Source organism: Alphaproteobacteria bacterium (genome assembly GCA_016870095.1).
Lineage (GTDB): Bacteria > Pseudomonadota > Alphaproteobacteria > Paracaedibacterales > VGCI01 > VGCI01.
This window is the reverse complement of sequence record VGCI01000004.1, coordinates 1-57671: the sequence shown is the minus strand read 5'-3', so window position 1 is coordinate 57671 and position 57671 is coordinate 1. Positions and strand designations below refer to the sequence as shown.

The 57671-nt window shown below is 39.8% G+C and carries 54 protein-coding genes (1 of these 54 running past the window's edge); 25 read left to right on the top strand and 29 right to left on the bottom strand.

Features of this window, described 5'->3' with window-relative positions:
- The 3 genes from FJX03_04325 to FJX03_04315 all read left to right on the top strand — a co-directional run.
- Positions 1-2076 carry the 3' portion of a cell division protein FtsK gene (locus tag FJX03_04325; GenBank protein MBM3632918.1) on the top strand. It extends 396 nt beyond the left edge of the window, so the window shows 2076 of its 2472 coding nt (coding positions 397-2472); the start codon falls outside the window, past its left edge; it ends in the stop codon at positions 2074-2076.
- Positions 2021-2815, top strand: a complete 795-nt coding sequence (locus FJX03_04320) for a hypothetical protein (GenBank protein MBM3632917.1) — start codon at positions 2021-2023, stop codon at positions 2813-2815. Before FJX03_04325 ends, FJX03_04320 begins: the two co-directional genes overlap by 56 nt.
- A gap of 1026 nt (positions 2816-3841) precedes the next feature.
- Positions 3842-4255 carry a GNAT family N-acetyltransferase gene (locus FJX03_04315; protein ID MBM3632916.1) on the top strand — a complete coding sequence of 138 codons (414 nt, stop codon included), beginning with the start codon at positions 3842-3844 and terminating at the stop codon, positions 4253-4255.
- A gap of 70 nt (positions 4256-4325) precedes the next feature.
- Here FJX03_04315 and FJX03_04310 read toward each other — a convergent pair whose 3' ends face one another.
- The 4 genes from FJX03_04310 to FJX03_04295 form a co-directional block, all read right to left on the bottom strand.
- A complete protein-coding gene (locus FJX03_04310) occupies positions 4326-4973 on the bottom strand; it encodes a ribonuclease HII (protein MBM3632915.1) in 648 nt (215 codons plus the stop codon).
- Complete coding sequence (locus tag FJX03_04305; GenBank protein MBM3632914.1) at positions 4948-6246, bottom strand: cation/H(+) antiporter; 1299 nt, start codon at positions 6244-6246, stop codon at positions 4948-4950. The genes FJX03_04310 and FJX03_04305 overlap by 26 nt, the downstream gene beginning before the upstream one ends.
- Before the next feature lie 81 nt (positions 6247-6327).
- A complete protein-coding gene (locus FJX03_04300; protein ID MBM3632913.1) occupies positions 6328-7224 on the bottom strand; it encodes a 4-deoxy-4-formamido-L-arabinose-phosphoundecaprenol deformylase in 897 nt (298 codons plus the stop codon).
- Positions 7225-7232: 8 nt separating this feature from the next.
- Positions 7233-8285 carry a bifunctional UDP-4-keto-pentose/UDP-xylose synthase gene (locus tag FJX03_04295; protein ID MBM3632912.1) on the bottom strand — a complete coding sequence of 351 codons (1053 nt, stop codon included), beginning with the start codon at positions 8283-8285 and terminating at the stop codon, positions 7233-7235.
- A gap of 160 nt (positions 8286-8445) precedes the next feature.
- Here FJX03_04295 and FJX03_04290 point away from each other — a divergent pair, with 160 nt between their 5' ends.
- From FJX03_04290 to FJX03_04265, 6 genes are read left to right on the top strand one after another with little or no spacing between them, the layout of a single operon-like run.
- Positions 8446-9912 (top strand): glycosyltransferase, encoded by a 1467-nt coding sequence (locus FJX03_04290; protein MBM3632911.1) that lies wholly within the window; start codon positions 8446-8448, stop codon positions 9910-9912.
- Positions 9881-11593, top strand: coding sequence for a hypothetical protein (locus FJX03_04285; GenBank protein MBM3632910.1), 1713 nt, complete (start codon positions 9881-9883; stop codon positions 11591-11593). The genes FJX03_04290 and FJX03_04285 overlap by 32 nt, the downstream gene beginning before the upstream one ends.
- Before the next feature lie 2 nt (positions 11594-11595).
- Complete coding sequence (gene gmd / locus FJX03_04280) at positions 11596-12639, top strand: GDP-mannose 4,6-dehydratase (GenBank protein ID MBM3632909.1); 1044 nt, start codon at positions 11596-11598, stop codon at positions 12637-12639.
- A 14-nt stretch (positions 12640-12653) separates the two neighbouring features.
- Positions 12654-13598 carry a GDP-L-fucose synthase gene (locus FJX03_04275; protein ID MBM3632908.1) on the top strand — a complete coding sequence of 315 codons (945 nt, stop codon included), beginning with the start codon at positions 12654-12656 and terminating at the stop codon, positions 13596-13598.
- A gap of 2 nt (positions 13599-13600) precedes the next feature.
- Entirely contained in the window at positions 13601-15001 is a 1401-nt protein-coding gene (locus FJX03_04270) for a mannose-1-phosphate guanylyltransferase/mannose-6-phosphate isomerase (GenBank protein ID MBM3632907.1), read from the top strand.
- Positions 15001-15735, top strand: a complete 735-nt coding sequence (locus FJX03_04265) for a class I SAM-dependent methyltransferase (GenBank protein MBM3632906.1) — start codon at positions 15001-15003, stop codon at positions 15733-15735. The genes FJX03_04270 and FJX03_04265 overlap by 1 nt, the downstream gene beginning before the upstream one ends.
- Here the strand turns inward: FJX03_04265 and FJX03_04260 are convergent.
- The 8 genes from FJX03_04260 to tsaB form a co-directional block, all read right to left on the bottom strand.
- Positions 15732-16460 (bottom strand): class I SAM-dependent methyltransferase, encoded by a 729-nt coding sequence (locus FJX03_04260; protein ID MBM3632905.1) that lies wholly within the window; start codon positions 16458-16460, stop codon positions 15732-15734. The genes FJX03_04265 and FJX03_04260 overlap by 4 nt on opposite strands.
- A 15-nt stretch (positions 16461-16475) precedes the next feature.
- Positions 16476-17309: an HlyC/CorC family transporter gene (locus FJX03_04255; protein MBM3632904.1), complete on the bottom strand. Its 834-nt coding sequence runs from the start codon at positions 17307-17309 to the stop codon at positions 16476-16478.
- A gap of 89 nt (positions 17310-17398) precedes the next feature.
- A complete protein-coding gene (gene ybeY, locus FJX03_04250; protein MBM3632903.1) occupies positions 17399-17911 on the bottom strand; it encodes an rRNA maturation RNase YbeY in 513 nt (170 codons plus the stop codon).
- 2 nt (positions 17912-17913) lie between these two features.
- Positions 17914-18909, bottom strand: a complete 996-nt coding sequence (locus tag FJX03_04245; protein ID MBM3632902.1) for a PhoH family protein — start codon at positions 18907-18909, stop codon at positions 17914-17916.
- 39 nt (positions 18910-18948) lie between these two features.
- Positions 18949-20352, bottom strand: coding sequence for a tRNA (N6-isopentenyl adenosine(37)-C2)-methylthiotransferase MiaB (gene miaB / locus FJX03_04240; protein ID MBM3632901.1), 1404 nt, complete (start codon positions 20350-20352; stop codon positions 18949-18951).
- 114 nt (positions 20353-20466) lie between these two features.
- Positions 20467-20934 (bottom strand): MucR family transcriptional regulator, encoded by a 468-nt coding sequence (locus tag FJX03_04235; GenBank protein ID MBM3632900.1) that lies wholly within the window; start codon positions 20932-20934, stop codon positions 20467-20469.
- Positions 20935-21082: 148 nt separating this feature from the next.
- Positions 21083-21532, bottom strand: a complete 450-nt coding sequence (rimI, locus tag FJX03_04230; protein ID MBM3632899.1) for a ribosomal-protein-alanine N-acetyltransferase — start codon at positions 21530-21532, stop codon at positions 21083-21085.
- Positions 21520-22200, bottom strand: coding sequence for a tRNA (adenosine(37)-N6)-threonylcarbamoyltransferase complex dimerization subunit type 1 TsaB (tsaB, locus tag FJX03_04225; GenBank protein ID MBM3632898.1), 681 nt, complete (start codon positions 22198-22200; stop codon positions 21520-21522). The genes rimI and tsaB overlap by 13 nt, the downstream gene beginning before the upstream one ends.
- A 39-nt stretch (positions 22201-22239) precedes the next feature.
- Here tsaB and ddpX point away from each other — a divergent pair, with 39 nt between their 5' ends.
- Entirely contained in the window at positions 22240-22821 is a 582-nt protein-coding gene (ddpX, locus tag FJX03_04220; GenBank protein ID MBM3632897.1) for a D-alanyl-D-alanine dipeptidase, read from the top strand.
- A gap of 25 nt (positions 22822-22846) precedes the next feature.
- On the opposite strand, the gene FJX03_04215 is transcribed toward ddpX, so the two are convergent.
- Together FJX03_04215 and FJX03_04210 are read right to left on the bottom strand one after the other, a co-directional pair.
- The gene (locus FJX03_04215) at positions 22847-24532 is read right to left on the bottom strand and encodes a hypothetical protein (protein MBM3632896.1); all 1686 of its coding nucleotides are present in this window, start codon (positions 24530-24532) and stop codon (positions 22847-22849) included.
- A gap of 131 nt (positions 24533-24663) precedes the next feature.
- Entirely contained in the window at positions 24664-24930 is a 267-nt protein-coding gene (locus FJX03_04210) for a hypothetical protein (GenBank protein MBM3632895.1), read from the bottom strand.
- 259 nt (positions 24931-25189) lie between these two features.
- Between FJX03_04210 and FJX03_04205 the strand changes: the two genes are divergently transcribed.
- From FJX03_04205 to FJX03_04180, 6 genes are all read left to right on the top strand, one after another.
- On the top strand, positions 25190-25819 hold the full coding sequence (locus tag FJX03_04205) for a sel1 repeat family protein (protein MBM3632894.1): 630 nt from the start codon (positions 25190-25192) through the stop codon (positions 25817-25819).
- 102 nt (positions 25820-25921) lie between these two features.
- Complete coding sequence (locus FJX03_04200; GenBank protein MBM3632893.1) at positions 25922-27001, top strand: tetratricopeptide repeat protein; 1080 nt, start codon at positions 25922-25924, stop codon at positions 26999-27001.
- A gap of 18 nt (positions 27002-27019) precedes the next feature.
- On the top strand, positions 27020-28555 hold the full coding sequence (murJ, locus tag FJX03_04195; protein MBM3632892.1) for a murein biosynthesis integral membrane protein MurJ: 1536 nt from the start codon (positions 27020-27022) through the stop codon (positions 28553-28555).
- Between the two features lie 19 nt (positions 28556-28574).
- Positions 28575-29585 (top strand): tryptophan--tRNA ligase, encoded by a 1011-nt coding sequence (trpS, locus tag FJX03_04190; GenBank protein ID MBM3632891.1) that lies wholly within the window; start codon positions 28575-28577, stop codon positions 29583-29585.
- A 260-nt stretch (positions 29586-29845) separates the two neighbouring features.
- On the top strand, positions 29846-30727 hold the full coding sequence (rpoH, locus tag FJX03_04185; GenBank protein MBM3632890.1) for an RNA polymerase sigma factor RpoH: 882 nt from the start codon (positions 29846-29848) through the stop codon (positions 30725-30727).
- Positions 30727-32907 carry a hypothetical protein gene (locus FJX03_04180; GenBank protein MBM3632889.1) on the top strand — a complete coding sequence of 727 codons (2181 nt, stop codon included), beginning with the start codon at positions 30727-30729 and terminating at the stop codon, positions 32905-32907. The genes rpoH and FJX03_04180 overlap by 1 nt, the downstream gene beginning before the upstream one ends.
- Here the strand turns inward: FJX03_04180 and FJX03_04175 are convergent.
- Positions 32886-34100 (bottom strand): EAL domain-containing protein, encoded by a 1215-nt coding sequence (locus FJX03_04175; protein ID MBM3632888.1) that lies wholly within the window; start codon positions 34098-34100, stop codon positions 32886-32888. The two genes, FJX03_04180 and FJX03_04175, sit on opposite strands and share 22 nt — an antisense overlap.
- A gap of 148 nt (positions 34101-34248) precedes the next feature.
- Here FJX03_04175 and greA point away from each other — a divergent pair, with 148 nt between their 5' ends.
- Entirely contained in the window at positions 34249-34725 is a 477-nt protein-coding gene (gene greA / locus FJX03_04170) for a transcription elongation factor GreA (protein ID MBM3632887.1), read from the top strand.
- Between the two features lie 67 nt (positions 34726-34792).
- Here the strand turns inward: greA and trxA are convergent, their stop codons facing one another.
- Together trxA and FJX03_04160 are read right to left on the bottom strand one after the other, a co-directional pair.
- The gene (trxA, locus tag FJX03_04165) at positions 34793-35116 is read right to left on the bottom strand and encodes a thioredoxin (protein ID MBM3632886.1); all 324 of its coding nucleotides are present in this window, start codon (positions 35114-35116) and stop codon (positions 34793-34795) included.
- A 95-nt stretch (positions 35117-35211) separates the two neighbouring features.
- On the bottom strand, positions 35212-35829 hold the full coding sequence (locus FJX03_04160) for a prepilin-type N-terminal cleavage/methylation domain-containing protein (GenBank protein MBM3632885.1): 618 nt from the start codon (positions 35827-35829) through the stop codon (positions 35212-35214).
- An 89-nt stretch (positions 35830-35918) separates the two neighbouring features.
- Here FJX03_04160 and FJX03_04155 point away from each other — a divergent pair, with 89 nt between their 5' ends.
- Positions 35919-36641, top strand: coding sequence for a 16S rRNA (uracil(1498)-N(3))-methyltransferase (locus FJX03_04155; protein MBM3632884.1), 723 nt, complete (start codon positions 35919-35921; stop codon positions 36639-36641).
- 132 nt (positions 36642-36773) lie between these two features.
- Positions 36774-38390 carry a hypothetical protein gene (locus FJX03_04150; protein ID MBM3632883.1) on the top strand — a complete coding sequence of 539 codons (1617 nt, stop codon included), beginning with the start codon at positions 36774-36776 and terminating at the stop codon, positions 38388-38390.
- Here FJX03_04150 and FJX03_04145 read toward each other — a convergent pair.
- The 11 genes from FJX03_04145 to dusB form a co-directional block, all read right to left on the bottom strand.
- Positions 38368-38757, bottom strand: a complete 390-nt coding sequence (locus FJX03_04145) for a hypothetical protein (protein MBM3632882.1) — start codon at positions 38755-38757, stop codon at positions 38368-38370. The two genes, FJX03_04150 and FJX03_04145, sit on opposite strands and share 23 nt — an antisense overlap.
- 61 nt (positions 38758-38818) lie before the next feature.
- Complete coding sequence (locus FJX03_04140) at positions 38819-40177, bottom strand: HlyD family type I secretion periplasmic adaptor subunit (protein ID MBM3632881.1); 1359 nt, start codon at positions 40175-40177, stop codon at positions 38819-38821.
- Positions 40174-42240, bottom strand: a complete 2067-nt coding sequence (locus tag FJX03_04135) for an ATP-binding cassette domain-containing protein (GenBank protein ID MBM3632880.1) — start codon at positions 42238-42240, stop codon at positions 40174-40176. The genes FJX03_04140 and FJX03_04135 overlap by 4 nt, the downstream gene beginning before the upstream one ends.
- A complete protein-coding gene (locus tag FJX03_04130) occupies positions 42224-44041 on the bottom strand; it encodes an ATP-binding cassette domain-containing protein (GenBank protein MBM3632879.1) in 1818 nt (605 codons plus the stop codon). Before FJX03_04130 ends, FJX03_04135 begins: the two co-directional genes overlap by 17 nt.
- 310 nt (positions 44042-44351) lie before the next feature.
- Entirely contained in the window at positions 44352-45407 is a 1056-nt protein-coding gene (mnmA, locus tag FJX03_04125; protein MBM3632878.1) for a tRNA 2-thiouridine(34) synthase MnmA, read from the bottom strand.
- Positions 45408-45570: 163 nt separating this feature from the next.
- A complete protein-coding gene (locus FJX03_04120) occupies positions 45571-45996 on the bottom strand; it encodes a DUF2000 domain-containing protein (protein ID MBM3632877.1) in 426 nt (141 codons plus the stop codon).
- Positions 45997-46158: 162 nt separating this feature from the next.
- Positions 46159-47535 carry a Trk system potassium transporter TrkA gene (gene trkA, locus FJX03_04115; protein ID MBM3632876.1) on the bottom strand — a complete coding sequence of 459 codons (1377 nt, stop codon included), beginning with the start codon at positions 47533-47535 and terminating at the stop codon, positions 46159-46161.
- Positions 47532-48968 (bottom strand): sigma-54-dependent Fis family transcriptional regulator, encoded by a 1437-nt coding sequence (locus FJX03_04110; GenBank protein MBM3632875.1) that lies wholly within the window; start codon positions 48966-48968, stop codon positions 47532-47534. The genes trkA and FJX03_04110 overlap by 4 nt, the downstream gene beginning before the upstream one ends.
- A gap of 17 nt (positions 48969-48985) precedes the next feature.
- On the bottom strand, positions 48986-51223 hold the full coding sequence (locus FJX03_04105; GenBank protein ID MBM3632874.1) for a PAS domain-containing sensor histidine kinase: 2238 nt from the start codon (positions 51221-51223) through the stop codon (positions 48986-48988).
- Between the two features lie 142 nt (positions 51224-51365).
- A complete protein-coding gene (locus tag FJX03_04100; protein ID MBM3632873.1) occupies positions 51366-51650 on the bottom strand; it encodes a hypothetical protein in 285 nt (94 codons plus the stop codon).
- 39 nt (positions 51651-51689) lie between these two features.
- The gene (dusB, locus tag FJX03_04095) at positions 51690-52664 is read right to left on the bottom strand and encodes a tRNA dihydrouridine synthase DusB (GenBank protein ID MBM3632872.1); all 975 of its coding nucleotides are present in this window, start codon (positions 52662-52664) and stop codon (positions 51690-51692) included.
- 312 nt (positions 52665-52976) lie between these two features.
- Between dusB and FJX03_04090 the strand changes: the two genes are divergently transcribed.
- The 5 genes from FJX03_04090 (at position 52977) to FJX03_04070 (ending at position 56929) form a co-directional block, all read left to right on the top strand.
- Positions 52977-53732, top strand: a complete 756-nt coding sequence (locus FJX03_04090; protein ID MBM3632871.1) for a hypothetical protein — start codon at positions 52977-52979, stop codon at positions 53730-53732.
- Positions 53733-53819: 87 nt separating this feature from the next.
- Positions 53820-54746, top strand: a complete 927-nt coding sequence (locus FJX03_04085; GenBank protein ID MBM3632870.1) for a tyrosine recombinase XerC — start codon at positions 53820-53822, stop codon at positions 54744-54746.
- A gap of 97 nt (positions 54747-54843) precedes the next feature.
- A complete protein-coding gene (locus FJX03_04080; GenBank protein ID MBM3632869.1) occupies positions 54844-55044 on the top strand; it encodes a hypothetical protein in 201 nt (66 codons plus the stop codon).
- Positions 55045-56072: 1028 nt separating this feature from the next.
- Entirely contained in the window at positions 56073-56495 is a 423-nt protein-coding gene (locus tag FJX03_04075) for a hypothetical protein (protein MBM3632868.1), read from the top strand.
- Positions 56492-56929 (top strand): hypothetical protein, encoded by a 438-nt coding sequence (locus FJX03_04070; protein MBM3632867.1) that lies wholly within the window; start codon positions 56492-56494, stop codon positions 56927-56929. The genes FJX03_04075 and FJX03_04070 overlap by 4 nt, the downstream gene beginning before the upstream one ends.
- A gap of 181 nt (positions 56930-57110) precedes the next feature.
- Here the strand turns inward: FJX03_04070 and FJX03_04065 are convergent, their stop codons facing one another.
- Positions 57111-57620, bottom strand: a complete 510-nt coding sequence (locus FJX03_04065; protein ID MBM3632866.1) for a response regulator — start codon at positions 57618-57620, stop codon at positions 57111-57113.
- Between FJX03_04065 and FJX03_04060 the strand changes: the two genes are divergently transcribed.
- Positions 57588-57671, top strand: an 84-nt coding sequence (locus FJX03_04060; protein ID MBM3632865.1) for an IS1595 family transposase, incomplete at its 3' end; no start/stop codon positions are given. The genes FJX03_04065 and FJX03_04060 overlap by 33 nt on opposite strands.

Genomic DNA, 57671 nt, shown 5'->3' with positions numbered 1-57671 from the left:
ATTTATTATCACGCTTATCAAATTATGGGAACCTCACCCTTCCCCTTTGTTGTACTGGGAATAACACTTTCTTGCTTGTCTATTGTTTTGCTTTTTATAGGTATTGGTGTATCCATAAGGCAAATGGGTAAAGGCTTTTTTACCTTTGGGCTTTATGTCACGTATGTTGTTCGGTTTATATATAATGGGGTGTCTCGCGCTTTCATTTGGGGAGTTAACGGCATCAATAATAAGCGCCCATCGGATTTAGGAAGTGCAATTATCTTGAAGCACAAGTCCAAGGGCTCGGCTTATAAAAATAAAAGCGACAATGATAGTATGGTTGCCCCTTTGATTGTTCGCCCAACAAAAAAAGAGGTGTCATTACAAGTTACACCTGAAGATCGTGCAATATATGCCCCTTCTGGACAGGAGGAAATACGAAAAGCAGCCATTGTTTGGGGGGATTCACACAAAGCTTCTTTGCAACAAGAAGATGTGTCTTCGTCAGATGAAACTTCTTTTAAAGACAATGCTTTTGAGAATGATCATCAACCCTCTGTGTCATTGGATTACGATGATATACCGTCTCAAATTTTATCCCCTGATTGGGATGATTATCAACTTCCTTCGCAAGATTTACTCGATCCCTCTTTGCGCAAAACAACTCAGGCGATTGATCCTAAAATTCTTGAAGAATCTGCTCATCATTTAAAGACAGTTCTAGAAGAATTTGGGGTACGGGGTGAAGTGGTTACGGTTCGTCCTGGTCCTGTTGTCACCATGTATGAATTTAAACCTGCAGCAGGAATTAAGACGTCCCGGGTTATTGGCCTCGCTGATGATATTGCGCGCTCTATGAGTGCATTGTCTGCTCGTATTGCGGTTATTCCTGGTCGGAATGTTATTGGTATTGAACTGCCTAATTCCTTGCGCGAGACTGTTTATTTAAGGGAACTTCTCCAAACCGATTCTTACGAAAAAACGACAACCAATTTGGCCCTTATATTAGGAAAAGATATTGGTGGCCAGCCTGTAATTGCTGATTTAACCCGAATGCCTCATCTCCTAGTTGCTGGTACCACTGGTTCGGGAAAGTCAGTTGCTGTAAATACGATGATCCTTTCACTTTTGTTTCGTTTGTCACCCGATCAATGTAAATTTATAATGATTGATCCCAAAATGTTAGAATTGTCTGTTTATGATGGTATTCCTCATTTATTGTCTCCAGTCGTTACAGATCCTAAGAAGGCCATTGTTGCCTTAAAGTGGGCTGTTCGCGAAATGGAAAATAGGTATCGAGCTATGTCTAAGTTGGGCGTTCGAAATATTGATGGATATAACGTCCGTATCAAGGAAGCTCGTCAATCTGGTGAACTTCTTGTTCGTCGTGTCCAAACTGGATTTGACCCGGACTCAGGTAAGCCCATTTTTGAAAACCAACCTCTGGATCTTGAAGCCCTGCCCTATATTGTTGTCGTCGTGGACGAGATGGCCGATCTTATGATGGTTGCCGGGAAAGAAATTGAGGCGGCTGTACAGCGCCTTGCTCAAATGGCTCGTGCTGCCGGTATTCATCTTATTATGGCGACACAAAGACCATCAGTAGATGTTATTACGGGAACAATTAAAGCTAATTTTCCAACTCGTATAAGCTTTCAAGTTACCTCTAAGATCGATAGTCGCACCATTTTAGGTGAACAAGGTGCAGAGCAACTTTTGGGTCAAGGAGATATGCTGTTTATGGCGGGGGGTGGCCGTATTACGCGGGTGCACGGTCCCTTTGTGCGTGATGATGAAGTTGAACGTGTTGTTGCTCATTTGAAATCTCAAGCCGAACCATCTTATATTGAGAGTATAACTGAAGATGAAAATGAATTTCCTAGTTTTGATGATGAGCAAAGTCGTCCTGGTGATGCTTTATATAATCAAGCTGTTGATTTGGTTATTAGAGAAGGCAAAGCTTCAACGAGCTTTATTCAAAGACATTTACAAATAGGTTATAATAAAGCTGCGGGTATTATCGAAACTATGGAGAAAAATGGAGTTGTCAGCTCCGCCAATCATGTTGGCAAACGCGAAGTTTTGCACTCGTGACGTTGATGGTCGTTGTATGCTAGAAAATATGTTATCCGCAGCTGTTATTGAAAAATTTGAAATTTATGAAAAGCTTTTAACCCAATGGAATCGTCGAACGGGACTTGTTCAAGTTGAGACAATTCCTGAATTTACCCAAAGGCATCTTGAAGATTCCCTTCAAGTTATTCCAATACTTTATGAGCAATATTCAAGAGCTGCCGCTGATTCTTCTCTGAATATAAATGTGAATTTGGATTCTTTACAGGTTCATAAATCTCCCTATGCGCAGATGAATTATTCCGTATCATCCTTTAACCATATGCTAAGTCTCATTAAAGATCTGGCGATTCTTGATGTAGGATCGGGGGCAGGTTTCCCCGGATTGGTATTTGCTATTTGTGGGTTTAATAATATTGTTTTGTGCGAAAGTAATGTTAAGAAATGTTTATTTTTACAAGAAGTTGCTAGGCAAACCAAATGCACTGTACGTATTTTGAATGTTCGTGTAGAGACTGTTTCCGAGAAATTTGATTGTATTGTATCCAGAGCGTGTACTGATTTAGATGGTTTGTTAAAAATTGTTTCAAATCTTCCCCTTGCTGGGGAGGGATTTGCGGTTTTTCATAAGGGTCGATCTTGGAAACATGAATTATTTAGCGCTCTTAAGTATTGGCATTTTCAATGTCGGATTTACGAAAGTAAGACTTCGCCGGATAGTATGATATTGTCCATAAGCCACGTATATCCACAATTATAACCGGAAATAATTTAATTTATTTAAAATGATTTGTTTGTCAATTAATTGAATAATGTTAGATATTTTTTTGTATTCCTGTGCGCATAACTCTCAGAATTATGTTTCATCATTTGTATTTTTTTATAAATGAATTTATAAATTCTTTTTTGAAATATTTCTATTTTGGATTATTTTTTAAACAATTTTATCTTCAAATGCCCTTTTGAATTTAATGTTTAATATTTTCTTATATTAAAATTTCATTTTTGAATTTTAGTTATTTTCACTTTAGAAGTTTTATTATGATATTCCTCGAGTGAAAATCTTGTTTGTTTTTCACGTATCTAGCATTTTATCTTTGAAAATAAATGCGGCCCTTAAATTGGTTTTATATAATCTTTTTATTGTTGATTAGGTTTTTAATGTAAGAGTATCTCAGCATTAAAAATGCCGAATTGTTTCACGTGAAACGCATTTTTATAAAGCAATCAAAAGAATTTTTATAAATAAACACAAAAAAAGTTTCACGTGAAACATATAGACCATACAAAATAAAATGTCATTATGTATCACAGTGAAAATAGCATAGTCGCGCTCAATTATTTCATGTAGAAAAAGCCAAAAAATCAAATAAATCAAAAAAGCTTGAAAAATAACCGAATTTGGAATTTTTGCAGAGTGTGGTCAGTGAAAGTAAAATATAATAATAAAATTAAAATTTATAAAATATAAAATAAAATAGTAAACAAATTGATCTAAATATAAATATTTATATATTAATATATATTATTTACATCAAATTAAACTAATTTATAAGAACAATAATAATGCTATGGTGTAGAAATAAACAAATATCAGAAAGAAAAATCAGCAAAGGTGGGATAAAAAGTATAATAATAAAAAGAGTATATTGACCCTTATCCGCAAGCATGCTTTCCTTGTGTAATGCGAAACTTATAGAAATCAATTCTACTAAAGAAAACGTTCATTCTTGAGGATGTAAATTCCTCAGTTAAATAAAGAAATAGACCTTATGGAAGCTACAAAATGAGTATTACGATAACTAATTTCCGCAACCCAGCCTGGGAAGATAAACTGAATTTGGAATTAAACACTTATCTAGACATACATACTGGCCACCATGTCGTTCAATCTGAAGGATTTTACGCCTTTTATGAAACACAGCTGGTAGGTGGTATCACTTATATAAAGACGGCTCCTAAAAATATATGGATTGAAGGACTTTATGTTGATGCCAATTTCAGAAGGCAAAAAATTGGAACACAACTTGTAGACAAAGTTATTAATTCGGGAAAGGAATGTATAGCTTCTCATTTGCAACTCAATACCTTCTTCCCGGAGGCAAGAGATTTCTTTAAAGCATGTAAATTTGATGAAGTTGCAACCATACCTAATTGGAAATACGGACTAACCGGATACTTCATGACAAAGAACATATAAGTAATGGGGTGTAGATAGAATACTTCTGTAACAAAAATTCAACCATCAAAATAATATCTCACAGAAATTTCTATGGGACTTTAGAGCTCTTTTCCAACTCGATAAATTTGGCGATGGGTGCATAGGATCGACGGTGGTGGGGGGTAATCCCTTCAAGTTTGAGAGCATTGTGATGCTGAACGGTTCCATAACCTGCATTTTTAGCCCATCCAAATGCAGGATAATCCTTACCCAACTCTAACATAATACGATCTCTCGTGACTTTGGCAATAATAGAAGCAGACGCAATAGAATAACTCAATTGGTCTCCCTTAATCACTGAGGTAATGGGACATTGTAAATCGGGCTTTCGAATACCATCAACCAGCGCTGCTGCAGGTGTAATGGTCAATTGATTTACGGCCCTTTGCATTGCCAGCCGGGTCGCATTAGCAATATTCAAATTATCTATTTCCTCCACAGAAGAAATCCCAACTCCAAATTGGACGTCACAAGGGGTGGTCAACTGAAGATAGGCGTTCTCCCGACGTGCGGGTGTAAGTTGCTTAGAGTCACGAATTAGAGATAAAACCTGAGGGGCGATTGAGTCGAAATTAAGAAAAACAAAAGCACCCGCAACGACAGGACCAGCCCAGGGGCCACAACCGGCTTCATCAATCCCCACGACCGGAAAGGGGTGGCATCGTTCAATGTTAAAGCTCGGCGTCTGTAATGTCATGAATTTCTATATTCTTTCCCTTTTTTATTTTGGGAGATTTTGCCATAACGCGTCTCAAAATACCTGCATCACGGCTACACAGTAATTGAAGAATACCCGGTAATGAAATGGTAGAATTATCTGCAAAGTTATGGAGTCTTCGCGCAATTGTTAACCAAAGCGGGCTCAAGGTTAATGACAAGACCGTAAGGGCAATAATCAGATTTTCTCCATAGTCGTCGATAATCTTCGTTTCATAGCCAACGGTTGACAATAAAAAGGCAAATTCTCCAAGTTGAGCAAGAACCACACCAATAAGGAAAGATTGTGACCACGGAAGGCGCAAAAGGTGGAGAATGGAGATATTAATAGCAGTCTTGCCAATGGTCAAAACCAATAACAGAAGTAAAACTGTTCCTATGTTTTCCAAAATAAAGCTTGTATCCAACAACAAACCAATCGATAAGAAAAAAGCCATCATTAAAATGCTTTGGATAGGTTTAGTTGTTTCTAACATAATCAGTCGCTCGTGGGTGTTGCCTAAAACCAAACCAGCTAAGAAAGCTCCGTAAGCTGCTGAAAGCCCAATTAAGCCAGAGATAGCGGCCGCGGCAAAGCAAAAAGTTAAGCTTGCCAGCGGTGTCAAATCCTTATCCCCGGCAATAATCTGCGTAAGGGGAAGGCGAACTCTTTGCTTGCGACTCAGATAAAGAATCAAACCGACAATCAGTCCGATGGACAGAAGAACTTTCGCAATTAATGAAGGGTCATACCAAGGCGTATCTAGATTACGCAGAATAAGAATCATCGGAGCAATGGCCAAATCTTGCGCAATTAAAACACCAATTGCCATTTGACCCGTTTCTGTTTTCATTTCCCCAATGCTTTCAAGCATTTTGACAACAACTGCCGTGGAAGAAAGAGATAAAACAAATCCTAAAAGTAAAGCATGGCCAAAGGACCACCCCAAAATCTTGGATAGAAAGAGAGTAATGATAATGCTGGCGGAGACTTGCAAAATTGTGCACAGCGTACTGACAACCCATACCTTTTTGAAGGTTCTTAAGTTTAAATCCATTCCCACAACAAAAAGGAGGAGCAACACACCAAGCTCAGCAAGCAAGTCAACTTTGTCGCGAGATTGAATAAGACCCAAACCAGAGGGTCCCAATATAATACCCGCTAAAATATATCCCAAAATGGGAGGCTGTTTAAGACGTGCAAGTCCTAACCCGCCCGCAAGGGCAGCCACAATGACGAGCGTTATTTCTGTTAAGTCAATATTGTGCTCCATGAAAAAAGGGTATCACAGGAAAACAGTTTTTGACAAACTTATATCTGGTTATTTCAATAGAATTTAAGGGGGGATATTTTTTTAAAAACCTTGAAGGGCCAATGTTCCCGAACGGCCATCAATCTTACCTTGCGTTAAAGGACAAACGGGGATGTTTTTAGGATTTTTCATAAGATTTTGAGCAATATCTTTTAGTAAGACAAATTTAATGCCCCGGCTTTTGCAAGCTTTAAGAATACCTTCAAACCATTCCTTATAAAGCATACCCTCGAGTTCTGTGTGAATGGTTAAAACGTTTAGGGTATTGGGTTGGAGAAGACTCATATAATAATCAATTAGGCTTTCCAAGGGATATTCAGGACGGCCTAATAATTCATCTAACGTAGGGAGAGTCGTTGGAATTTGAAGGGTGCGAAATTGGGACCCATGAGATGTGGGAAAAAAGGGCGTGCGTCCTCGACAATCGCTGCCGTACAAAAAACCTGCTTCATCATATACCTCAAGACTATGATGATTTGCTTGCCATCCTGCAGCCCCGGCCGTAATAGCTTTATGACCAAAAATTTTACGAAATATATCTTGGGCCCGGTAGAGTTCATTACGAACCTGGCGGAGAGTCATCTTAGATAAGCCATCCTGCCAGCGAATATGATCGTAGCAATGTATGCCAACTTCATGTCCCAGGTCTTGGGTTTGACGCATTATAGCGCCGTGGCGGTTTCCAATATGGGGCCCTGGCCATAAAAGACCATTTAATAGTGTGCGCCACCCATAGATTTCGAGGACTGATGTTCGGCTGACTTTATTTAAAAATCCTGGACGAAAAATACGCCGAACTGCTCGACCCGTATTGTCTGGACCCAAGGAAAATAGGAATGTTGCGGCAATATTATATTTTCCCAGAAGATCAAGCAATCCTGGAACACCTATCTTTGTTCCTCGCTCAGTGTCGACGTCAATCTTTAATGCAAGTTGCATTTCTTTGTTTATGCCGCTTCTTGATCATTCAACGGCAAATTTGGTTTGGTGAGATGATAATCCAAGGTCCTTTTCAGGGCTTCACGCAAATCAACAGTAGGGGACCACCCCAAAAATGTTTGGGCATTCTTAATGGAGGGAACGCGATGAAGAATATCTTGATAGTGAACCCCGTAGTGATCTTTTGAATCCACAGATAAGATACGAACTTTTTCGGCAATTTCTTTATATCCGGGATAATCTTTTATAAGGTCAACCAATAAGGATACGAGATCTTGAATGGAGGCGTCGTTGTTCGGATTGCCCAAGTTAAATATACGCCCCGATGCACAACCATCTTTATTTTCAATAATTTTAAGTAACGCATCCACGCCATCATCAATGAAGGTAAAGGCTCGGCGCTGTTGTCCACCATCCACAAGTCTTACTTCACCTTTATGGAGGATATCCCAAATAAATTGAGTGACAACACGGGAAGACCCCTCCTTTGAGGAGTAAATATTATCAAGCTTTGGTCCAACCCAATTGAAAGGACGAAAAAGTGTGTAATTTAATCCATCACGAAAACCATAAGCATAGATCACGCGATCTAATAATTGTTTTGAACAAGAATAAATCCAACGTTGTTTATGAATTGGTCCCAACACAAGATTAGAAGACTCTTCGTCAAATACAGAATCTTGAGACATACCATAAACTTCTGAGGTTGAGGGAAATATGACTCGTTTTTTGTATTGGGCACATTTACGAATAATCTCTAAATTTGCTTCAAAGTCGAGCTCAAAAACACGTAAAGGGTCAGATACATAAATTGCAGGGGAAGCAATAGCAACCAGGGGCAAAATAACATCACACTTTTTAATATGGTATTCAATCCATTCTTTGTTAATGGTTATGTCGCCTTCAACAAAATGAAATCGAGGATCTTCCATGCAATCTTCTATTTTATCAGTTCCCATGTCCATCCCATAAATGTGCCAATTCTTTTGTTTTAAAATGGCTTCCGTGAGGGCACTACCGATAAATCCATTTACACCCAGAATCAAAACTTTTAACGACATAGAAGTAAGCCTTTATGAATAAGTAATTATAATCTTGTTTCTACCGAATTTTCGCACAAATTGCTAGGTTTATGATCATAAGAAACATGTTTGTTATTGAATTTAAAATATAATTAAGCTTTACTGCGGATGAATATTACATTTTTGAAATGGTAGGCCAATGGGATTTGTCCAGGAACCGGATGCAAAAAAAGAGGGCGCACTGACGTCTCGAAAGAAAAAAATCATTGATTCTATTGAAAAAAATTTTGATATTGTCAAAAATTTTACTTTTTTTAATCAGAAATTTCATTTTCAAGATCAAAAATATCATCAGTTTTTAATCGAACCGGATTTAAGGGTATTGGAAATTGGATGTGGCAATGGTGATTTGCTTTCCAGTGTTCATCCAAGCCATGGCGTCGGTATTGATCTTAGTCCTAAAATGATTGATTACGCAAAGAAACGTCACCCAGATCTTAGCTTCTATGCTCATGATGCGGAATTACCTCTCCCATTGCCTCAAGGAGAAACATTTGATGTCATTATTATTTCAGATGTAATTGGTTTTTTTGAAGATATTCAACAAACTCTTGAAAATTTAGCCCCTTTATGCGAGTCGAGAACTCGTCTTATTATTTCCTACTATACAAAACACTGGGAATTTTTAGTTAAGATAGCAGAATTGCTAAAGCTAAAAATTTCACAACCCGCTCAGAATTTTCTTTCCACGACAGATATTGAGCGAATTGCGGAACTATCAGGCTTTGAGATGATTCGCAAAGAATATCAACAACTAATTCCTATTCCTTTATTTGGTATTGATACGGTAGTGAACAAGTTTATTGCCACATTGCCGGGTTTACGCAAATTTTGCTTGCGAACCTATGTTGTTGCGAGGCCTCGCCCAACTTTTATTCCCAATAGCTATTCTACAAGTGTGATTATTCCTTGTCGAAACGAAAAGGGAAATATTGAAGCTGCTATTCAACGTCTTCCTAAATTTTGTGAAGATATGGAGATTATCTATGTTGAGGGCCACAGTAAGGATGGCACCTGGGAAGAGGTCTTGCGGGTCAAGAATAAATACAAAGATCTTGACATTAAAGCCTTTAAACAATCAGGAAAAGGGAAGGCGGATGCGGTTCATTTAGGCTTTGAAAAAGCCCGTGGGGAACTTCTTATGATTTTGGATGCAGATTTAACTGTGCCCCCAGAGCAGCTTCCCAAGTTTTATAAAGTTATCTCTTCGGGGCAGGGTGAATTTGTGAATGGAACGCGCTTAATTTACCCGATGGAAGACCAAGCCATGCGATTCTTAAACTTTATTGCAAATAAAGCATTCTCTTGGTTGTTTTCTTATCTTCTTTCTCAAAGATTTACCGACACCTTGTGTGGCACGAAAGTTTTTTTAGCAAAAGATTATAAGCGCATTATCGAGCAAAGAAAGTTCTTCGGGGACTTTGATCCTTTTGGAGATTTTGAATTAATTTTTGGCGCTTCTAAGCTTAACATGAAAGTTGTAGAAGTTCCCATACGCTACGTGGCACGTTCATACGGATCGACCCAAATTTCGAGATGGCGACATGGAGTAATTCTTTTAAAAATGGTGATTTATGCCTACAAAAAACTTAAACTTTTCCTTTAATCATCTGAAAGTCTGGGTATTCATTTCTCTCCTGGTGTTAGGCGGCGGGCTTTTGAACTCCTGGTTTGGATTCCCTCTGCCGGCACTTTCTGAAGGAGTCTTTAGTAGCATCGGGGGTGTTATACCGTATTCGGATAGCGCAGGATATTTTACAGGGGCACATCGGTTTATCGAGAATGGCGTTTTGGATTCTTGGAATATGCGTCGTCCCTTGAATACCTTACTCTTGGCATTTTACTTAAAAATAACGAACTTTAATTTTTGGTATGTCATGATTCTTCAGATGGGCCTTTGTGGAATTGCTTTTTCTCTCTATTTAAGGACACTTCGACAAGATTTGGGAATTTTATCTACCTTTGCAGCTCTTTTTTTCGTTTATTATTACGCTCAAATGTATATTCAAACGACGCTTTGTGAAATTCTGGGCTTAACTGTTGGTCTCTTTAGTTTTGTATTACTCTGGAATGGATGGCAAGAAAGAAAGCGCTTTATTTTTAATCTAGGGATGGTCGCTCTTGCCCTTGGTTTAAGTGCAAGAGCCGGGCCCAATTTTATGGCATTAGGTTTTTTATTTCTTGTTTATCTTGATCCATTTACAAAATCTCGATTTAAAGATTTCTCTTATAGCCTATTATGCTTTGCAGTGCCATTTTTCTTATTATCTAAGCTTTCGTCCATTTTTGGGACGCCTGGAGGTATGGCATTTTCTAATTTCGGATTAACTCTCTATGGTCTTGTAAGTGGGGGAAAAGGATGGACTTATGCTTACAACGATCCTCAGATCCGCAATCTTTTAACCGGACAAAACGAAGCGAATGAAGCCCTCATTTTATATCGGGAGTCTTGGAGTGTTTTTAAAGGCAATCCCCTACTTCTCTTCTTCGGAATGGGCAAATATTTGGTGAAATTTATGGCTTGGTTTGTAAAACAACTTACGATTGGCGATGGCCCACTTAAGTATATTACTGGGGCTTTATCTATTAGTTTTTGGGGCATAATAAGTTTTCAAATTTGGCGAAACCGAGAAAAAGTTAATCGGAGCTTTTTATTTTTAATTATCACTTTTTTCAGTATCGCAAGTTCTTCCATGATTATTTTCCAAGATGGAGGTATGCGCACCTTCGCTGTTGCTATTCCTTTTATGGGGGCTTTATTATCATTGGCCTTTGTTGCCGTTCCCTCTTTCAAAAATTATCGAGGTGTGCAAAATATAGGGGCTAGTTGTGGCATACTATTTATAGTTATTGCTTCTGTAACAGCTATTTATCTTCCGACTTTCAGGGCAACACGCGAAATTTCAAATTTCACGATTAACAAAATTCCAGGACAAGAAACTTTTTTAACGTATAACGTTAATCGACAACCACATGTTCTAATTTCATCCTCGCCTGGGATGAATTTTCGAACGATTTCACCCAACACAATTCGGAAATTATGGACATTATATTCAGTTGGCGATGAAATTCTTGCTAAGAATTTACTGAATACGGTTAATGAATATAGGAATGATAATCTTATTTTATTGCAATTATACGATTATATTTCGCACTCAAGTAAATGGCTGATTGCTGAAAATCATATTTTGAATTTACATTCGGATTGGATTGAAATTCATGCAAGTTTACCCAGCCAAGATAATAAAATAATTTATGTCGCCAATAGCTTTAAGGAGCCTACATAAATATGAAACAAGCCTTTATTACAGGTGTAAATGGTCAAGATGGTGCTTATTTAAGTCAATTGCTTTTGGAAGCAGGATACGCCGTTCATGGGCTTATTCGACGGGCTTCAACAAATAATACAGAGCGACTTAAAGGTTTAGAAGATCATCCAAATTTTACCCTCCATTATGGGGATATGACAGATGGCTCCAATTTGATTCGTTTGATTGGCAATATCCGTCCTCAAGAAATTTATAACTTGGCAGCTCAAAGTCATGTGGCTGTTAGCTTTGAAACACCTGAGTATACAGCAAATGCTGATGCTATTGGTCCTTTGCGACTTTTAGAGGCGATTCGTATTCATAATTTGACGGATCAAGTGCGATATTATCAAGCTTCCACTTCCGAACTCTATGGAAAAGTTCAAGAAATTCCTCAAAAAGAAACCACGCCGTTTTATCCGCGCAGCCCTTACGCTGCAGCAAAATTATATGCATATTGGCTAACAGTAAATTATCGGGAAGCCTATGGCATGCATGCCTCTAATGGCATTCTCTTTAATCATGAAAGCTCAACGAGAGGTGAAACGTTTGTAACGCGAAAAATTACCCTTGGCATTGCTAATATTATACATGGTTCAAAAGATCCCATTTTCTTGGGAAATTTAAACGCGAAACGTGATTGGGGGCATGCGAAAGATTATGCAAGAGCCATGTGGTTAATGATGCAGCAACCCCTACCCGATGACTATGTTATTGCAACGGGGGAAACGTATACGGTTCGTGAGTTTGTATCCCTAGCCTTTGAGGTGGCAAATATTCCGATTGTGTGGTCTGGTGACGGTCTTGAGGAAAAAGCCATTCGTAAAGACACAAATGAAATTGTTATTGCTATTGATCCAGCCTTCTTTCGTCCTGCAGAAGTTGACATGCTTATTGGTGACTCTTCAAAAGCAAAAATGAAGCTGGGTTGGGAACCAACAATTTCTTTTCGAAATCTAGTAAAAGAAATGGTGGAAGAAGATATACACAATTTCTTAACAAGAAATACGATATTGTTGGGATGAGCGTGGAAATACTTATGAACAAATATGATGCTTTTTTTGGCAAAAAAATTTTTGTTGCTGGTCATAGGGGAATGGTTGGCCAAGCTCTTGTTCGAGCGCTTGAAAAGAGCAATTGTCAAATTCTCACAATTTCAAAATCAGAATTAGATCTAAAAGATCAAGCTGCTGTTCGCAATTGGTTCGAAAAAAATAAACCAGAGATAATCTTCTTAGCAGCGGCAAAAGTAGGGGGAATTTTTGCCAACAACTCATATCCTGCGGATTTTCTATATGATAACTTATTGATTCAGCAAAATGTTATCGGTGCGGCTCACGATTTTAAAGTTGAGCGCCTTATTTTCTTAGGATCATCTTGTATATACCCACGCCTAGCACCTCAACCTATGACGGAAACTTCTCTTCTATCCGGGCCGTTGGAAGAAACAAATCAATGGTATGCCTTAGCAAAGATCGCGGGGGTAAAACTTGTGGAGGCATTTCGTAAACAATATGGAGATGATTTTATAAGTTTGATGCCAACAAATCTGTATGGACCGGGAGATACGTATGATCTTCAAAACAGTCATGTCATTCCGGCGATGATTCTAAAATTTCATGAAGCCAAAGCTAGAGGCGACTCCCAAGTCACTTTATGGGGGACAGGAACGCCCATGCGAGAGTTTTTGCATGTGGATGATTTAGCAGATGCGTGCTTGTTTGTTGCAAGCCATTACTCAGACAAGGCACCCATTAACATTGGAACAGGTAAAGATCTCAGTATAAAAGAGTTGGCGATAAAAATTGCTCATGTGATTGGCTTTACGGGGGACATTCATTTCGATCCTACTCAATTAGATGGCACACCCAAAAAACTTTTGGATATATCAAAATTATCCGCTTTAGGGTGGAAAGCTAAAATAGAATTAGAAGATGGATTAAAGAGTACTTATGAAAGTTTTTTAAAGAGATATACATTATGAAAATTCAGCCCGTGATACTTTGTGGTGGCGGAGGAACGCGCCTTTGGCCTTTATCCCGCACTTCCTACCCTAAACAACTTCTTGCTCCGTTGGGGGGTCTTAGCTTACTTCAGCAAACAGTGAAGCGATTTTCGAAACCAGAGTATGAAATTCCTCTCATCATTAGTAATGAGCAATACCGTTTTTTGGCGGCGGAACAAATGCTTGAAATTGGCATTACCAAAGTCCCCATTATTTTAGAGCCATCTGCACGTAATACAGCGCCGGCCATGGCTTTAGCGGCCCACTTTATTAAAGATCCAGAAACCTATATTTTGTTCTCTCCCTCGGACCACCAAATCATCAATTCTGAAGTCTTAGATCAGGCTATTCAGCACGCAAAGCTTGCAGCAGACCAGGGTCAAATTGTTGTTTTTGGTATTCCTCCCACGGGTCCAAAAACAGGATATGGATATATTATTCCTCAATCAAAAGAACTTGCGCCTAAAGTTTTCGGGGTTAATAAATTTGTAGAAAAGCCTGATGTTGAAAGGGCAGAGGAACTGCTTCAATCCTCTTGTTTTTGGAATAGCGGATTGTTTTTTGCAAAAGCAGAAGTTTTTCTCCAAGCGCTGCAAGACCATTTGCCTACAACCTATAAATGGTCTCTTTCTGCCATTCAGAAGGCGAAACCAGATCTAGATTTTATTCGAATTCCTGAAGAAGAGTTTGACCAGTGTGACAATATATCTATAGATTTTGGTGTTATGGAAAAAGCGACCAACATTGCCGTAGTCGGTTGTGAGGATATGGGATGGTCAGATGTGGGTAATTGGCAAACCGTTTGGGAATTAAATTCTAAAGACGAAAACGGTAACGCCATAATTGGGGATGTCATTACCCAAAATGTAAAGAATAGTTATATTAGAGGTGATGGATTGCTTGTTTCCGTCATTGGCTTAGAGGATATTATTGTCATCGCCTCTAACGATGCAGTTTTGGTTGCTAACAAAGCCAAAGCAGAAAAAGTAAAAGAAATTACGACACATTTACGTCATAATTTACGGTCTGAACTTGATTTTCACAAACGGGTTTATCGTCCTTGGGGTTATTACCAAGAAATTGAACTGGGTGAGCGCTTTAAAGTGAAACGCTTAATGCTCAAAAGCCAATCGAAAACTTCTGTTCAAATTCATTATCATCGAGCAGAGCATTGGGTTGTTGTAACGGGAACAGCAAAAGTCCTGATTGGCGAGACGACTCAACTTGTCCATGAAAATGAATCTATATATATTCCCGCAGGAACTGCTCATAGTGTTGAAAATCCGGGAAAAATTGAGCTTCATCTTATTGAAGTTCAATCGGGCAGTTACCTTGGGGAAGACGATATTGTTCGTATCAAAGATATTTATGGACGTACTTAATGTCGATCGAAACTTTACAAGATCATCGGGAAATATGGCAAAAAAAACCTGTTTTAAAGGCAATTTACCATGATTTCTATCAACGGGTTGTCAAGTCCAGCGTTTCTGGTTCTACCCTTGAAATTGGGGGAGGTACTGGGAATTTAAAGGAGTATCTTCCGCAAGTGATTTCGACTGATATTATTTCATCTCCTTGGGTGGATTGTGTTTGTGACGCCCAATCCCTCCCCTTAAGAGAGGGGAGTCTTTCCAATATCGTTGCAATCGATGTCCTTCACCACATTGAACGTCCCGTTCGCTTTTTTAATGAAGCCGCATACTTGTTACGTCCTGGCGGTCGGATTATTCTTTTGGATCCGGCAATTACCCCTTTAAGTTGGTTCTTTTATCACTTTATTCATGAAGAACCCGTTCTTCTTAAATCAAATCCCTTAGAGGATGGTCCGCTTTCTGCCACTCGCAAACCCTTTGATGCGAATCAGGCTATACCCTCTCTATTATTTGGAAAGTATAAGCATTCATTTTCTGAATTATTTCCAGACCTTCAAATTATTGAGAATTCCTTTATAAGCTTATGGTGTTACCCACTTTCTGGGGGCTTTAAACCCTGGTCTTTAATCCCTTCATTTATGGTCAAATCGCTTTTAAAGTTTGAGAGAAAAATAGAACCTTACCTTGGCCGTTTCTTTGGGTTCCGCCTATTTATTGTGCTGGAAAAAAGGGATGTCTCTTAAAGTTTTTGTAAGAATACAGTGCGCGCATGCAGTTCTCTCATGAGAAAAGCTAAGCCAGGTAATGCTTTTATAATTTTTGGAATTTTCTGAAGGCGTCCTTTGGAGTGTTTTATGAATAAATCTTCTCGAAATTCTACACGTTTAAATAAGACTTTAAACTCTCGATAGAGTTCCCCAGTAGACAGATAATTGAGATTATTTAGACAAAAATTATAATTTTCCTCTTGGACATCCCTCCAGGGTTTTCCTTTTTGAAACTGATTTCGAATTCCTAATTTTGACCAAAATCCGAGATATGTTTTAGAAGAAAAAACTCCCGCAAAGGGAACAAAAATATGGGGTTCAACTATGCGCCATTTTGAGGGGAAAAAATGGAGACAAATCCCTCCAGGTTTTAGGAGGTCATAAATTTGCTGAAGTGTTTGAGAATAATTTGTAACATGTTCTAATACTTGATTTGAAAAAATAAAGTCAAAGCTGTTATAATGAGTTTCTATTTCCTTTGAAGAAAAGAAAAAGTGGGATGGGTCGTTTGGAATGTCTAAATTTAAATAATTTTGTATGTCATATCCGTAGACATTTTGATATCCCTGTTCACCTAACGCTGATACAGCTGTGCCAGCTCCACAACCAAAATCCAGAATTTTGCCTCTATTATTAAGCTCTATTCCCATATCTTTTAAAATATTCTGGGTTAATTCTATTTCAGTAAAATGATCAGACATAGTTAGCAATTCACTCTATTCGGGCTTCTCTCTTTTTGTCACAAGTTTCTCAATACCACGGATGTAAAGTCTTTTTACGCGGCGAGGATCTGCGTCAACGACTTCAATTTCTAAGCCAGCAGGATGGGTAATCAGCTCCCCACGGGCTGGGACACGTCCAGCAAGGGCTACCACAAGCCCCCCAAGGGTGTCAATTTCGTCTTCAAGTCCCTCCACAATAAGATTGATACTATATTTTTCTGCGATTTCTTCGAGGGTTACACGGGCATCCGCTACAATTGTGCCGTCTGCTCGTTCCACCAGTTGATAACTTGGGGTACGATCTTGAGCATCCTGAATGTCACCAATAATTTCTTCTATTAAGTCTGGAAATGTCACCAACCCATCTATTCCGCCAAACTCATCAACCACCATAGCCATTTTTGTCCCTGTTTCCCGCATTTGAAAAATTAAATCGAGAGTGCGCATTGTGGGAGAGATAAATAAAACATCTCGAATTAAGGATTTGATATTCAAAGGCTTCTTGGTTGATGACCAGCTTAAAACATCTTTTGTCTCAATCATTCCAATCACATCGTCTAAATTATTCCTATAAATTGGAATACGTGAATAACGGCAGCGGTTCAGAACAGACAACAATTCTGGTCCTGTAACTGTAAGAGGAACGGCAATGATGTCAACGCGGGGGATCATGACATCTTCGGCTGTCAAATCTCGCAGATTTAAAACGTTGCCCAACAATAAGCGTTCGTCAGACTCTAGGGAGGGGTTAACTTCATCCTCTGTATCTTCGATAAGTTCTTCAAGGGTTTCTCGTAGGCTGTTATCTGCATCGGAGCGCATCAACATCCGCCACTTTTGTTTCAACCAGTGAAGGAATTTTGTGGGGAAAGATAGTTCAGAATCTTGGTCAGGCATACTTGTCATTATATTATTTGTCATTCTTCGTAAGGGTTGGGAATCATTAAAGAAGATAGAATCTTTATTTCTAAAGACTCCATGGTGGCAGCATCGTCGTCCTTTTCATGATCAAAACCAAGTAAATGGAGTGTCCCATGTACTGTCAAATGGACTAAATGTTTTTCAAAATCTTTCTTTTGTTCGTTTGACTCTTGTTGAATGGTTTCAAAAGCAAGAACAACATCTCCCAAAATAATGGGAGATTGTTCAGGTTTATTTTTATAAAGTGGAGCTATTTCATCTGGATTTAAACTAGGAAAAGCAAGCACATTTGTGGGTTTGTTTTGGCTCCTATAACTTTTATTTAACGACTGAATTACAGCATTATCAGTTAGTAAAATGTTGATTTCAGATGAATGTTCCCAATTTAATTGATGGAGTGTTTTTAGGACGGCAGGCTGTAATAATGACTCCCAATGTGCAGTAGAATTTTCCCAACAGGGCCTGTCGATAATAACTGTAATTTCTATAGAAGGTTCAGGGTCAGGCATTTTTAATAATCAACCAAGTTAAGGCGGCTTTTCGTATATTGGTCATACGCACGCACAATTTTTGAAACCAGTGAATGACGCACCACATCCTCATCATTAAAGTTAAGATAACCAATTTCTTGAACCCCTTCAAGAGCTCGTATTGCGTCTTTTAAGCCGGATAATACTCCTGCGGGCAGATCAACTTGCGTTAGATCACCTGTAATAACCATCCGAGAATTCATTCCCATGCGTGTTAAAAACATCTTCATTTGAATAGGTGTCGTGTTTTGGGCCTCATCCAGAATTACAAAAGCATTACTAAGCGTACGGCCCCGCATAAAAGCCAGAGGAGCGACTTCAATTTCTCCATTACTCATCCTTTTCACTACTTGTTCTACAGGTAACATGTCATGGAGAGCATCATAAAGAGGGCGCAGATAAGGATCTATTTTTTCTCGCATATCTCCCGGAAGAAAACCAAGTTTCTCACCGGCTTCGACTGCAGGTCTTGATAAGATAATTCTATCAATTTGTCCCGATAAGAGTAAGGATACACCATAAGCAACAGCTAAATATGTTTTTCCTGTTCCTGCCGGCCCAAGGCCAAAGACAAGATCATAGGTTTGCATCATTTTAATATATTCGGCCTGATGAGCTGATCGAGGAAAAACAATCCGACGCTTGGTGGGAATAGAGATTTCTTCACCTTCGGTTGTGAGTCCATCGCGATCAAAAGTAACGGCGGAGCTGACCATTCGAATGGCCGCATCGACATCTTCAATTTCGACTGGGCGGCCTTTTAAAAATTGAGAATATAAATATTGAAGAGCTGTCTTTGCATAACTAATCTCTGGCTCTGGACCAGAAATGGCAATTTTATTACCCCGTAAAGCTATGGAAACCCCGAGGCGCTGTTCAAGGCGCAATATATTGCTGTCTTGGGGGCCAACAAGGGTGGATAATGCTTGATTGTCCTCAAATTCAACAAAAACGACTGGGTTGGTTTCTTTAGTCAAATAATAAAATCCTTTTTTATAGTATTGCGCAAGAAACGTTTACAATTCGTGAATAACAATTTCTCCTGACACACTATTCGGATGAGCTTGATCAATACGTACGTCGACAATTTGGCCAAATAAACGTTCTGGGCCCTCAACGACCACAGATTGCATGAAAGGTGACCTGCCAATAAACTGACCCTTTTGACGTCCTCTTCGATCGAGTAAAACCGGCTGGATAGTCCCTACAGTTTTTAGATTAAAATCTATCTGCTGTTGATTAAGAAGCTCTTGTAGTCGTTGCAATCGATGTGTCTTTACTTCCTCTGCCACTTGAACCTCCATGGCTCCGGCAGGAGTGCCTGGACGAATACTATACTTAAAGGAATAGCTTTGGGCGTAGCCAACACGGCGAACTAAATCGAGAGTTTTTTCAAAATCTTCTTCTGTTTCTGAGGGAAAACCAACAATAAAGTCCGAAGACAGGCCTATCTCGGGGTTAGCTAAGCGTAGTTTATCAATAATATCAAAATAAGTCTGTGCGGTATGTTTGCGATTCATGGCTTCCAAAATACGATCACTCCCTGATTGCACAGGCAAATGAAGGAAAGGCATGAGAGCGGGAACATCTCGATGGGCATCAATTAAATTCTGATCCATATCCCGAGGATGTGAAGTGGTATAGCGTATACGCTCTACACCCAAATCCGCTAATTCCCGAATCAAGCGTCCTAATCCCCAATCTTTAGATTCAATATGGTCGGATAGAGGGGCTGTACCATGATAAGCATTTACATTTTGTCCTAACAGGGTGATTTCTTTTGTCCCTAGGGAGAGAAGATGTTTAGCTTCCGCTAATATTTCAGTTGCGGGACGGGAATATTCAGCGCCCCGTGTATAAGGGACAACACAGAAGGTACAAAACTTATCACACCCTTCTTGAATAGAAAGAAAAGCAGAAGCTCTGGACTCTGTAGTTTGAGGTAAGTGGTCAAATTTTGATTCAACAGGAAAATCAACATCTACGATCCCCAAGCCTCTTTTTTGATTGGGTTTACGTGCTTTTTCAGCAGCTCGAGTCGCTTTGGCTACCATTTCAGGAAGGCGGTGGTAAGTTTGGGGACCAAAGACCATGTCAACATAAGGCGCTTGACGCATAATCTCAGCCCCTTCAGCTTGAGCAACACATCCGCCAACAGCTATAACTGTATCATTTCCTTGGGCACGACGATCTTCGCGCTTGTCACGCAATCTTCCCAAATCAGAGAAAACTTTTTGCTCAGCTTTTTCGCGAATATGACACGTATTCAGGATGACCATGTCTGCATCATCAGGGTTTTCTGTTAGCTTATATCCAAGGGGGACTAATATATCTGCCATCCGCTCAGAATCATACACATTCATCTGGCAGCCATAGGTTTTAATGTAGAGTTTTTTAGGGGGAAGAGTTTGTAGAGACATGAAGTTCAAGTGCCAACGTTCAGGGTTAAAAAGATCATAGGCCAGAGGTTAGGAATTAGGAAAAATATTCCTCATTATTTCCTAACCCCTCTAAACCCTGATATCTAAACTTTGTTATGCAACTTGTGAGATATTATCTACGCTATCGATAACTTTTAGCTTTTTACGGCGATGACGCGACATTCCCAAACCGCTTGATTTTGCAATCTCGCTCCGACGTTTTGCATAATTAGGAGCAACAACAGGGTAATCAGATGGTAGACCCCAGCGCTCACGATACTGTTCAACGGTTAGGTTATAAACTGTCTTGAGGTGACGTTTAAGCATTTGTAGTTTTTTGCCATCTTCTAAGCAAACTATGTAGTCATCCGTAATAGACTTATTAATTGCAACAGCTGGTTTTGGACGTGTCGTTAAACCCCCTTGAATGCCATCAGTACTCAAATTAGAAAGAGTGATAAAAATCTGTTGAATAACACTTGGCAACTCAGTAACGCCAACAGAATTATTGGAAGTGTGTGCTGCGACAATTTCAGCTGTTAAACTAAGAAGTTCAAGGCGTAAGGGTTGTTGTTCTGACATAGTTTGCAAATCCTCTATTTATTATAGTTCAGTCCTTGATTTTATAAATGCAATAGAGAAAAAGAACAAGTCTTTTTTTCATAATCTTAAATTTTTTTAAAATGTATAGTGATTTGATGGATTAAAGAAGGCGCAAGGGTTATGACGTTCAATTTTCAATTGCCATTATAGATGCAGAAATAAAAGTACCATTATTACGTTGATAATAATGAGGACGACTGCCCACAATTTTGAAACCGATGGAATTATAGAGATTTATGGCTGTCACATTATCTATAGCAACTTCTAAAAATGTCTTAGTACAATGAACGGATTTTAAGAAATTCATCAGTTCTATTAACAAATAACGCCCTATCCCTTGTCTTTGCGAGGTGGGATGGACAGCAAAGGTTAATATTTCGGCTTCATCTTCTAAAATGCGAGCCAAAATAAAGCCAACCGGGGCTCCGGATAAGTTATTGGCCAGCCAACCACAAGTTATGTTTTCTTTTAACAAATGATCAAAAGTTTTTTGTGACCATCCGTCTGGAAAACAAGCTGCATGAATCTTTTCAAGATTCTCTCCATCCTCAATTGTTAAAGGAACTAGAGTGAGCATAATTTTTGCTTTACGAATACTGGGTCGTGTAAGTAATAGGGATGTAATGTTTGCGCATTTTTTTCTTGCCTATTTTGCAGCGAATTATCGGTCTTAATTAGCTCGTGCAAACAGAGATGAATGAGATTTTCTGCCCCCAAATTTGTGGAGGTTTTTACGCGATTTGAATTGGGATGATGCTCTAAGAAAGTCTCTATCTCCTCCTCAGTTTGAATGATACCGGGGAAGAGGGTATTAAGATTTTCATCAAACCCTTGGCTATAAAAGCTATCTCTTTTTGTTGATAAGGTAACTAAATAAGACCCTTTTCTTTCTTTCCAGGCCCCAAAGGCTAGCAACTGAAAAGTTGTAGGTGCAAAGCCTTTTGCTTTTGTGGAGAGCAGAAGACCTTGTGCGGTTGCTAATCCAAGACGTATGCCTGTAAATGAGCCAGGACCCGTAGGCGTAGTTATGATATCTAAATCTTGAAAAGTGATCCCTTGGTCGGTCAAAATATTTTGCATCATGGGAATTAAACAGGCCGCTTGACTGTGAGGGCCCGTACCTAAAGGAATGGCCAATTTATGAAGATGTCCTCCTGTCCACAAAGCTAGAGAGGCTTCGTCATACGAGGTATCAAAGGCAAGAATATTTATCGATTGCGGGGGGGAATTACTTAGTGTATTCATAAAAACAGCATTATATATTTGTTAAAGGGGCATGACATTATGACGCATACTCAAGCTGATACCTATAAGGATCTGAGTGATTCTGCCAGTCTATCCCATTCCTCTCTTGTTGAAATTACGGAAGCTTCCCATAATATTCTCCTTGAATTACGTTATGCAACAAAAAACAACATTACGGGCGCAAGAATTTATCATGATGATCGTTGTTTTATACATAAAGATGCCGATGTCTTATTAAGAAAATCTATTATTCTTGCTCAGGAACAGAATTTAAAAATTAAAATTTTTGATGCTTATCGCCCGCGTTCTGTCCAAGAGGCTCTTTGGGCCCATTGCCCTGATCCTAATTACGTTATGCCCCCCGAAAAGGGATCGCACCATACGCGAGGGGTTGCTATTGATTTAACTTTAATAGATGCATCAGGCAAAGAATTAGATATGGGAACAGATTTTGATGACTTGTCTCCACGGGCTCATCATGGCGCTTCTACCCATGCACCGCAAGTAGCCGCCAACCGGTATATGTTATTGGGCATTATGATGAGTGCAGGATGGGATTTTTTCCAGAATGAATGGTGGCACTATCAAGTTTTTAAAGCTCGAGATTACCCCTTAATTTGAAAACCATTTATAGTATTATATTTTTTTAACTGTCCCCCAATTCGAAGGGGTGAGGATCATCGATATACTCGTTATACAAACGCTGATCAGCGTTGTCAGGTTCGGAAGGTGATTCCATAATGCTGGCACGTAAAAGAATCACGAGCTCAATAACTTCGTTCCCATCGGCAGTGGCGGTAAACAGCGGTCCTATGAAAGGTAAATCACCTACGATTGGGACTTTGGCTGTTCCATTAGTCATTCGCGTCTCCATCAATCCCCCCAAAACAGCTATTTCACCGGATTGAAGGCGTAACACAGAATCAATTTCTCTCACCTCCACAACAGGAATGAGGGAAGGTTTGAGTTGCCCCGGGGTATGGGATTTTGCATTGGCAAGGGCGATTTCTACAGCCGGATCGCTTACAGAATGGGTTAAACGGGAGATTGTTGGGCGAAGAGAAAGAATAATGTGTCCTGTATTTTGATCAATCGACGGTTGTACAGACATCACAAGGCCGATAGGTACGGTCTGAATATCACTGGACACGTTTATACTTTCACGATTCGCGGATAGATTAAGTTGTTTGTCATAATTTAAGCGGAAATAAACTTGATTTTGAGCAACTTTTAAAATGGCCGTCTGATTATTCATAACAGTAAGGCGTGGGCTTGATAACGTTCGTGAAGCACCGAACTCTTCAATGGCTTTCAAAAGACTGGAAAAAGTTTTTCCATGTAATCCAATAGAAAACATCGTGGTTTGAGCGCTTGAAGGATCCAAAAAACGACTGCGTTGGGCTAAATCTCCAAGTCCAATGTCTGCATGAAAAGCTCCCCCTATTAATTTCTGCCAATTAATGCCACTTTTAAATTCATTTTTAAGGTTCACTTCAATAACTTTTGTTTCAATTAGAACTTGGGATGAAACCACTTGTCGCAATGTATCAATATATTCTGTAACAAGTTTATGATGACGACTTGTCCCATAAACGGCAACGAGCCCACCTTGGCGATGAAGGCTATACCGAGGTCTTATACTATCATTGTCATCGGATTTTGTTTGGGATGGCGTGGTCAAAATAATTTTTAAATTTGCATCAAGTTCTGCCCAAAAGTCATTATTTACTTTTCCATTTATTGCTGTATTCGATCCGTTGTCTGCAGAGGATTTGTTATCCTTAATACTCGAAAATACATCTGTTGCGATGGAAATGCGATTTTCAGCTGTGCGCGCTAAATTTAAAAATGAGAGAGGATAGTTAACAGCGTAGGGTGTATCGACCTCGACTCGAATTGATTGCCCTGAAATTTGGTAACGTAACCCTGTGAGTGTACAAATGTCATTTATAATGTCAATGAAGGGGCGCTTGTTTGCTGAAAAGATTATCCTCTCACTTACTTTTGAATCTAATTGAAGATCAATCTTTGTTTGTTGAGCCAGTTCTATAAATGCATCTTTTAAAGGAACTTCTTCCGAAATGATAACGGAAACAATTTTTTTAAAGATGGGGGGTAGGGGGCTGGACAGCTTGTTAGACTTTTTAAAATTGGATTTTAGGGGTTTTTGAGTTTTCTCTGGTGCATTCTTCAGCTTGTGAATATGAGTCTGATTTAAGATATCAGAAGGAGAATTTGGAGGTGAGAAACAGGAGGTTAAACCAAAACTTATAAGACAGAAAAACGGTAGGGGACGTAAATCTATTCCGGCTAAGCTTCGCTTTTGATTCATTTGTATTGCCTTACGTTTTCCATCATTCAGCTAGATACAATTACTACCATTGCGAGTAAAGAAAATGCAAGATCATAAAAAAATCCGCCTTCTAAGTGATGGCGGATTCACAGGAGATTTTTAGGAAAAGATTATATGAAACGTTTTTTTCCACGGCCGGGCTTTAAAATTTTAGATCCTTCCGCTTGCCATGTAGAAATACGCCGATCGTTTTGATTAAAAGCTCTTACAGCTTCTAGGACAGCACCCGCCAATACTTCATCCGACATTTTAGTCGCTCCGCAGCGATTTAAAATTGTCGTAATTTGATTTTTTCTTTTTTCTTCAAGTTTTTTCTTGCGAGATTGCAACTTATTAATTTGACTATCAATCGTTTTGAGGCGTTCACTCGTTGCCATTATTTTTTCCTTTCCTAATAAAAAATTCCTCTACTGTATTTAAAATATTTTAAATAAAGAAATACGAGCAGCTGGAGTTTATAATATTCATGGACCGAAATTTGTCAAGAAGATAAAATTTTATTATTTTAAAAAAGAGGGAGAAATCCCACAAAAACAGTGGTATAATTACGCTTATAAAGACAATTGTCCATCAAAATTGATCTAAATTGTCGCACACATTACTTGTATTGATCGTTTTTTGAAAGATTATTCCAAAATGCGTAGTTCTAAAAAAATCTTCATCAATATTTTACAAAAGCTTCACACTATTCTAATCTTACTTTACGCAATTACGCCTGCCTATTCTTCTTTAGAGGTTGGTGAAACTTTAATGAACAATGGTAAATTTGATGAAGCGATTTCCACCTTGTCTCCTTTTGCTGCACAAGAAAATCCCAAGGCTCTCTATCTTTTGGCAGGTATATATTTATCTAAAAATTCTCCACACCTAAACTATCAAATGGGGAGGAAACTTTTAGAGCGAGCCGTAGCGCTTAACTATCCTCCGGCGATGGATGAGCTTGCAGGTTTATATCTTACAGGGGAAGGCGTAGAAAAAAATGAAGCGAAAGCCCTACAGTATTACATACAAGCATCGTACAAGGGTTATGGGCCCAGTCAATTTAATTGTGGAATAATGTACAAAGAAGGTCGGGGAACAGAAAAAGACTATACAAAAGCCTATTTTTATTTATGTTTAGCGTCCCTAAACTTTAGGGACTTAGATAGTCTCACAGAAGATGCCGCTAGGTATAGAGACGAACTTGTTCCCTTCCTCAACCCTGATCAACGTCAAAGGGCTCTTAGTCAGGTGAATGCCTTAACACTTCCCGAAAATTCTTTTTAAATATCTGTAAAAGTAATGTTCAGAAATTTAGTCGCACTATTTTTGAAATTCTGCTAAAAACGGTTATGATTAAAGATTTCAAGTTCGATAAAGGATATACTAATGAGTTTGCCAAAGCAGCAGGCTAAGCCTCTTACTTTCACCTATGCACTATTTTTTGCATTTAGTTTGATTTTGGTAATATTTTCTCCCATTTTTGCAGGGGACTCGAGCACCACAGTTGGTGATTTAAGTGCTCGCATTGATGATCTTGAACGACAACTTACCGAGGGACATAAAAAATCGGATGATGCCAATCCCGGCGATCAAGTAACCGGTGATGATTTGAGACGTCTGAAAGAGGAAATAAGGGCATTAAAAAGTGATGCAGATGACAGAAATCGTCTCCGGGAAGATTTAAATGCTTTAAGAGCCGACATGAGAGAGCTGCAGGAAGAAAACAGAAGTTTAAAATCAGGAAAGTCATCAAAGAAAAGTCCATCGTCAGACGCAGCTGATGAAAAGTCCGAATTAAAGGAGAAGGAAGATGGGCACAAGCCAAAAAAACCGGCACTTCAAATGACACATTCTTCCAACGAATCTTCTGGTGAATCCATAGGGGAGGATGATGCCGAAGCGGTGTTGATGCTTCTTGAGAAATCTGTATCAGATGAAAATGAATCTTCAGATTCAATCGGGAAAAAGGGTAAAAAAGATATTGATAGGGTCCGGGAAGCTGCGACCAAAAATGCGGATGATACAGCCCCATCTCTAACTGCTGGAAACGGAGATGATCAATATAATGAAGCTTTAGCACTTCATGACAAGGGCGCTTACAAAAAAGCAGAAAAAGTTTTTGGAGAATTTATTAAGTCCCATCCTAATGATCCATTAGTATCGAAAGCTATGTTTTGGAAAGCTGATTCGTGTCTACGACAAAAAAACTACAAGGATGCCAAAATTCTCTTAGTAAACGCTTATAAAAAGAATCCCAAAGGTCCTAAGGCACCGGATTGCTTGTTGAAGTTGGGTGAAATTTTAGCCATACAAGGTAAGAAAGAGGACGCGCGCACAGCATGGAAGAAATTGAAGTTAGATTTTCCTCACATGACTTCTGAATTAAAAGCAGAATTAGCGAGTTTACAAAAAACTTATGGCGTGGACCAAAAATCGGATGCACCTAAGTCAGCCTCTCGTGGCTAAACTTGGATCAGTAAAGATATGAGACTTGTTCGTGCTATAGCAACCGTTGGCGGGTATACCGGTGTCAGTCGCATTTTTGGACTGGTACGGGAAAGTCTTATGTCGCATATCATTGGTGCGTCCCCACTTACAGATGCTTTTCTGGTGGCCTTTAAATTCCCCAATTTCTTTCGTCGTTTTTTTGCAGAGGGTGCTTTCAACGCCTCATTCGTTCCCCAATTTTCCGGACAACTGGCCAGTGAGGGTCTTGAGTCTGCAAAATTATTAGCAGAACGGGTTATGGCTGTTTTAGGAATAACATTATTCTTCTTTGTCATAGTTATTGTGATTGCAACTCCTTGGGTGATGGGAGTGATAGCGCCTGGGTTTTCAGCAACACCCGAACGACTGGAAATGGCCATAACCTTTACACGCATTACCTTTCCTTACATTTTTTTTATTTCAATAGCTGCCTTATTAAGTGGTGTATTAAATTCATTAGATCGCTTTGCAGCCGCTGCCGCAGCTCCGATTATTCTCAACATCATTATGATAGGGGCTATGCTCATCTTTTCTTACGCAGATCTTGCGACCGGTAAGGCTCTTTCTTGGGGTGTTTTTTTGGCGGGAATTTTACAATTAGCTTGGTTATATTGGGAGTGTTGGAGAACAGGATTTCGCTTAAAGATTCGAAGGCCTCGTCTTACGCCGGAAGTGAGAAAGGTGATTCGCCTTATGATTCCGGGCGCCATTGGAGCCGGCGTTATGAATATTAATTTGCTTCTGGATATGGTATTTGCCTCCTTGCTTGCATCTGGATCAATTTCTTACCTTCATTATGCAGATCGCTTAAACCAACTTCCTCTCTCCCTTTTTGGAATTGCAATGGGGACGGCTCTTTTGCCCTCATTGTCACGTCAAATTCGTTTGGGAGAAGAAGATAAGGCCCGTGCCACCCAAGGATTGGCTGTTGAATTATCTCTTCAATTAACAATTCCCGCGGCTTTAGGTTTTATCTTACTCTCTTATCCGATTATTGATTTGTTGTATGGGTTAAAAGGTGACGAAGTGGCGGCAACAGCTGCTGCGTTGGCAGCATTTGCGACGGGAATTCCAGCTTATGTTTTGAGCAAAGTTTTTGTCACTGGTTTTTTTGCCCGTCAGGATACAAAGACTCCTGTGAAGATTGCTGTCATTAGTATTTTGTGTAATTTAATTCTCAACATCATCTTAATGGGTCCTTTTGCCCATGTGGGCCTTGCTATGGCAACCTCTATTGCAGCTTGGATTAACGCCGGGTTACAGCTTCTCATTCTTCACAAACGAGGATGGTTTTTTCTGACACGCCAAGTTCAAGTCACCGCCTTAAAAGTTTTTGCATCTGCAGCTGTCATGGGAGGGGGAATTGTTTTTGCCCGCAATCTCTGGCTTGAGAGGATGCCAGAAACTTTGCTTCTTCAAATTGTTTCTGTTTTTGGAATCATCTTCTGCGGTATGATTATTTTCGCAGGCATGGGACAATTAACAGGTGCCTTTAATCTGACCCATATTCGCCAGGCGCTAAGGCGAAATTAATTGTTTAGGAGAGTCAAATATGACACGGATTTTTTCAGGTATTCGCCCAACGGGTGATATTCATTTAGGGAACTATTTGGGTGCAATCCGGAATTGGGTTTCTATGCAATATGAGATGGACGAGAACCTCTTTTGTATTGTGGATTTGCATGCCTTAACAACTTTAGAAGATGTGAAAGGACTTGCTGAAAATACACGTATCGTGGCGGCAGCGTATCTTGCGAGTGGAATAGATTTAAACAAATCAACAATTTTTGTTCAGAGTCATGTACCTACTCATACTGAATTGGCTTGGATTTTTAGTTGTATTACACCTATGGGCTGGCTCAATAGAATGACCCAGTTTAAAGAAAAAGCAGGTAAGCATCGAGAAAATGCTTGTTTGGGTCTTTATGCTTATCCGGTTTTGATGGCGGCTGATATGCTCATTTATAAAGCAACTCATGTGCCCGTTGGCGAAGATCAAAAGCAACATGTGGAAATAACGCGCGATATTGCGGGTTTATTTAATCGTCAATTTGATCGAGAGGTTTTTCCTTACCCTGAACCTATTATAAGAGGAGCAGGCATGCGGGTTATGAGCTTGCGGGATGGAACGTCTAAGATGAGTAAGTCTGATCTTTCTGAATATTCACGTATTCATATGATGGATGATGCCGATACGTTGGCCTTAAAAGTTCGAAAAGCGAAGACGGATACACAAGCGCTCCCGGCAGAAGTCAAAGATCTAGAGGTTCGGCCTGAAGCTGCCAATCTTATTAATATCTATGCGTGTCTTTCGGATCAATCGGCAGCACAAGTTTGTGAAACTTTTGCGGGAAAAGATTTCTCGAGCTTTAAAAAGGAACTCACAGAGCTTCTCATGGCAAAAATTTTACCGATTGGCCAGGAAATGCATCGGTTGTTGAAAGATAAAGGTGAGCTGGATCAAATTTTGAACCGTGGGGCTGTGCACGCAAGAACTCTTGCGGAAAGTCATATGAAAGAAATCCGCGAAGCTATGGGTCTTCTAGCACCCCAGGGTTTGTAAAATTAAAAATCCCCATCTTAAAGAACATAAGCTCCGGGTAGACTCTCTTATTTTCACAAGAGACTTTCCTTTAACCTAAGGGACGTTTCTAGGGAACATCGTTGACGACTGTACCCAACAATCTTGACAAATTAAATAAATTAATTTAGAAATATTAAGCCTTTGGCATTGCATTCAAAGAATTTCCTCAGTTACTATTTTAATGTGGAACATTAGAATTAGTCGCGTCTTATCATTAGATTTTATTGGACAAAATACTCATGTCAAACGTCTATCAAAATCAAGATCGTGATGAACTTAACAAGCATTACGTTCGTCAAATTCGAAACTTACCCATGCTCACATTGGAAGAGGAGTATGAATTAGCTAAGAAGTGGCGGGATGATGGTGACTCACAAGCTGTAGAGCAGCTTGTTGCAAGCCATCTTCGACTTGTTGCAAAAGTTGCCAGCGGCTATCGAGGATATGGTTTGCCTTTAAGTGATTTGGTCGCTGAAGGAAACATTGGCATGATGCAAGCCATGAAACATTATGACCCGGATCGAGGATTTCGGTTATCCACCTATGCCATGTGGTGGATAAAGGCAAGTATTCAAGATTACATTTTACGTACCTGGTCCCTTGTTAAAATCGGTACAACTTCGGCTCAAAAACGGCTCTTCTTTAGTTTACGCAAAGCTCAACGTCAAATACATGCTTTTGAAGAAGGGGAACTGAATCCGGAAATTGTTGCAGCTTTAGCTAAAAAACTATCCGTAGATGAAAGCGAGATTCATGATATGAATCAGCGGCTTGCGGGTGATCGTTCCTTGAATGTCACGGTAAGGACGAGTGAGGAAGAAGCGCCGGAGTGGATTGAATGGTTAGTTGATGATCGCGAAAATCAAGAAATGCAGACAATTCATTCTGATGAGTTATCTAAACGAAGAACTTTGCTTGAAAATGCTATGACTTGTCTTAATGAACGTGAACATCAAATATTTAGGGAGCGACGACTTAAAGATCCCCCCTTAACCTTAGAAGAAATTAGTGCAAACGTTGGCATCTCGCGTGAGCGTGTTCGTCAAATTGAGTTTCGATCTTTTGAGAAAATTCAAAAGGAAATTAAGCGGTTAGCGGTTGAAAATTATCGGGCAAATTAATGCGAAATTATACGTCATCTCTTACAAATTTCTTAAAAATCTGTTTGGTCATTATAATAATATTTTGTCGAGGGGTTTACGGGGGCGAAGGCGATCAGGTTAAACTTTCCCTTATTTCTGGATCAACAACTGTGGGGAGTGACACAACGCTTATGTTGGGTTTACGGGCCCAAATTGCTGCGGGTTGGAAAACCTATTGGCGTTCACCTGGGGTGGCAGGTTACGGATTTAACCTCACGTGGGAGGGGTCAAAAAATATAAAATCTGTAACCATAATGTGGCCGTTTCCCCACCGCTATCAAACAGAATTGGGATCTGTGAATGCGTATAAAGGAGAAGTCATTTTTCCGCTTCAGGTTGAATTAATAGATCCTTCACAGCCTATGCAGGCTGTTTTACAAGTAGACATGCTCGCGTGTGATGAATCAAATTGTTTGCCCGTGATGGGGGATGTAAAATTAGATTTACCACCCGGCAAAAAAACCTTAAGTTCTGAAGAGTCCCTGCTTCAAAAAGCCATGACCAGAGTTCCCAAACGAGAAAAATGGTTCAATCAACAGGGAGAGGCACAAGCTTTGGAACAACAGACTTCCGCAAGAAGTCAGCGTGATTTCCAAATTAAGAGTGTAGAGGTTTTGGGAGAGCAAGATACATCCCCTCGTCTTAAAGTCACTGCCCACAAATCCCAAGGAACTTTTTTGAGAAATGAGTTGCCAGATCTCTTTATTGAGCTGCAGGATCTATTCGTTGACGTTCCTCAAATTTCGTTATCTAAAGACCAAAAGACAATCACTTATGTTGCCTCTATTTTTTCAGATGATCAACACAAACCCACCTACATACCTAACCTTGTGGGGAAGCCCGTTACTTTGACCATGGGCAGCGAATCAGAGGCTTTTGAAGTTCAGGCCATTGTGAAAGCCGAAACTCTCGGGATGATCTTTTGGGTGACTATGTTGCTTATGGCCTTTATTGGGGGATTTATTTTAAATCTTATGCCGTGTGTTCTTCCCGTTTTGTCCTTGAAGGTTTTGTCGGTTATACGTCATGGGGGAGGGCATCAGCATGCTGTTCGTCAAGAATTTTTAGCTACCGTTTTGGGTATCCTTTTTTCTTTCCTTCTCCTGGCGGGAGGGGCAATTCTTCTTAAACTTTCAGGTCATGCTGTTGGGTGGGGTTTACAATTTCAAGAGCCTTATTTCATTATCGCCTTGATTGGTATTTTGACATTATTTGCCTGTAATTTGTTTGGCTATTTCGAATTTCGATTACCTGCTTTTTTGTCTTCTCTTGGCGGAATTTCCCCCCATAGAGAAAGTTTGGCAGGGTCTTTTCTTGAAGGAAGTTTAGTTACGGCACTTGCGACTCCTTGTACAGCTCCTTTTCTGGGAACGGCATTGGCGTTTGCATTGGGTAGGGGGAGTTTGGAAATTCTATCCATTTTCCTAGCCATGGGTATTGGTCTTGCTTTGCCTTTTCTTCTTATCGCCTTTTTTCCACAAACAGCAACAAGACTTCCCAAGCCTGGCTCATGGATGGTGACAGTTAAATATGGTATGGGTTTCTTAATTGCTTTGACAACTGTTTGGTTGGCTTATGTTTTAATTGCCGAAATTGGACAAATAGGTGCAGCTCTGGTTGCCGTAATTATGCTTATCATTTCCGTGGTATTAAAGAAGTCCAAGAATGGTTCGGAAGTGAGTAAAAAAATGGCGTGGTTGGGAGCCAGTCTTTTGATTATGGCTAGCTTTGCTCTTCCCCCATTGATGACACAAAAGAAAGCAATAATCGCCTTTGAAGAAAAAAAAATATGGCAGCCTTTTAAACCTGAGCTCATCACAAAATATGTGAAAGAAGGTAAAACAGTCTTTGTCACGGTCACAGCAGATTGGTGTTTGACCTGCCAAGCAAATAAGTACTTTGTTCTCAAGCAAAAGGAAGTTCTAGAGGCTTTTCAAGCCCCAAATGTTGTTGTGATGGAAGCAGATTGGACGAATCGTGATCCTAAAATTACATCTTACCTTAAAAGCTTTAACCAATATGGAATACCCTTTTATACAATATATGGGTGCAAAAATCCGACTGGTGTCTTCCTAGGGCAATTGCTCACTCCAAGTAAAATTTTGCAAAATCTTCAGAAAGAAACATGCCCCCGTTCTCATATCCAAGATCGGAAGTGAGAAGGTTTGCCAATATGGTATCCTTGCAAGTATTCCACATTCTCTTGAGCTAACGCCTGCGCCGTAGGGGCATCTTCTACCCCTTCTGCTACACATTTAATTCCATAAGGTTGAGTGAGAGCCATAATGGCTCGAATGAAATGAATATTATTAGAATCTGCTTTCAAGTCTTTGACAAACTGAGCGTCTATTTTAACAGTTTGAACGAGGTCTGATTTTAAGTGTAATAGGGACATATAGCCTGCACCAAAATCATCAATCGAAATGGGGCATCCGAGGTCATGTAATTGTGTCATAAATTCTATAGATTCATTCATATTTTGAAAAACAGAGGTTTCGGTTAATTCAACAATAAGACGCCCTTGCAAGTCTGGACGGGCTCGCATTTGAGCTTTTAATGTATCTAACCATCGGGACTCACAGGCTGTAATGGCAGAAACGTTGATGGCCAATCTTACATGTCGATCGTTCATCAATTCTTCAAGAGCAAGTTGTTGAATTTTTTGATCGATGAGCTGGATTAAACCACTCCTCTCGCATTGAGGTATAAAATGCGCTGCAGGAACAATTTGTCCTTGGTCATCGACTAGTCTTGCGAGGCATTCATAATAATATAGCTGTCGAGAATGAGTGTCGACGATAGGTTGAAAAGCTAAAAATAAGCGATTCTCGATAATTCCTTGATTGATTAAGGGCATTGTCTCCATTAGTTTATTTGAAGAATCAGGAAAAGCAATTGCCGTTTTGTGCATAACCTTGTGTTTGTGAAGGATGTTTTTGGAGCATTCAATTTCATGTTCAATTGCTTTAATGGCTTTGGCTGCATTATTTTCTTTGAGGAATGTACCCCTCACGGAAGTCAAAACGCCACTAAATTTGGAGGCTTTGAGTTTACGACGATAGAGCATACTTTCAATAACATACTGAGTCCATTGGAGAAGTCGCTCAGTGCAATCATCAAGGCAAATCACCCAAGAATCTTGGCTAAAGCGAATGATCATATCTGTTGCCCGAACATTTCTTTTTAAAATAGGGTATAATTGCGAGGCTAAATCTTCGATATGATTTTGTTGTTCATTGACATGATCCAGTACAACAACTATAAATGCCTGTTGTTTGTGAAATCGAGCGGCGTACTTTAGGACGTCGTCAATTGATGCTGAAAAAGTACTGGATAATGCATTTATCATCATGGTATTAACAGTTGTTCAACCTTTCCCCTTTAGACTAAATGAAGAAAGATTAACAAAGTTTGAATGTTTGGGCTTGCCAATATCATAAGAGTGATATATTTTGTGGGCTTATAATTTATAATGCAATTTTTTAAGTGGATTCAATGATATGGAAAAAAAGATCCCCATGACGGAAAAAAGCTATCTTCAGCTTCAAGAAGAGCTTCGTCACCTAAAGCAAGTTGAACGGCCGGCCGTTATTCGCGCCATTGCTGATGCACGTGAACATGGTGATCTGTCTGAAAATGCTGAATATCATGCAGCTAAGGATCGGCAAGGTTTTATTGAAGGCCGTATTGCCGAACTTGAGTCGAAAATTAGCCTTGCCGATGTTATAGATGTTTCTAAGCTTTCTGGGGAAAATATTAAGTTTGGAGCCACAATTACCTTAGTTGATGAAGATACAGAAGAAGAACATCTTTATCAGATTGTTGGGGGAGATGAGGCAGATATTCGCCAACAGAAGCTATCGATTACTTCTCCCCTGGCGAGAGCCCTAATTGGCAAAACAATTGGGGATATGGTTGAAGTTACAACACCAGGCGGAAGTCGAGCCTATACTGTGTTGAAAGTTGAATTCAACTAGGAAGCTTTAATCGAGTTTTTTTGTAATCCCTAATGTATACAAAAAAACTCGACGATCTATAAACTAACTAAACTGCCGTTCCTACCCACTCGATAATCTTCGTCTTCGTAACAAGTCCTACCTTTGTCGATATAGCCTGGCCATTTTTAAACAAGGCTAACGTTGGGATACTGCGTACACCGAGTTGAGCGGGCATTGAGGGATTTTCATCAATATTCAATTTTAAAATTTTTACCTTTCCCTCTAGCTCTTTGGCGACTTCTTCCAAAATAGGAGCAATCATGCGGCAAGGGCCACACCATTCTGCCCAGAAATCAACGATAACTGGAATATCAGATTGCAGAACATCTTTTGTAAAATTTCCATCTGTTGTATGGTTTAGGGAGGACATATTTATTTCCTTTCTTAACCTTTTAGAAAGTTTTTCTTCCTATAAGGGCTTATTTAATGATTGGTACAAGACTATACATATAAATATCACGCCCTTTAATTCAATTCCACCCTTAGAATGCAATTTGGTGTATTCACTGTAAAGTTAAAGACACCTTCTCGTATACAGCTTCCATTAGCCGCACCTGAACCTTCAGTAATGAGAATTTGTCCGCCTAAGGGGTCTTTTTCACCCGCTTTTGCTTTAAGCGTGGCGGCCTGTTTTGGGGTCAAAAGTCCGGCCTTTTCTGGTTGAGAGAGGACAAGGAAATTCTTTCTTAAAGCCAAATCACCCTCAACACTAAATTGCCCACCCAATTTTGAGGAGGGAGCCGTTAATTCGGGAAGGTGTGCAGCTTTGGCCAAGTGAATCCAAAATTGAGTTTTTTCTCCCGCGCTAAGAATCCCATTTCCTTGACCATTCTCCACACTATTGCCAAAACGCATTTTAGCTTCCGAATCGTTGCCTGGCCATTGTCCAAAGGTGTCATGATAAAGAGAAACGGCAGTGCGTATACGTTCAATTTCATTTAAAACAGCTCGATATTTTGCGGCTTCTAAAATATCCTGACCTTTAAAAATAGCCCCTGTGAGAATACCAATCACAATTAAAACTAAAGCGAGCTCAATGAGACTAAATCCCGATAAGTGTTTTGGTATAGTTTTGTAGTTCATGATTTCACTCCCATTAAATTTTATTCAAAAGTTACCTTTTTTTTGGTAATCTCTCAACTACTATAAGTAGTCATAATTAAGGAGAAATCATGACGCGATTGTATCATTCAGACGATCTGTTTGCGGATCAGGTTTTGATTTTAACAGAAGGGCAAAATCATTATTTGCGCCATGTTTTGCGAGCAAAACTGGGAGATAGATTGGGAGTATTTAATGAGCGAGATGGCGAATGGTCAGCCGTATTAACCACGCTATCAAAGACAAATTCCGCAATGACAATTGAAAGCCAAGTTCGACCTGCAGTTGGTGTGCCAGAGGTTTCTTTGTTCTTTGCTCCCCTGAAGCATGACCCTCTGATTTTTCTGATGGAAAAGGCTACAGAATTAGGAGTGCGTCACTTCCACCCAGTGATGACGGAGCGGTGTAATGTATCTAGAGTCAATCCCGAACGCTTAACGGCGGCGACAATTGATGCCGCACAACAATGCGAGAGATTCGACATTCCCAAACTCTATCCGTTACTGCCATTAAACAAGGCATTAAGTTCTTGGGATAGTCACATTCCCTTGTTTGTTTGTCAAGAACGTGGCGAGGTTCCTTCCATTAGAGAAGCTTTAAGTTCTTTGCCTGTCAAAGCTCCAGTTGGATTTTTTGTTGGCCCAGAAGGCGGGTTTTCTTCTCAAGAAATATGTTATCTTAATTCATTTTCATTTACGAAATTTATTAGTTTAGGGCCGCGCATATTGCGGGCAGAAACCGCAGCACTTGCTGTCTTAGTGAGTTACCAAACCGTGGTAGGAGATTGGGTATAAAAATTTTCATTAGAGAATTTTTATTCACCTATCGATATCCCCCCTCTTTATTATCTTCTTCGTAATGGTGTATTTATGGCCTATATATTTTTCAGCCATCTTCAATACTGACAACGACCTAAAGGGGAACCGATGAAAAGATTAAAAATATTTTTGATGATCATTTTAGCTCCGACCCTTCTTATTTTACCCGCTAAGGGTGAAAGAGAAGTTAGGGAGGTATTCTCTCTATTTTCTCTTTTTAAAGGCGAGAGTTCCTTTCAAGATGCTTTGAATACCTCAAATCTAACAACCCCCGCGATGGTTGTATTTTACGAAAAAATGAATAATCAACCGGTTTGGTTTGAAAAGGGTCAGTTAACGAGATTCGGAAAAATTGCCATCGATGTATTAAAGACAGTCGATCAAGAAGGATTGAATCCTGAAGACTATGAGGATGTTGTTCACCTTATTGAGGTACCAAAACCTTTAGTGGAAGAAAATTGGGTAAATGCCGAAATTTTGCTAACTAGGAGATTTTTAGAGTTTATTGACCATGTGCGCATAGGGCGAATTGATCCTATGAAGATAAGTCATGACATAAAATTTCATAGCCCCAAAACCCACGCAATTGAGTTGCTTATTGATGCTTTGCAGGATAAAAAAACAGAAGGCAATAAATTGCGTCTTATGGCTCCGAATATCCCTCAATATCAAGATTTGAAAGGGATATTGGCAGATTATCGGCATCAAGAACAGGGGCACATACAAGAACCAAAATTGACCCTGTCAACTCCCTTAAAGTTTGGAGATAGTGACAAAGAAGTTGTGATTCTTCGCCAAATTTTGATTTCTCACGGTTGTTTGGATCCGGTATTGGATAGTGGTGAAAAATTTGATGAGAATGTTAGGGCAGCCTTAAATGAGTTTCAGAAACGGTACAGTTTGGATATGGACGGGACCGTAGGAACCCGGACGCGGGACATGCTTAATTTTCCTGTAAAAGAGTGGATTCGAAAAATTATTGTGAACATGGAACGATTGCGATGGTTACCCGATGATTTGGGGCACAAACATATTATTGTGAATGTGGCTGGTTACGTTCTTCATGGGTATGAGGATTCACAAGTGACGTTAATGATGCCCATTATCGTGGGTCGTCCGGATAGGAAGACGCCCCTGTTTTATGCCACGCTCAGGAATATCGTTCTCAATCCTTCTTGGGGCGTACCCCATAGTATTTTCATAAATGACAAATTACCAAAGATTCGTAATGATCCAGCCTATGTCCGTCGCGCTAATTTTATCATTACAGATCGACAGGGAAAGACTATTGATCCTGATGCTGCCGATTGGCTAAATGAGGTTAAAAATTATTATTTACGCCAAAGTCCTGGGATTCATAATGCTTTGGGACAAATTAAATTTAATATCGAAAATCCCTATATAATTTATCTTCATGGAACGCCCGATCAACATTTATTTACCAAGAGAGCCAGAGCATTTTCCTCCGGGTGTATTCGCTTAAAATATCCTTTAAAACTGGCAGCTTGGGTCTTAAATCATGACAGCCAATGGTCTTGCGATAGCATTCAATCGGCTATTAATTCAGGGGAGACCCAAACCCTCACGCCCGATGAATATGTACCTGTCTATTTTACTTATCAAACCATTTGGATGAAAAAAAGCAAAAAGGGTAAACGTATTTTTTATAGTAACGATCCCTATAAACTTGATGCCAAAATGATTAAAATTTTGAAGGTAAAGTAATAAATATGCCAAAAATAATGGTTGCGAAGATATAAGAAAAAAAGGAGCAGAATGCCCAAATTTTGGCATTTATTAGTGAAATTTTCCCATTTTCAGAATCCGGATCTAGAGAAAAATAATCTTGTCCTTCATAAGCATTTTTCCAAGACCATAGTATAGATCCTAATCCCAGGGCTAAATAATAATAAGTAAGAAAGATCATAGTTTTGCAATCTGATTGCAAATGATGATTTTTGGTTGCTGCTAGATACGCCGTAAAACCACCTATTCCCAGACTATGCACCTTAAAAAGACTTGTAAGTAAGCCTAGAGCAAGATCTTTCGTCCAACCTCTACTAGAGAGAAGCCAAGACATCTTATCATCCATGATTTTAACTCCTATTAAAAATCACCAATTAGCTTATTGATGTAAAATTTAATATGTCTTTCTATCGCTCCCTAAAGGATGTTTTTACGGCGTTATAAACGGGCTTGGTGAGATATTGGAGCAAAGTCTTTTCTCCAGTGTGGATTTCAGCCACAACAGTCATACCGACGGAAATACGGTTTTGCTTTGGGTCTTTGCCCACATATAATTGGTTCATTTTAATGAAAGCCTTATAAAAAGGTTTTTTATTATCATCCAAAAAGGTGGAAGCTGAAATGGCATGAAGCTTTCCTTCAATACTTCCAAATCGAGAATAATCATATGCGGAAACCTTAATGGTAACATCTTGACCAACTTGGGTATTACCTATGTCTTTGGGGTTTATTTGTGCTTCAACTTCCATCGCGTTGGCCGGGACAATTTGCATAATTTCTTCTCCTGGCTGAATAACTCCTTTTAGAGTGTTGGTTTTCAACCCTTTTACAATTCCAGAAACGGGGGATTTGATTTCTAAACGATTGACGCGATCTTGCAATTTCGTAATGGATTCTTTAACTTGGGCAATTTCTCCTGTTGTATTGCCCATTTCGGTTAAGGCCACATTGCGTAAATTTGTTCCCAATTCCGTAAGTTTATTATCAGCTTCTGCAATGGCTTGACGTGTTTGTTGCATTTGATTCTTTACTTGATCCAGCTCTTTGCGAACACGTGAGACATTCTCTTCATTGGCTCGATATTCTGTACCCGTCTTCAGACGCTTTTCATAAAGTTCTTTAGTGACATCTCGTTGTTTTTCAACAATAGCCAGCTGATCTCGTAAGTCCTTTTCTTGACCACGTTGGAGGTTGAGGAGTGCTTTTTGTTGCTCATGTTGTTTATCGATGACTGCTCTTTGGTCTTCTCGATTCCGGACTTGCATGTCATAGATGGCCTGCTGATCTTCGACGAGACTTTTATAGGCGGCCCCAAATTCACTAAAATTTGGCTTTTGTTCCAAGCCAAAAGACCGTAATCGTTCGGCTTTTATTTTAAGAGAGGCTTCTTTTGCAAGGGCTTGTTCAAGCTCAGACTGTCCACCTTTTCCATCAAGAACAAGGAGAACGTCTCCTTCTTTTACCAAGTCACCTTCATGAATATTAATTTGTGTGATTTGGCCCCCCTCTAAATGTTGAACAGATTTTATAAATCCTGTGGGGATAATTTGACCGTTTGCTACGCTAATTTCATCAATAGGAGTAATAGCGGCCCATGCAATAAATGCAAAAACAATGCCGCAAGCAATTAAAATATTCATCCGACTGCTATGGGGGGGACGGCCCTCTTCAATATGAAGCGAGCGGTTAAGTGAAGGAAGCTGGCGGTTCACTTTTCGATCGTCTGTGCTATCTGATACGATGTTTGTGGGTGTTTCGTTTGTCATATTACTTCCCCTTTAATGACTTCCAGAACTTTCTCTCTGGGGCCGAAAACCCGCATAGAACCCTTGTGAAGGGATAAAACACGATCGGCTAAATTGATTAAACTCGGTCTATGGGTGACCATAATGACTGTTTTTTTTCCGCGAAATTCTGTTATGGTTTGACGTAAAGTTTCATCACCCTCTTGATCAAGAGTATTGCCAGGTTCATCCATAATAATAATATTTGATTTTCGGATATAGGCGCGTGCTAAGTTAAGCTTTTGCAAGAAACCTGAAGAGAAAATGTTCATCACCTGTTCATCAATTCTTGTTTCAAAGCCTTCAGGTAATGTCATAATTTGAGATAATAATCCTGCTTTTTCTGCAGCTTGAATCATCCGTTCTTCGGTGGCTTCGGGAGCAGAAAATAGTAAGTTTTGAGCAAGCGTTCCATGAAAAAATTGATTTTGCTGTGGAACGTAGGCAAGGGATTGTCGTAAAACCATGGGGTCAAATTGACGAATATCAATACCGTCAATTGTAATAGAACCTGCTTGGGGATAATAAAAACCCAACAACAATTTTATAAGCGTTGTTTTACCGGACCCATTTTGGCCAACGATTGCAATAATTTCCCCGGGTTTGGCTTCCATCATAATACCTTGTATGGCTGGTTGGGGGTCATTTGGATATCGAAATCCAACATTTTGAATACGAACCAATCCGTCAAAACGATGTGGACTTTCTGTTACATGACGTCGTTCGGAGGGTAAACTCATTAGCCGATTAATTTGTTCTAAGCTTTCCATAATGAGATCAAACCGTCCCAACACCATTAAGCCACTTTGTAGGGGAGAAAGAACTCGCCACACAAGAAGGACAACGGCCATCAACGCCCCAATGGACATTAAATTTTCTGTGACACGAACGGCCCCGCAAATGATTGCAGAAATTCCAGCAATTTTCATGATCATCTGACTTAAGTTTATAGATAAGGATGAGAGGAGTTCGGATTGCTTTTGAGCTACGGATAAAGAAGCACTCACTTCTTGGAAACGATCTACCCATGTTTTTTCTGCGGCTAAATGTTTTATGGTTGTTAAGTTAGAGGTTCCCTCGAGTAGGAATTTTCGCCGTTCAAGGGAGGCTGTTGAAACTTTATGTGTAGATCGTCGTAAAACGGGGGCCATTAGGAAAAGCATAATGATAAAAACAAATATCATAAGCAAAGGAACAATAACGATAGGCCCTGCGACCAGAAAGAGAACAATCAGGAAAAAAATCATATAGGGCCCTTCAAGGATAATATTAGCGATGGGACCTGTAAATGTTTCCCGAATGCCATCAAATTGGCGCAAGCGAGCTACCTGACTGGCAACGGATGCGCCTTCTACTAAACCCATGGGTAGGTTCATAACGTGCCGCATGACTTCACTCCCAATAATCAAATCTAGGCGTGCTCCAAAATAGGATAGAGCGCGATTTTGGAGGATGTGCACGAATTGGACACAACACAAAGCTAGAACCAATCCCAAAACAAAGTACCCAAGAGTAATTTGCGAGCGAGAGGGGACGACCTCATCGTAAACAGCCATGATAAAAACGATGGAGCTTAAGCTGAGTATGCTTGTTAAAAACCCCAGACCCATTAACCAATAAATAAAAGAATGGAAACGTTCTAATATACCAGAAAGCCAACCGCCGCGGGCGGGTTCCTTTTCAGGTTTTTGGTAAAATGAGTATGCAGTCCCTTTTATTCGAGAAGTTGTTGAAAGCGTTACTTTTTGACTTTTCTCGCAATCTACAGCATGGATAATTCCATCTTCTTCTTCAGATAAAATATAAACTTCCCCGCTCTTAGTGACAAACAAAGCGGGCAATAAATCTCTATGTAATTGTTGTAACTTTAGGGTATGACCTTTACTGGAATACCCTAGGTTAGCCATGAGATTTCGCAAATCCGTTAATGAGATTTGTTTTTCCAGAAACGGAACGGCCTCAAAAATTCGACGGGCATGTCCTTGCCAACCTAATGCTTCTAACAACGGCATGACACAATCGTAATAATTAAATGATTTTGCCATGATTTATTCCTAAGTGATCGGCCGAGATATTTAAGTGAGTATCGGTTTTTCCATTTCCTGGAGCTAAATTTTTCATGTTTTCTTTTTTCTGTCCCCCATTCTTTTTTGATTTTGGGGATTTTATTTCTTCGTCTGATGACAAAGATGTTTCTTGATTTTGTTCTGAATCTGAAGACGTTCCATCTAAGTCATCCCTCTTTCTAGGAAGAGATAATTTATCCTTAGATAATAGAAAGCCATCTGTTAATTCGTATGAGGCATCGGCTATCTCTTGAATAGAGGGGCGATGAGTAACAAATATAACAGTTACCACACCATGAAGGCTTCGGACGACTTGTTTGAGCAGTTGATCGCCATTTTCATCCAGGGATGTATTGGCTTCATCTAAAATTAAGATTTTCGGGCGATTTACCAATGCTCTTACTAAGCAAATTCGTTGATGAATACCATCGGGAAGAAGAAGAAAAAGTTGGTCGCCAACTTTTGTATCATACCCTTGAGGTAAGTGATGGATCCATTCATCCAATCCGAGTTGGCGAGAAAGTCCTAAGGCATCATCAACATAAGCTGCACCCCTATACATTGTCATATTTTCAATGATTGTCCCTTGAAATAAAATTCCTTTAGGAGGCACGTAGGCTATTTGACGCCGTAAATCTCTGTAATGGTAGGATGATAGGGGCTCATCATCAATCAAAAGGCTTCCCATAGAGGGATGGAGATTACCCATTAAGACTAACATGAGCGTTGTTTTTCCGGCCCCATTTTTACCATGAATCGTTACCGCAGAGCCGGGGGAGACACTGAGATCAATTCCCTTCAAAATTTCTGGTGAATCATCGTTATACTGAAAGCAAACATTTTTTAAAGTAATTTTCCCTTGAATGGGTTTAGTGATTCCTTGTGCCAAAGGGGGTTCAAGTTTTAAATTAAAATGATCCTCAATCCGTTTCTTGGCAATGGTAAAATATTGAAAACGTGTCCAAACGCCCATGGCGGCTTGGATGGGTTGCATAGCTCGATTTGTAAGAATTATGCAAGCTGCCATAATACCGACTGATGTTGATGACGTGATGACTTGCAGTGTGGCCACAGCAACGATACCCACAAATAAAATATAGGAAAACATATTGCCCAAATCTCGGGCTTCGGCAGAATATAAATAAACCTTATAATTGACATCGGAACATTGGGTTTGGAGACGTTCATAACGACGCAAAAGAAGATCTTCCATCCCCAGGGCTTTCAACGTGTGATGATTTGTGAGAATTTCAACGATAAAATTATAACGTCGATCGTTTAGATCCAGTTGCTTTTCCAAATACCGGCGCAAAACGATTCCCAGAAACCAGGCAAGCAGAACGAATACAACCAAAATTGCAGTTGCTGCCAAAGCAATGGGCGGGGAAAAATATGCAATAATTCCTAAGAATAAGAAAACAAAAGGAAGATCTAGCAGGATTAAAAATCCTTGTCCGGCTAAAAATTCTTTTAATATCGTTGCACTTTCAATATTTTCAACATGTTCGCCCACACCTCTTTTATTGAGGTCATTCAAGGTTGCATTAACCAGATGCTGAAAGGCGCCCACTGCCGCACCATGTTCAAAGTGCATGCCGAGCCAACTCAATACATAGCCACGACTAAAGCGTAAGCTTGCTTCCAGAAGGGCAGCTATACCGACTGCAATTCCAAGTAGGGTAAGGGTCCCGAATGATTGATTTGGGATAACGCGGTCATAAAGTTGCAAGACAAAAAGAGGAATGGAAAGGGATAAGAGATTAAGCACAACCGTGCTCAAGATTATATCCCATCGCTTCCAGGGGAAAACAGACCCCGATTTTGAATGCGATTTAGAATTCGACTTTTTAGGCCGGTGCTCATTCAAAGATGGGTCCGCCACGTTAGTCTTTCTCCCTCTATAGTGCCAATATTTGACCCGACTTATTTAGGCCTCATTACATAGACTATCTATCCATTTGTTAATTATGTGTTAAATTTTTAAGAAAGCGCAAATGTTTATATGAAGAATTTTATAAGATGCATAATTATTTTGATTTTGCATTTTGAGAGAACCATAAGCGGCTCATTTGACTAGGTAAGGAATGAAATTAAAAGGGGGCCTTGGTAATCCACCCACCTCCCAAAACTTGAGAGCCGATGAAAAATACACAAGCTTGGCCATTCGCAACGCCATATTCGGGCGTTTCAAATTCCACTTCCGCCAGGTTCTGTCCGCGACAATAAATTGTTGCGGGAATAGGATCTTGAGTCGAGCGGATTTTTACAGACGCTTTTTGACCTTTCTCAAATGCCTCACTGTTACAAAGCCAATTTACATCCCGCACCCAGATGCGGGGTTTAGCCAGAGCTTCGCGAGGACCAACCATGACACGACGCGTATCCGGATCAAGAGATACAACGAATAAAGGATCCGTGCTCGAAACGCCAATGCCTCGGCGCTGACCAATGGTAAAATTAATTATTCCGGTATGATTTCCTAAAACACGTCCATCCACATGGACAATTTCCCCGGGATCCAATGATCCGGGGCGATATTTTTCAACGACACTTGCGTAACCGCCGGATGGTACAAAGCAAATGTCTTGACTATCAGGCTTTTCAGAAACACTTAATCCCAGTCGACGAGCATGCTGTCGTGTTTCGGATTTGGGCATTACCCCCAGTGGAAAACGTAAATAATCTAATTGATCTTGTGTGGTGGTAAAAAGAAAATAACTTTGATCGCGTGAGGGATCGAGAGCTTGGTGGAGCTCTGCATTCTTTTCACCCTGTAAGCGTCGTACGTAATGACCTGTGATGAGGGCTTTCGCACTTAAATCCCGTGCAGTGGTCAATAAATCTTTAAATTTTACGCGTTGATTACATCGGATACAGGGAACAGGAGTTTCTCCTTGCAAATAGCTGTCAACAAAGTCATCAATAACACCTTGTCGAAAGACATTTTCATAATCTAAAACATAATGAGGAAACCCGAAACGATCTGCTACCGTTCTTGCATCATAAATATCCTGCCCGGCACAGCAAGCTCCCTTTTTATTGACCATTTTGCCATGGTCATATAATTGAAGAGTGATACCAACAACTTGATAACCACCTTCCACCATGAGAGCTGCCGTTACAGATGAATCAACGCCTCCTGACATAGCAACTGCTACCAGAGCGCCATCTTCAATGCCATCTAATTTTAATTTTGTACTGTCAGACAAACCAATTTCCTTTTTCTAACCGTAATATGCTTTGTGGTAAATAAGATGTATTTTTCATATCCTTTAAAGAACACATATTCCACATCCAAATTTTCATCTTTCATCTCCACAAAGAAAATTTGCGTGTCACTTGCGAAACAATTTCCCAATTACCAAATAAAACGCATCCATAATAAATTAAAGTTTCTTCTGGGGATGCGGCCGTGCGCAGCAATTGTTCTTGGTATGTTCCCCCAGTCATTGTATTTAAAAAAGTGCCGTGCAACACACCATGTTCTTTGGCGGCACTCACAGTTTTGCGAATTTCATTTGACTTTGCTCGCAATATAATAAATGGAATTCGGGAAATATTTGGGTAGACGTTGCCTTCCGCATCTATATAATCATCCACCTGTAAGGAAGATTTGCCAACATCACCCCCCAATCCAACAGACATGTGTGCCAAGGCATTCAAAACAATACCAGGTTCAATATCTTTATTTAAAACAGCAACCAATTTATTTTCAAATGTCATGATCACTTCCATTTATTTTTTAGTAATTTTGACAGTATTGTAAAATGTATTTCTTATACATAAGCGGAATGCTTAAATTTTTCCAGGAAAAACTTTAAGAATATGAATTTTTAAAGTATACTGAAGTCATTTACAAGATTAGGATAAATCTTTTGTAATGTTCATCAATAATCCCTATAAGTAACTGGGACGTATGGCAAAAAGTCTTTCAACTTTTTTTACAGCTTCTTTAGAAACTGCCAAAATCAAGCGGTCATTAACCCGAATACTAATTCGGGAGGGGGCAACCGTAATTTCATTATCCCTCACAAGGGCGGCAACCATCATGGCTCCTTTGATATTAATATCATCTACGGTCAATCCAATGATGTGAGATGTTTCACGAGCTTCGGCCTCAATAATCTCAACGCTCCCATCTCGTAAAGAGTGAGCTGATCGAACGCGCCCCTGGCGAACATGTTGTAAAATTGTTGAGACAGATATAGCTTGTGGGCTGATAACGGCATCGATACCCAAAGACGTTACAAGAGAAGAATAAGCCATATTGTTCAAAAGAATTAAGGCTTGACCTGCGCCATTTCGTTTTGCAAGGAGAGAGGCTAAGATATTGACTTTATCATCATCTGTTACCGCCACGATGGTTTCAGTGGATTGCACGTTGGCTTCAGACAATACTTCTGCATCCAAGACATCCCCACATAATACCTCAGTTTGTCTGAGGTGGCGTGCTACATATTCAGCACGAGTTTGATTTTTCTCAACAATACGGGTAATAACATCTGGCTGATTTTCTTCAATATCGGCCACGAGCGTCATACCAATATTTCCACCCCCCATAACAATGACCCGACGGGTTGCAGAATCTGCAAATCCAAATGCACTCATGGCAGCGGATGTTTGACCTTGGGATACAATGTAATACACCTCGTCACCGGGCAACATTTGATGATCACCGGTTGGGATAAAGACGTCCATTCCTCGGACAATACAGACAACAACAAGGTCAAGTTTTGGAAACAAACCCGGAAGTAAACGTAATGGCGTATTTAAAATGGGCGCACTGCTCATACATCTTACGCCAATGACTTTCACTTGATTTCCACATAAAGGGATAACGTCAAATGCGCCCGAAACTTTAATGCTACGGCTAATGGCTCGTGCAACTTCAACTTCGGGAGAAATGATATGATCAATAGCTAAATTGCGGCTACTAAATAGGTTAGACCAGTAAGGGTCTAAGTAATTTTGATTTCGAATACGGGCAATTTTTGTTTCAACATGAAATAGAGAATTTGCAACCTCGCAGGCAACAATATTGACCTCATCTGATCCCGTTACAGCTATAATTAAATCTGCGTCTGCTGCTCCAGCTTGTTGCAATACATCGGGGTGCGAAGCAAAACCGACGACTGGTTGGACGTCTAATGTATCGCCAATTTTTCGGAGTAACTCTGCGGATTCATCAACAATTGTGACATCGTTTTCTTCGACAGCCAAGTATTTGGCTATGTTATAGCCAACTTGACCTGCTCCTAAGATAATGACTTTCATGCAATCTTCAATTCTTGATTAGAAGTTTCTGCCGAAGTTTCTTCTTCTTGATAACGTCCTTCATGAACGCCTAATGCGCGCAATTTCCGATGGAGAGCAGAGCGTTCCATACCCACAAATCGAGCTGTTTTTGAAATGTTACCCCCAAATCGATTAACTTGAGCCAACAAATATTCACGCTCAAACATTTCGCGAGCTTCTCTTAAGGGCAGCACAACAATGTTGGGTGTTTGAGTGGAAGCACTTAACGATGCGTCTGATCTTACCTCAGGGGGCAACATATCCGCTCGAACCTCTTCGCGAGAATCATTCCCGGCCATAATCAGGATCCATTCAACCACATTCTTTAACTGCCGAACATTCCCAGGCCAAGAATAAGATTGAAGCACAACCATAGCATCTGGACTTAAGCGTTTTTGGGGGCGCCCATGCGCCAAAGCCGCCTGATTCATAAAGTGTTGAAATAATTCAGGGATGTCCGTTAAACGGTCTTGTAAAGCTGGAACATCAATGGGGACAACATTCAATCGATAAAATAGATCTTCCCTGAAGTGCCCATCTTGTATCATTTGTGGAATATTGGCACTGGAAGATGCTGTAATCCGAACATCGACCTCAACTTTTTGATTATCGCCCAGGCGAGTGAAGAATTGATCCTGAAGGACACGAATCAGTTTGCTTTGAGTCGGTAGCGGTAAATCCGTCACTTCATCCAAATACAAAGTTCCATTGTGAGCTTGCTCTAGCAATCCAATTTTTCGGGGAACAGTTGGATCTAAGCCTACTATTTCTGTTCCAAATAACTCAGCTTCTAATCGATCTGGGTGTAGTGTTGCACAATTCAGTACAACAAATGGCCTATCTGTACGTCGAGATAAGGCGTGTATTTTTCTCGCGATGATTTCCTTGCCAGCCCCTGAAGGCCCAACAATTAAAATGCGGCTATTGGTTGGAGCGACACGCTCTATGGTTTGACGAATGACAAGCATTGCTGGGGAAGTACCCACCAAATCGACGTGGTCACCAACTTTGATTTTCAGATCCGCATTTTCTCGTTTGAGTCGCGCAGATTCAATAGCTCGTTGTATGACGAGTAGAAGACGAGCTGTTTGAAAAGGTTTTTCGATAAAATCATAGGCGCCATTCTTTATGGCGGTGACGGCAGTTTCTATGGTTCCGTGACCACTAATCATTACAACAGGAACGTATGGATGATCTCGTTTAATAATTTCGAGTATTTTTATTCCGTCGCGATCGCTATCTCCTAGCCAAACATCTAGGATGACCAAACTGGGTTGTCTGGCTTTAATGGCATCTAACCCACTCGCTCCATCAGCTGCAACACGCGTAACATATCCTTCATCCTCCAAAACGCCTGAGACGAGATTTCGGATGTCGGCTTCATCATCAATAATTAATATGTCATGAGCCATAATATTGCTCTACTTCTCTAGTCATTTTCAGGCGAAATGGGAAGCTCAATGGTAACTTTTGCGCCACCTAAAGAACTATCGCCTAATTCAAGTTTACCCCGATGATCTTCAACAATTTTAGCAACAATTGCGAGTCCCAGACCAGTCCCTTTTGTATGTGTAGTGAAATAAGGTTCTGTTAGGTGCGCACGCCCTTCTTTCGGGAAACCAGGGCCATTATCTTCTACAACTAGCAAAATTTTCTCATCCTTAGCTTCAAGAGTTAGGGCTATTGTTGCAGATGATGGTTGTTCTGCTGATAATGTTTCTAGTGTATAAAACATTTCTAACGCGTTAATAGCATTTTGCAATAAGTTCGTTAAAAGCTGACTGATTTGTTGCGCATCACAGCGAATAATAACCGAATTTTCGGGAACTTGCAACTGAAACAGAAGAGAGGGACGAGCTTGTTTTTGTAAAAAGACAGCCTGGCGACAGATCTCGCTTATGTCTTCTTCTTTCATAATGGGATTTGGCATTCTTGCAAATGATGAGAATTCTGTTATGAGGTTTCCAATTTGGCCAACTTGCCGCACTATTGTCTCAATGCAGGCCTGAAAAGTTTGGGGATCTGAATTAATTTCCTTTAAATAGCGCCGTTTAAGCCGTTCTGCCGATAATTGGATGGGGGTAAGGGGATTTTTAATTTCATGAGCGATCCGTCGTGCAACGTCTGACCAGGCTGCTTTTCGTTGGGCACCCACTAAAGCTGTGACGTCATCAAAGGTAATAACGTATCCCTTAACAATATCTTTTTCTTGTTGAATAATTACAGAAATTTGTAATATGCACGCCAATCCCCGGCGAACAAGGGTTATTTGTTCATTGAGTTGTTGAGGAAGCTGGTTAAGCGCTTTATCGAGAAGTGGACTTAATTCCGGGGTAATAACATCAAGCTTCTTTTTCTTTATTTTCTCTAAAGATTCAGAAAGCAAAGCCGCGGCTCGATGGTTGACCAGATCAATACGTCTTTTTTCGTCCAAACGAATAACCCCGGCAGAAATTTGAGCCAAAACCGTTTCAATAAATTCTCGTCTTCGGTCAATTTGTTTATTCGCACTAATTAATTCTTTTCTTTGGGTATTAAGTTGAGAGGTCATTCTATTGAAAGCTTGAGCTAGGTTCCCTAATTCATTATTCATTCCTTCAGCCATCACTTGAACGGTTAAATCCCCTTGGCTGACTTGTTCGGCTGCAACAATGAGTCGCGTAATGGGGCGCATGAGAAGATTTGCTATGGTTAATCCCCCCCAAATCGCTGCTAAGAGGAGGAGTAAGGCAACTGCTGCAAAAAATAAGATAAATGTTAACTGCAAAGAGGCACTTTGTTCCCCTAAACGATCATATTCTTTCACCGCACCTTCTGTTCGGGCTACATGCTTTAAAACGGCTTTGTCAGTTAGTTTTCCCAGATAAAGATAAGTATCTGTAAGAGGGTCCAAACGAACTAAGACGCGGACTCGATCAATAGATTCTTTTCCTAAGTCGGCCAGAAATGCGATTTTTTCTCCTGATTGGACATCGTCAATTGCTCGACCCAATGCTAAGTTCTCAAATTCAAAGGAAAAAGCCAACATAGAGCGAGCCACCACTTGTCTTTGACCATTTAAAACAACCACCTCGCTTAAGCGTCGGGAGTAAGCAAGTTGCGTGAGAAGCTTCGAGAAAGCCGCAGGATTTTTTTCTAAGGCTAGCACTTGCGGCGCTAGTTCTCGCACGATGTCGGAGGCATCGTGCTTAATCGCTTGCATATGTTCTTTCAAGTAAGAGTCTGCAACTTCCTTGGCTTCAGAAAGAGCAGCTTTTACGGGTTCTCCAAACCAGGATTGAACACCAACATTGATAAAAATTGCGGCAAATCCTGCGACAAGAATAGCCGGAATAATTGTAATGAACGAAAACAGTCCAACAATCTGGATATGCAATTTTGAACCAGCGAGTCCGCGCCGACGCTCAACCCAAAGTTCGACAAGACGTTTGGCTATTATGACGGCCAATAATAACATTAAGGTCAAATCTAAATAAATGAAGGGCAATACGCGTGCAGATTTATCCGTGAAAGGTTTTCCTCCGACCAGTACAACAAAAGTCACCACCACAGAAAGAAAAGCAGCAAAGCTCAAACCCGCAGCTAAGCGACGATAGAGTGTATAGTCTTGGGCAAAGCGAATGAAAGAAAGAGAAAATTTATGTAAATAGGAGGTCGGCATGCTCATCGGAATTAAATAATTCTCCCCTGGTAAATTGGGAAGCGGGGCCTATCTTGAAAGCCTTGCGAGATAGGTAAAGAAGCATAGAATCTCTTTGAAGGCTGTAAATGAGATTTAAAAATGCATATGTCCATACGCGGGTTTGTCCCTAAAAATCTCGCACATCAATATTCAATTCAGTTAGTTTTTTGCGTAAAGTATTGCGATTAATACCCAGAATTTCAGCGGCCTTCTTCTGATTTCCCATTACAGCTTTCAAGGTAGTTTTTAACAAGGGACGTTCAACTTCCTGCATCACGCGCTCATAAAGTCCCGTGGTAGGGAGGTCTCCGTCGTGGGCAGCAAAATAATTTTTTAAAAAAGATTCTACGGCTCCTGAAAGACCTGCTTTAGGGGGGAGAGGAATAATTTTAGATAATGATTGTTGTGACATTTAACATAAATACCTTACCAAGTTTATACATAAAGAACATTAAGCATGCAAAGGGCTATAAAATTCATTAATTAAGTTCTTCATCGAAGTCGCGGAATCCATCTGGTTCACAGAAACGCGGAAATCTGCCGACCCACTTATTCCCTTACTGTACCACCCGATGTGTTTTCGGGCAATCTTTACGCCCGTACTTACTCCGTAATGAGACAATATTTCATCAAAATGCTCCAGGATAATCTGATGTTGGACCGTTATTGGTGGGTCCGCAAGCCGCTCTCCCGTTTTCAAATAATGACCAACTTGATTGATAAACCAGGGGCGCCCATAGGCTCCTCGACCAATCATTACACCATCTGCCCGGCTTTTTTGCAGTAAAATGCTGGCATCTTCAAAAGTAACAACGTCTCCATTTCCCACAACAGGTATGGTGACGGCTTCTTTAACATTAGCAATAAACTCCCAATCTGCGGAACCATTATAAAGCTGACAGCGTGTACGTCCATGAATGGTTAAAAGCTGAATACCAGAACTTTCAGCAATTTTAGCTAAATGGGGAGCATTCCGATTTGAGTCGTCCCATCCCGTTCGCATTTTTAAAGTTACAGGGATTTTCACAGCTTTGACCGTGGCTTCTAATATACGCGCGGCGAGCAATTCATCACGCATTAACGCAGATCCTGCATAGCCGTTAACGACTTTTTTCACAGGACATCCCATGTTAATGTCAATCATTTGTGCCCCACGGTCTTCGTTGAGTTTGGCAGCCTCTGCCATGACACTGGGTTCGCAACCGGCCAATTGAACGGCCATTGGGAATTCATCTGCAGATTTTTGGATCATTCTCAAAGATTGACGCGTTTCACGAATCATGGCCTGGCTTGCAATCATTTCAGAAATGACCAGACCAGCTCCCATTCGCTTCACCAGACGGCGAAACGGCATATCGGTCACTCCTGACATGGGAGCCAAGATGACAGGCATTTCAAGGGATATAGAGCCAATTTGTATTGTCATACTTGAGACGTACACGTCTTGATTAATATTTTCAAGTTAAATTCAATTGTTTAGAAGAAATAATATAGAAGAGCCTCTTCCAATATAGAAATCTAGGCTGTCAATTTTTTGATTACTGACTCGTGCGCCAATATCCCTTTCATTTAAGGTATGTGCAGCTATTTCTATATAGGAGAAACCCTTTTCGATTAACAGGCGATTCTATTTTGGGATCTTTGTTCTCATTATCGTGTAAGGTGAATTTACGTTGACACCATAAGGTGCCTAAGATAAATTTTTTAATACTTTATAATATTATTATGGTTATTTTACATGATTCCAAAAATTCGAAATTATAAATCTCTTTTTCTAATAGAATTTATGGACCGTCCTTACTATGCATATACTGTCTATCAAGCTGCTCTTCAAGCTGTTCAATTGGGTCATAAAAGAATGAGCATCATTGAATTTGGGGTGGCGGGTGGCAATGGGCTTGTTTGTTTGGAAAAGCACGTAAAAAGAATATCTGAAAAACTTGGTATTCATATTAATATTTATGGTTTTGATACGGGAGAAGGGTTGCCACAATTAGTGGATTACCGTGATATACCCCATACTTGGCAGCCAGGCTTTTTCAAAATGGATTATGAAAAATTAATGGCAAAATTATCTCTTTCCCAGGTTGTTTTGGGAAACATAGAAACGACCTTGAGAACATTTTATCAAGAGTACAACCCGGACCCAATTGGAGCCATATTGTTTGATGTCGATTTGTATTCTTCTACAAAAGCTGCCTTTCAAATTTTTCAAGCAGATTCTAAATTTTTGTTGCCACGGGTGCGTTGTTATTTTGACGATATTTTGGGGAATGATATTTCTTTAACCAATGAATATACAGGGGAACGCCTTGCGATTCATGAATATAATGCCCTCTTGGAAACGAAAAAAATAACGCCGGTTTATCATCTATTAGGAAAAATGGTTCGAAAAAAGTGGTACTCAAAGTGCTTTGTTCACCATATGTTTAACCATCCTCAATATTGTCAATTTTTAGGAAAACCAAATCAAGAAATCCCTCTGGCGGCGTAATGTATTAGAGGACACAAAAGGGGATGAATCTTTAATAGAGTATGGGTTTTATCCCTGAGAGCTGCAACAATCAACCCGAGGTCTGAGATGACCCTTTCTAAACTTTTAATTCATTGGATAGACTGGCTGAAGGATGTTCGTAAGATGTCTTCCCATACTGTTGCAGCGTATGAAGCTGATATAGGACAATTTTTAACGTTTCAAGCCGACCACCAAGGAAAAAATTTAACGGTTGTCGATTTGACAAAATTTACGATTCGAGATTTTAGAGCTTGGCTTTCTTATCGAGCTCAAGAAAATTATGAACATCGATCCACAGCCCGCGCGCTATCAGTTGTGCGTAGTTTTTTTAGATTTCTCACCAAGAATGGTTATCCGGCGAATACAGCTTTGGTGAGTGTCCGGTCGCCACGTATTAAGGTAGGCCTTCCCCGTCCCTTGAGTGTGGATCAGGCTAAGACATTAGTCGATGATATTGATCTTACGGTTGAAGATCCCTGGATTGGGTTCCGCAATAGAGCTTTGTTTACGCTTCTTTATTCTTGTGGGTTAAGGTTGGGAGAAGCCTTAAATTTGACTCGAAAACAAGCGCCCCTTACAACTGACATTTTATTGATTCAAGGAAAAGGCAAGCGTGAGCGGATGGTTCCTGTCTTACCTGTTATTAGTCAAACCCTTCAACAGTATATCCAGCTATGCCCTTTTGAATTGTCGATGGAGGGCCCTTTATTTGTGGGAGCTAAAGGCGGAAAATTACACCCCGGAATTGCTCAAAAGGCGATGCGGATGTATAGGCGCGCTATAGGATTGCCGGAAACAGCAACGCCCCATGCTTTACGCCATAGTTGTGCCACACACTTGATGAGTGCTTCCGGTGATTTAAGGGGCATCCAAGAATTGTTGGGACATGCGTCCTTATCAACAACACAAGTTTATACAGATGTTGATACAGCGCGACTCATTAAGGTTTATAATAAAGCTCACCCTAGGGCAAAAGGGAATAGAAAAGCATAAAACGCATCATAAACCTTTTTTAAATCTAATTTTCACTCCTTATTAAATACTTATAAGTATACTTAAGGAATTAGCTCATTAAAAAAGGAGAAAAAGCATGACAGTTAAAGGTTGGGCCACTATCGATTCGAGCAAATTCCCTTCAAATGATAATTCTAAAGCCATACTGTCAGCCCCTATAGAGCTAATTGATAAAATTATTGATCTCGCGGTAAATCATGCCTGTCAAATTGACAGAGAGCAAGATAGCGAATCCTTAAAAAATCAAATTAAAAATTTAGTCGATTATCACGAATAAAAAGCCTCTCAAAGAATTTGCTTTTAGGATTTTAGAGGGAGTGCTGTGCAAAATTTTGAGGACCGAATGGTTTTAAAGCCCAGCGCGTCGTAAAGTTTTATACCTGTCTCAGAAGCAAGGGGAGCAATTTAATGAGCACCTTTTATGACGGTAGTGTTCATGCACATTTTCCTGAGGGCTGTTCCTATTTCTTTTCGTGGATAGCCTTGAAGAACACCAAAAGATGAAGGGCAAGCCACTCCTTTTTCGTCTATATAAATATGACCTATTCTCCCAGGAATATTGTCCGCCTAAGCTATTAATAAAAAGGCTTTTGACAAACATCAGACGGGATGAAGATACGCAAGCCCATCTTTCTTATCAAGTTCAAATATTGTTTGCCAAAGGGTGGCCAACTCTTCAAATTGTTGTAGTTTTACGACAAATTCAATTCTGCAAGTCGGGTGTATTGGCTCGTTGTACAGCTGAGGATTGAATTAGCCCATTTCGGTAATATCAACTTACACACGGTAAGGAAAAACGAACGATGAGGGAATTGTTATATCTTCTTCAATAAGTCCAAAAGATTTCATGTCAAAAAATTAGTGTGCTATTTCTAAAGTTTCTGTTGAATTTATACCCTAACAAATATTGAGATAGGGAGCATTCGTAAGCGACTTTAATCCCAGAAAATTATGGTCGTTAAAAATTCCCCAACCCTGATTATTCATTAAGTTTTGCCAAAGATTTAAAGGATTTTCACTCATGTGAATTTGGTTAGAAAATCGAGGCTTAGGCAAATCAATACAGTCTCCTTATCATTATGAAAGAAATTTGTTTGAAAAGTTTATCATGTATACCCTAAAACTTCTAAATTTTTGCCTGTTAGTAGTTTTTCACGCACCGGTCAAAAGAACTTAAGTGAAAATAGAGTATTTTTTAACCTAGATTATGCAATGTTTGTGAGTTTATGGTTAAGTATTGAGATGTCACCAAGTGACTGACTCATATAGTGATTTTAGGAAATAAAAAACAGAGGAGAATATAAAATGACAGAAAATAAAAAACACCTAAACGAATTACAGGAAGAACTAAGTCACTACAAAAAAAATCTCGCAACGATAAAAGCCTCTTTTAAAGGTAAAGCGAGTAAAGATGCAGAAAAAATTTATGGCTCTGTAAAAAATATGCTCGGGGATGCTAGTGAAGCTTATGAAAAATTAGAGGCGGCTTCTGCAGCAGAGTGGGAACCTTTAAAAAAGATAGCTAATAATTCATTTAAAGATTTAAAAAAATCATTTGAAGAATACAAAAATATCGCCTCAGCTCAGGTAAAGGACTATTCTAACCAAATTGAAGCCTTTTCTGAAGAGCAACTCGATCATGCAGCTGAATATGTTAAAGAAAATCCTCTCAAAAGTATTCTGTTAGCGGGTGCAGTTGGATTTATTGTCGGAAGGATATTAAAATGAGCCAAATCATTCATCTTGTTGCAAGTTATTTAGTGGGAAATTTGAATCCCCTGTCGAAACCTCAGAGCATATTGTCTGTGAGATTCATAGCCAACCTAGGGTCATTCTTTTTTCTAGTTTTTGGCTATGTTTTGGGATGTAGAGCTCTTTATCACTATCTTCTCCCTCAGTTCGGAGAGGTGTACACTCTGCTGGGGTTAGGCGGCTTTCTAGTTGCCACAAGCCTTTTACTTTTTATTATTGGTTGGTTCCTCAAGCCTAAGGAGCCTCCTATACGCGAGTTTATTGCTAACGTAGAAAAAGCTTTGAGTGACTTGCCACACAACGAAATTGTCAAGAAGATTACAGATCATGTCAATCCAAAGACATTGGCGGGGCTTTTTGCAATTGTTGTGGTAACTTCCTATTTGACGAAATCTAAAAAAATAATTTAGATAGTTATAATTGGAAATCTAGCAGATCATTGTGAATTAAAGTAAACGGGGTAGGGTGAACCTACCCCTGTTTATATTTGAAACATTTAAATATATTACATCAAAAAAACAGACAATCATTTTGTAACAAAATAAGTGAATATAGGGTCATTTATTGATAGGTGTTTGTTTGGTCTTAATTTTAGCTCGCCATGTTTTGCGTCGGCAGAACGACAGTTTGCATCCAATAGGTTAGGGTTTTGTGAATTTGTTCTTTAACTTCATTATAAGAGAAAGATTTATTTATAAATCCACTGGCATGCAAACAATATGACTTCAACATGTCTTCATAAGAAGAGTTTCGCGAAAAAATGACTACGGGTGTATTTTGAAGATTAGGGCGACGTTTAATCTCTTTTAAAACATCAAAACCGCTAATATTGGTGAGAGTTAAGTCTAGAAAGATAAGATCTGGCTTTGGAAAAAAGAAAGTTGACGTATCCTCTAGACTTCGAAAAAAATTAATGGCTTCTTCTCCGTTATGGCAGGCAAAAACATTTAATTTCTCAGGAAACTCCATAACAGCTTGACGAAAAAGGACTTCGTCATCCTTATTTTCTTCAATTAATAAAATATGGGGCTGTCCTAGATAACGCCAAGAAGTGTTATAAAGGGTTGCATGAGAAAGAGTCGAATAAGTTGGTCTAAGCAATTACGGTTAATGGAGCATTTTGTTGCAGGAACAACTGCCCGGTGTGCATCT

What these genes read in the sequence shown, in the direction of transcription:
- FJX03_04320 (MBM3632917.1), top strand. Translation starts at nt 2,021, where the DNA reads ATGGAGTTGTCAGCTCCGCCAATCATGTTGGCAAACGCGAAGTTTTGC.
- FJX03_04315 (MBM3632916.1), top strand. Translation starts at nt 3,842, where the DNA reads ATGAGTATTACGATAACTAATTTCCGCAACCCAGCCTGGGAAGATAAA.
- FJX03_04310 (MBM3632915.1), bottom strand. Translation starts at nt 4,973, where the DNA reads ATGACATTACAGACGCCGAGCTTTAACATTGAACGATGCCACCCCTTT.
- FJX03_04305 (MBM3632914.1), bottom strand. Translation starts at nt 6,246, where the DNA reads ATGGAGCACAATATTGACTTAACAGAAATAACGCTCGTCATTGTGGCT.
- FJX03_04300 (MBM3632913.1), bottom strand. Translation starts at nt 7,224, where the DNA reads ATGCAACTTGCATTAAAGATTGACGTCGACACTGAGCGAGGAACAAAG.
- FJX03_04295 (MBM3632912.1), bottom strand. Translation starts at nt 8,285, where the DNA reads ATGTCGTTAAAAGTTTTGATTCTGGGTGTAAATGGATTTATCGGTAGT.
- FJX03_04290 (MBM3632911.1), top strand. Translation starts at nt 8,446, where the DNA reads ATGGGATTTGTCCAGGAACCGGATGCAAAAAAAGAGGGCGCACTGACG.
- FJX03_04285 (MBM3632910.1), top strand. Translation starts at nt 9,881, where the DNA reads ATGCCTACAAAAAACTTAAACTTTTCCTTTAATCATCTGAAAGTCTGG.
- gmd (MBM3632909.1), top strand. Translation starts at nt 11,596, where the DNA reads ATGAAACAAGCCTTTATTACAGGTGTAAATGGTCAAGATGGTGCTTAT.
- FJX03_04275 (MBM3632908.1), top strand. Translation starts at nt 12,654, where the DNA reads ATGAACAAATATGATGCTTTTTTTGGCAAAAAAATTTTTGTTGCTGGT.
- FJX03_04265 (MBM3632906.1), top strand. Translation starts at nt 15,001, where the DNA reads ATGTCGATCGAAACTTTACAAGATCATCGGGAAATATGGCAAAAAAAA.
- FJX03_04260 (MBM3632905.1), bottom strand. Translation starts at nt 16,460, where the DNA reads ATGTCTGATCATTTTACTGAAATAGAATTAACCCAGAATATTTTAAAA.
- FJX03_04255 (MBM3632904.1), bottom strand. Translation starts at nt 17,309, where the DNA reads ATGTTGATGCGCTCCGATGCAGATAACAGCCTACGAGAAACCCTTGAA.
- ybeY (MBM3632903.1), bottom strand. Translation starts at nt 17,911, where the DNA reads ATGCCTGACCCTGAACCTTCTATAGAAATTACAGTTATTATCGACAGG.
- miaB (MBM3632901.1), bottom strand. Translation starts at nt 20,352, where the DNA reads ATGTCTCTACAAACTCTTCCCCCTAAAAAACTCTACATTAAAACCTAT.
- FJX03_04235 (MBM3632900.1), bottom strand. Translation starts at nt 20,934, where the DNA reads ATGTCAGAACAACAACCCTTACGCCTTGAACTTCTTAGTTTAACAGCT.
- rimI (MBM3632899.1), bottom strand. Translation starts at nt 21,532, where the DNA reads ATGCTCACTCTAGTTCCTTTAACAATTGAGGATGGAGAGAATCTTGAA.
- tsaB (MBM3632898.1), bottom strand. Translation starts at nt 22,200, where the DNA reads ATGAATACACTAAGTAATTCCCCCCCGCAATCGATAAATATTCTTGCC.
- ddpX (MBM3632897.1), top strand. Translation starts at nt 22,240, where the DNA reads ATGACGCATACTCAAGCTGATACCTATAAGGATCTGAGTGATTCTGCC.
- FJX03_04215 (MBM3632896.1), bottom strand. Translation starts at nt 24,532, where the DNA reads ATGAATCAAAAGCGAAGCTTAGCCGGAATAGATTTACGTCCCCTACCG.
- FJX03_04210 (MBM3632895.1), bottom strand. Translation starts at nt 24,930, where the DNA reads ATGGCAACGAGTGAACGCCTCAAAACGATTGATAGTCAAATTAATAAG.
- FJX03_04205 (MBM3632894.1), top strand. Translation starts at nt 25,190, where the DNA reads ATGCGTAGTTCTAAAAAAATCTTCATCAATATTTTACAAAAGCTTCAC.
- FJX03_04200 (MBM3632893.1), top strand. Translation starts at nt 25,922, where the DNA reads ATGAGTTTGCCAAAGCAGCAGGCTAAGCCTCTTACTTTCACCTATGCA.
- murJ (MBM3632892.1), top strand. Translation starts at nt 27,020, where the DNA reads ATGAGACTTGTTCGTGCTATAGCAACCGTTGGCGGGTATACCGGTGTC.
- trpS (MBM3632891.1), top strand. Translation starts at nt 28,575, where the DNA reads ATGACACGGATTTTTTCAGGTATTCGCCCAACGGGTGATATTCATTTA.
- rpoH (MBM3632890.1), top strand. Translation starts at nt 29,846, where the DNA reads ATGTCAAACGTCTATCAAAATCAAGATCGTGATGAACTTAACAAGCAT.
- FJX03_04180 (MBM3632889.1), top strand. Translation starts at nt 30,727, where the DNA reads ATGCGAAATTATACGTCATCTCTTACAAATTTCTTAAAAATCTGTTTG.
- FJX03_04175 (MBM3632888.1), bottom strand. Translation starts at nt 34,100, where the DNA reads ATGATGATAAATGCATTATCCAGTACTTTTTCAGCATCAATTGACGAC.
- greA (MBM3632887.1), top strand. Translation starts at nt 34,249, where the DNA reads ATGGAAAAAAAGATCCCCATGACGGAAAAAAGCTATCTTCAGCTTCAA.
- trxA (MBM3632886.1), bottom strand. Translation starts at nt 35,116, where the DNA reads ATGTCCTCCCTAAACCATACAACAGATGGAAATTTTACAAAAGATGTT.
- FJX03_04160 (MBM3632885.1), bottom strand. Translation starts at nt 35,829, where the DNA reads ATGAACTACAAAACTATACCAAAACACTTATCGGGATTTAGTCTCATT.
- FJX03_04155 (MBM3632884.1), top strand. Translation starts at nt 35,919, where the DNA reads ATGACGCGATTGTATCATTCAGACGATCTGTTTGCGGATCAGGTTTTG.
- FJX03_04150 (MBM3632883.1), top strand. Translation starts at nt 36,774, where the DNA reads ATGAAAAGATTAAAAATATTTTTGATGATCATTTTAGCTCCGACCCTT.
- FJX03_04145 (MBM3632882.1), bottom strand. Translation starts at nt 38,757, where the DNA reads ATGGATGATAAGATGTCTTGGCTTCTCTCTAGTAGAGGTTGGACGAAA.
- FJX03_04140 (MBM3632881.1), bottom strand. Translation starts at nt 40,177, where the DNA reads ATGACAAACGAAACACCCACAAACATCGTATCAGATAGCACAGACGAT.
- FJX03_04135 (MBM3632880.1), bottom strand. Translation starts at nt 42,240, where the DNA reads ATGGCAAAATCATTTAATTATTACGATTGTGTCATGCCGTTGTTAGAA.
- mnmA (MBM3632878.1), bottom strand. Translation starts at nt 45,407, where the DNA reads ATGTCAGGAGGCGTTGATTCATCTGTAACGGCAGCTCTCATGGTGGAA.
- FJX03_04120 (MBM3632877.1), bottom strand. Translation starts at nt 45,996, where the DNA reads ATGGAAGTGATCATGACATTTGAAAATAAATTGGTTGCTGTTTTAAAT.
- trkA (MBM3632876.1), bottom strand. Translation starts at nt 47,535, where the DNA reads ATGAAAGTCATTATCTTAGGAGCAGGTCAAGTTGGCTATAACATAGCC.
- FJX03_04110 (MBM3632875.1), bottom strand. Translation starts at nt 48,968, where the DNA reads ATGGCTCATGACATATTAATTATTGATGATGAAGCCGACATCCGAAAT.
- FJX03_04105 (MBM3632874.1), bottom strand. Translation starts at nt 51,223, where the DNA reads ATGAGCATGCCGACCTCCTATTTACATAAATTTTCTCTTTCTTTCATT.
- FJX03_04100 (MBM3632873.1), bottom strand. Translation starts at nt 51,650, where the DNA reads ATGTCACAACAATCATTATCTAAAATTATTCCTCTCCCCCCTAAAGCA.
- dusB (MBM3632872.1), bottom strand. Translation starts at nt 52,664, where the DNA reads ATGACAATACAAATTGGCTCTATATCCCTTGAAATGCCTGTCATCTTG.
- FJX03_04090 (MBM3632871.1), top strand. Translation starts at nt 52,977, where the DNA reads ATGATTCCAAAAATTCGAAATTATAAATCTCTTTTTCTAATAGAATTT.
- FJX03_04085 (MBM3632870.1), top strand. Translation starts at nt 53,820, where the DNA reads ATGACCCTTTCTAAACTTTTAATTCATTGGATAGACTGGCTGAAGGAT.
- FJX03_04080 (MBM3632869.1), top strand. Translation starts at nt 54,844, where the DNA reads ATGACAGTTAAAGGTTGGGCCACTATCGATTCGAGCAAATTCCCTTCA.
- FJX03_04075 (MBM3632868.1), top strand. Translation starts at nt 56,073, where the DNA reads ATGACAGAAAATAAAAAACACCTAAACGAATTACAGGAAGAACTAAGT.
- FJX03_04070 (MBM3632867.1), top strand. Translation starts at nt 56,492, where the DNA reads ATGAGCCAAATCATTCATCTTGTTGCAAGTTATTTAGTGGGAAATTTG.